Consider the following 52,394-nt stretch of genomic DNA (forward strand, 5'->3'; position numbering starts at 1 on the left):
GGGTGGAGGCGCCCTGGGAGACGCCGCTGGAGCGGGTGTTGGCCACGAAGGCGCGGGCGACGCCCTTCGGGTCGACGCCCCGGTGCTGGTAGAAGCGGTTGTCTTCGGCGGCGACGATGGCCTGCTGGATGTTCGGCGACATGTCCGACAACTTGGTGTACTGCCGGTACTCCTCGTAGAACATCGTCAGGATCGTCTTGCCGTCTGGCGCGTAGAGGTAGGACGTCTCGGCGGGCAGGGCGGTGCGCAGGATGTTCGTCTTGTGCTCCACGGCGTGCGCGGTGGCCTTGGCGCCCAGACCGGTCACGGCGGCCAATGGGTACGCGACGGCGGCGAGCACGATGCCGGCGATCAGCCCGGCACGCAGGAGAGGAACGGAACGACCAGCGGCAGCAAGGGGTCGATTGCTCACCTGGTCAAGTTATGACATTTCCGATACGTACATGAGAAAAACTCATGAATGCTCGGGTGTTCGCCGGCCGGGACGGTGGCCATGGGTGATGCGTCCGGTGTGCCGTGATGTGGACCACCCCGGGATCGGCTGTCCCCTGCGCCGGCTTCCCGGCAGGATCGCGGACATGCATGGGCAACTGACCGGCGTCACGCCGTCGACCGGTCCGGGCGTCGACGACGCCGTGCCGCAGGCGGTGCGCCCGACGACGGCCGGCACCGAACCGGATCTCGCCCATCACGGGGACGCCGAGGCCACCCCCGGCCTGGTCGACCTGGCCGTCAACGTCCGCCGGGACCCGATGCCGGACTGGCTGGCCGATCCGCTCACCGCCGCCCTCGCCGACCTGGCCGGCTACCCCGACCCCCGGCCGGCCCGCGCCGCCGTCGCCGCCCGGCACGGCCGCCCGGAGGCGGAGGTGCTGCTCACCGCAGGTGCCGCCGAGGGCTTCGTGCTGCTCGCCCGCGCCCTGGCCGGGGTACGCCGCCCGGTGGTGGTGCACCCGCAGTTCACCGAACCGGAGGCCGCACTGCGGGCCGCCGGCCACCGGGTCGAACGGCTCCTGCTCGACCCGGGCGACGACTTCCGGCTCGACCCGGCCCGGGTGCCGGCCGACGCCGACCTGGTCATGATCGGCAACCCGACCAACCCGACCTCGGTGCTGCACCCCGCCGCCGACCTGGCCGCCCTGGCCCGGCCCGGCCGGGTGCTCGTCGTCGACGAGGCGTTCGCCGACACCACCGCCGCCCCCGGCGTCGACGGCGAACCCGAGTCCCTCGCCGCCCGCCGGGACCTGCCCGGCCTGGTGGTGGTGCGCAGCCTCACCAAGACCTGGGGACTGGCCGGGCTGCGGATCGGCTACCTGCTCGGCGAGTCCGCCCTGGTGGCCCGGCTGGCCGCCGTCCAGCCGCTGTGGGCCGTGTCCACCCCGGCGCTGGCCGCCGCGACCGCCGTCGCGTCACCGACCGGCGTCGCCGCCGAGCGCGCCATCGCCGCCCGGCTCGCCGCCGACCGCGACCACCTGGTGCGCCGCCTGTCGGCCCTGCCCGGGGTACGCGTCGCAGGCCGCCCGGCCAGCGCCTTCGTCCTGGTCCACCGGCCCGACGCCGACCGGGTACGCCAGGCGCTGCGTGACCGGGGCTGGGCCGTACGACGCGGCGACACCTTCCCCGGGCTGGGGCCGGACTGGCTGCGGATCGCCGTCCGTGACCCGGCCACCACGGATGCGTTCATCGAGGTACTGGCGGAGATCCTGGAGGCATGATGCTGGAGACGACGATCGCGGAGATCGGCCCGCCCGATCCGGTGGCGATGACGGCCGCCCGGGACCTCCAGGCCCGACTGACCAAGCCGGCGGGCTCGCTGGGTGCGCTGGAGGAGCTGTCCGTACGCCTGGCCGGCCTGGCCGGGGTCTGCCCGCCGCCGTTGCCCGAACCGGCGGCGGTGGCGATCTTCGCCGGTGACCACGGCGTGCACGCCCAGCGGGTCAGCCCGTGGCCGCAGGAGGTCACCGCCCAGATGATCGGGAACTTCCTGGCCGGCGGGGCGGTCGTCAACGCGTTCGCCCGTCAGGCCGGCGCCTCGGTCACCGTGGTCGACGTCGGCGTGGCCGCGCCGCTGCCGTTCCCACCCACCCACGCCGTGCCCGACAGCGCCGCCGTGCCAGCCGCCACCGTGCCCGACAGTGCCGTGCCCGACAGCGCCGCGCCTGCCTGTGCCGCGCCCGCCCCGGCCGACGGCACCCTGGCACCGCCGCGCCTGGTCGACGCGAACGTGCGGCGCGGCACCCGGGACATGACTGTCACCGCCGCGCTCACCCGGGACGAGGCGCGGGCGGCGGTCGAGACCGGCATCCGGATCGCCGGTGAGCTGCTCGACGCCGGGGCGGGGGTGCTGCTCACCGGCGACATGGGGATCGCCAACACCACGCCGGCCGCCGCGCTGGTCGCCGCGTTCACCGGGGCCGACCCGGAGGCGGCCACCGGCCGGGGCACCGGGGTGGACGACGAGACGTACCGGCGCAAGGTCGACGTGGTGCGTACGGCGCTTCAGCGGCACCGGCCCGACCCGGCCGATCCGCTGGGGGTGCTGGCCGCCGTCGGTGGCCTGGAGCACGCGGCGCTGACCGGGCTGATCCTCGGCGCGGCAGCCCGCCGGGTGTCGGTGCTGCTCGACGGGGTGATCGCGGTCAGTGCCGCGCTCGCCGCCGCCGCCCTCGCCCCGGACGCGGTCGGCGCGATGGTCGCCGGGCACCGTTCCGCCGAGCCGGGGGCCACCGTGGCGTTGCGGCACCTCGGCCTCGACCCGCTCGTCGACCTCGGCCTGCGCCTCGGCGAGGGCACCGGCGCGCTGCTGGCCCTGCCGGTGGTCACCGGCGCGGTCCGGGTGCTGCACGAGGTCGCCACCTTCGACGCGGCGGGGGTCTCCGAGAAGTGAGCACCAACCCGTACCCCCTCGGCCTGCGGCTCGCCGGACGCCGGGTGGTCGTGGTGGGCGGCGGTGCCGTGGCCAGCCGGCGGGTACCCGCCCTGCTGGATGCCGGCGCGGACGTGCTGCTGGTCGCCCCCGAGGTGACCCCGGCCCTGCAAGCGCACGTCGACGCCGGACGGTTGCACTGGCGGCCGCGCCGGTTCGCCCCCGACGACCTCGACGGGGCGTGGCTGGTCCAGGTCGCGGTGGACGATCCGCTCGCCGCCGCTTCGGTCAGCGCCGTCGCCGCCGAACGGCGGATCTTCTGCGTCCGGGCCGACGACCGGACGGCGGCCACCGCGTGGACCCCGGCGGTGACCCGGCACGGGCCGGTGACCGTGGCCGTGCTGGGCGGGGGAGACCCGAAACGGGCGATGGGTGTCCGGGACGCCGTCCGGGAGCTGCTCGCCGCCCGGACGGGCCCCCTCGTTGACCCGGGGGAAGTCGACCCGGGTGAACCGGTGGCGGACGCGCCCCTCGCGGGCCCGCCGGCACCGACGCCGGCCGGGTCCGGTGACGCCACGATCCGGCCGGGTGGCCCGGTCGGTCGGGTGTCGCTGGTCGGTGCCGGGCCGGGCGACCCGGAGCTGATCACGGTGAAGGGGTGGCGGCTGCTCACCGAGGCGGACGTGGTGGTCGCCGACCGGTTGGTGCCCGGACTGCTCCTGGACGAGTTGCGTCCCGACGTCGAACTGGTCGACGCCGCGAAGATCCCCTACGGTCCGTCGCGCGCCCAGGAGGAGATCAACCGGATCCTGGTCGACCGGGCGCTCGCCGGCAAGGTCGTGGTACGCCTCAAGGGCGGCGACCCGTACGTCTTCGGGCGGGGCGGGGAGGAGTTGCTGGCCTGCGCGGCGGCCGGCGTGCCGGTGACCGTGGTGCCCGGGGTGACCAGCGCGGTGGCCGTGCCGGCGGCGGCCGGTGTCCCGGTGACCCACCGGGCGGTGGCACACGAGTTCACCGTGGTGTCCGGGCATGTCGCCCCGGACTCACCGGTCTCCCTGGTGCGCTGGGAGGCCCTCGCCGGCCTGCGGGGCACCCTGGTGGTGCTGATGGGGCTCAAGAACCTGGCCGCCATCGCCGACACCCTGACCCGGCACGGCCGGGACGCGGCCACCCCGGTCGCGGTGATCCAGGAGGGCACCACGGGCGGCCAGCGCAGTCTGCGGTCGACGCTCGGCGCGGTGGCGGCCGACGTGGGTGCGGCGGGCCTGCGTCCCCCGGCCATCGTGGTGATCGGCGACGTGGTCGACGCCCTGACGCCCTGACCCTGCCGGGCCGTCCGGCTTGATCCACCCCTTGTGGGCCGAGGTAGCGGCATCCGGGACACGGGATGGCGCTACCTCGGCCCAACTGAGTCGATCTTGCGAGGGATGCCGCCACCTCGGCCCGGTTGGGTCGAGGTGGCGGCGGGTGGGGCTGTCGCTACTGCTTGAGCATGTTGTCCAGCAGCAGGGCGCAGCGGATCAGCCCGAGGTGGCTGTACGCCTGCGGATGGTTGCCCAGCCCGCGCTCGGCCAGCGGGTCGTACTGCTCGGGGAGCAGCCCGGTCGGGCCGGCGGTGTCGACCATCTGGGCGAACAGCTCCTCGGCGTCGGTACGCCGACCGGTGCGCAGGTACGCCTCGATCAGCCACGCCGTGCAGATGTGGAAGCCGCCCTCCCGGCCCGGCAGACCGTCGTCCCAGTGGTAGCGGTAGACGACCGGGCCGCTGCGCAGATCCGCCTCGATCTTGAGCACGGTGGAGAGGAAACGCGGGTCGTCCCCCGGGAGCAGGCCGGACAGCCCGATCCACAGCGAGGAGGCGTCCATGTCCTCGTCGCCGTACGCGACGCTGTACGCCTCGACCTCCTCGTGCCAGCCGTTCTCCAGCACGTTGGCGCCGATCCGGTCGCGCAGTTCGACCCACTCCGGCTTGTCCTCGCCGCCGTGCTGACGCACCACGTGCAGGGCCCGGTCGACGGTCATCCAGCACATCACCTTGGAGAAGATGTGGTGCCGGGGTGGCAGGCGGGCCTCCCAGATGCCGTGGTCGGGCTCGTGCCAGCGGCGGCGGACCGCCTCGACCATGTTGTCCAGCACCCGCCACTCGTCGTCGCGCACCGAACCCCGGGCGTCGGCGACGGCCGCGATCAGGTCGGCGATCGGGCCGAAGACGTCGAGTTGGAGCTGGTGGTTGGCGAGGTTGCCGACCCGGACCGGCCGGGAGCCGGCGTACCCGGGCAGGGTGTCGATGACCGCCTCGGCGCCCAGTTCGTAGCCGTCCACCGTGTAGAGCGGGTGCAGCCGCTCGGGGTGCCCGCCGGTGCGCTCGATGCAGCCGTCCACCCAGCGCAGCAGCGCCTCGGCCTCCTCGATCGAGCCGAGGTCGACCAGGGCCCGCGCGGTCATCGCCGCGTCCCGCAGCCAGCAGTACCGGTAATCCCAGTTGCGGACGCCGCCCAGCTCCTCCGGCAGCGAGGTGGTCGCCGCCGCCAGGATCGAGCCGGTCGCCTCGTGGCAGAGGCCGCGCAGGGTGAGCGCGCTACGGGCGACCAGGTCCCGGGCGGTGGCGGGCAGCCGCAGCGAGGCCACCCACTCCTTCCAGGGCTGCTCGGCCTTGGCCTGCCGTTCGTGGATGCCGACCGCGTGGTCCTCCAGGCTGTGCGTGCCGAAGCGCAGCTCCAGCACCACCTGGCCGCCGGTGGCGGAGAGGTCGACCACGGCGTGCGCGGTCTCGTAGCCGCCGTCGGTGCGGACCTGCCAGGTCACCCCGGGGGAGTAGAGCGCGACCGGCTCGTTGGAGCCGAGCACCAGCAGGCCGTCGTCCATCGGCTGGAGCTGGGTGGCCACCTGCCCGAACTCGGGACGCGGGGCGAACTCGATCCGGGCCCGCCCGGAGCCGGTGAGCACCCGGACCAGGGTGGAGTCGCCGGTGATGACGGCCGGGCCGTCCGGCGTGGTCTCCCGGGCGGGCAGGTCCAGCCAGTCGGTGACGGTGAGCCCCGACCAGCGGGTCTCCACGGTCATCGTGCCGCTGCGGTAGCGCTGGCCCAGTGGAATGCCGCCGCGCTCCGGCCCGACCGTGAAGTGCCCGGCCGGGCTGCCGCCGACCAGGTCGGCGAAGATCGCCGCCGAGTCGGGCTTGGGGTGGCAGAGCCAGCTCACCTTGGCCTCGGGCGTGAGCAGCGCGACGGTACGGCCGTTGGCCAGCATCGAGTGCCGTTCGATCGGCACCGCCCGCTCGCCGAACAGCCAGTGCCGGCGGGTCTCCAGCAGCAGGCCGAGCGCGCGGGCCGCCTCGACCGGCTCGGCCACCCGGTAGTGCGCCTGGGTGTCCCCGGGGCCGATCTTGATGCCCAGGTCGGGGCCGCGCAGGGTGCCGAAGGCGTTCTCGTCGGTGACGTCGTCGCCGATGAACAGCACCGCGCTGGCCGAGAGCTGGGTGCGGAGCTGGTCGACCGCGGTGCCCTTGTGGGTGGCGACCACCGACAGCTCGATGACCTCCTTGCCCTGGGTGACGGTGACGTCGTCCCAGGTCGCGGGGCCGTTACGGACGGCCTCGACGGCGGCGGCGGCGACCTGCGGTTCGACCCCGCGGGTGTGCACCGCGACGCTGGCCGGCTTGCGTTCCAGCCGTACCCCCGGGTGGGCCTGGGCGATCTCGCGCAGCGCGTCGCGCAGCCGGGTGCGCACGGCGACCAGCTCGGGGGAGAGCCGCTCGACGAAGCCGATGTCGAACTCGGAGCCGTGGCTGCCGACGAGGTGGATCTCGTTGGGCAGCCGGGACAGCGCGGCCAGGTCGCGCAGCGCCCGCCCGGAGACCACCGCGACGGTGGTCTGCGGCAGCGAGGCCAGCGCCCGGACGGCGGCGACCGACTCGGGCAGCGGCACCGCCTTGCTCGGGTCCTCCACGATCGGCGCGAGCGTGCCGTCGTAGTCGCAGGCGACCAGGAGCTGTGGTACGCGGGCGATGCGTCCGATCGCGGCCAGCAGTTCCGGGTCCATCGTCCCGGCGGCGGGGGTGATGATCTCGGCGGTGGGGGCGTTCACTCGGCCTCCGTCCCCGGTGCGCCCAACTCGGTCAGAAAGGACTTCGCCCAGTGCCCCACATCGTGGGTGCGCAGGTGACGTTGCATGATCCGCATGCGTCGACGGGCCTCCGGCTTCTCTACGTGTACAGCCCGCAGGAGGGCGTCCTTGACGGCGTCGGGGTCGTGCGGATTGCACAGGAACGCCTGGCGCAGCTCGGTGGCCGCGCCGGCGAACTCACTGAGCACGAGCGCACCGCCCTGGTCGGCGCGCGATGCGACGTACTCCTTGGCCACCAGGTTCATTCCGTCTCGCAGCGGGGTCACCATCATCACGTCGGCCGCGACGTACATCGCGGCCAGTTCGCTGCGACTGTACGACTGATGCAGATAATGCACCGCCGGCACGCCGACCCTGCCGAATTCGCCGTTAATCCGACCAACCTCGCGTTCCACCTTGACCCGTAGTGCCTGGTAGTGCTCCACGCGCTCCCGGCTGGGGGTGGCCACCTGCACCATAACCGCGTCCGGAACTGTCAACTTTCCGTCAGCAAGAAGTTCGCGGAAGGCCTTGAGTCGGAGTTCGATGCCCTTCGTGTAGTCGAGCCGGTCGACGCCCAGGATGATCGTCTTCGGGTTGCCCAGCTCCTCGCGGATCTGCTTGGCCCGGGCCTGGATCGCCGGGTCCTCGGCCAGCCGCTCCATCTCCCTGGTCTCGATGGAGATCGGGAACGCGCCGGCCTTCACCTGCCGCCCGTCGACCTGGATCATCTGCCCCTCGTAGCGCAGCCCGAGCAGGTGCCGGGCCAGCCGGACGAAGTTCTGCGCGGCCAGCCGCTGCTGGAAGCCGACCAGGTCGCTGCCGAGCAGACCGCGCAGGATCTCGGTGCGGAACGGCATCTGCATGAACAGCTCGATCGGCGGGAACGGGATGTGCAGGAAGAAGCCGATCTTCAGATCCGGCCGCAGCTCGCGCAGCATCGCCGGGACGAGCTGGAGCTGGTAATCCTGCACCCAGACCGTCGCGCCCTCGGCCGCGACGTCCGCCGCCGCCTCCGCGAACCGGGCGTTGACCAGCCGGTACGCCTCCCGCCAACGGCGCTTGTAGGCGGGTGTCTCGACCGCGTCGTGATAGAGCGGCCAGATTGTCGCATTGGACTGACCCTCGTAGTAACGTTCCAACTCCTCGGCGCTCAACGGCACCGGGTGCAGGCGGATGCCCTCCAGGTCGAACGGCTCCGGGGCGGCGCCGGTGCCACCGGCCCAGCCGACCCAGGTGCCCCGGTGCTCGGCGAGGACGGGGTGCAGCGCGGTGACCAGCCCGCCGGGGCTGCGCCGCCATTGTCGTCCCTCGGGTGTGCTCACCTCGTCGACCGGCAGTCGGTTGGCCACAACGACAAAGGAGCTACGGACGGTCACGATCGGCCACCTCCGGGTGCTGACGGGTCCACCGCGATGAGCGTACTGAGCGTAGCTGCGGCGTCTGGGACCCCGTGCCGCAGTTACCTACCCGTCCCACGCCTGCTGAACCCGTACCGTGATCTTGTCAACATCGCCAGCTCAGCGGTAGCGGTAGTGACGCGGACGATGCCGGGCGGGGTGATGTGGGCGCGGCGGGCCGTACCTGTCAGGATTGACGGTGGCGTGCGCGTGGCCGGCTCCCGGCCGGCGGCGGCGGGCGCAGGTCGCAGCCCGCGCCGAGCCGCAGCCCAAGACGACAGCAATCGACGGAGGTAGCCCGCACCGTGGCCCAGTTCATCTACGTCCTGGAAAAGGCGCGCAAGGCGCACGGCGACAAGGTCGTGCTCGACAACGTGACGCTGAACTTCCTGCCGGGGGCCAAGATCGGTGTGGTCGGCCCGAACGGCGCCGGTAAGTCCAGCCTCCTCAAGATCATGGCAGGGCTGGACAAGCCGAGCAACGGCGAGGCCCGGCTGATGCCCGGCTACACCGTCGGCATGCTCGCCCAGGAGCCCCCGCTCAACGACAGCAAGACCGTGCTCGGCAACGTCGAGGAGGCGGTCGCCGAGACCAAGGCCAAGCTGGACCGGTTCAACGCCATCGCCGAGCAGATGGCCACCGACTACTCCGACGAGCTGATGGAGGAGATGGGCCGGCTCCAGGAGGAGCTGGACCACCTCGACGCCTGGGACATCGACTCCAAGCTCGAACTGGCCATGGACGCGCTGCGCTGCCCGCCGCCGGACGCCGACGTCACCCAGCTCTCCGGTGGTGAGCGCCGCCGGGTCGCGCTGTGCAAGCTGCTGCTGGAGGCCCCCGACCTGCTGCTGCTCGACGAGCCCACCAACCACCTGGACGCGGAGAGCGTGTCCTGGCTGGAGCAGCACCTGGCCAAGTACGCGGGCACCGTCATGGCGATCACCCACGACCGGTACTTCCTCGACAACGTGGCCAACTGGATCCTGGAGCTGGACCGCGGCCGGACCTACCCGTACGAGGGCAACTACTCCACCTACCTGGAGAAGAAGGCCGCCCGGCTGGCCGTCGAGGGCCGCCGCGACGCCAAGATGAAGAAGCGGCTCACCGAGGAACTGGAGTGGGTCCGCTCCAACGCCAAGGCCCGGCAGACCAAGTCGAAGGCCCGGTTGGACCGCTACGACGAGATGGCCGCCGAGGCGGAGAAGACCCGCAAGCTGGACTTCGAGGAGATCCAGATCCCGCCGGGCCCGCGCCTGGGCAGCACGGTCATCGAGGCCAACCACCTCAGCAAGGGCTTCGGCGACCGGCTGCTCATCGACGACCTGTCGTTCTCGCTGCCGCGCAACGGCATCGTCGGCATCATCGGCCCGAACGGCGTCGGCAAGACCACCCTGTTCAAGACCATCGTCGGGTTGGAGCAGCCGACCGGCGGCGAGGTCCGGGTCGGCCCCACCGTCTCGCTGTCGTACGTCGACCAGAACCGGGAGGGCCTCAACGGCGACAAGACGGTCTGGGAGGTCGTCTCCGACGGGCTCGACTACCTGATGGTGGGCAAGGTCGAGATGCCGTCCCGGGCGTACATCGCGGCGTTCGGCTTCAAGGGGCCGGACCAGCAGAAGCCGACCAAGGTGCTCTCCGGCGGCGAGCGCAACCGGCTCAACCTGGCGCTCACCCTCAAGATCGGCGGCAACGTCATCCTGCTCGACGAGCCGACCAACGACCTGGACGTCGAGACGCTGTCCAGCCTGGAGAACGCGCTGCTGGAGTTCCCCGGCTGCGCCGTGGTCATCTCCCACGACCGGATGTTCCTCGACCGGGTCGCCACCCACATCCTGGCCTGGGAGGGCGACGACGAGAACCCGGCGAAGTGGTTCTGGTTCGAGGGCAACTTCGACGCGTACGAGAAGAACAAGATCGACCGGCTCGGGGCGGAGGCGGCCCGGCCGCACCGGGTGACCTACCGCAAGCTGACCCGCGACTGAGCATGGCGGACCGTTTCGTCTACCACTGCACCCTGCGCTGGTCCGACCTGGACGCGTACGGCCACGTCAACAACTCGCGCTTCCTCACCCTGTACGAGGAGGCGCGGGTGGCGTTGATGTTCGCCGGGGGCAAGGCGTGGGGGGTCGGCTCGTTCGCCGACGGGGTCGTCATCCGTCGGCACGAGGTCGACTACCTGCGTCCGGTCGACTACGCGCTCGGTCGGGCCACCGCCCAGGCCGCGCCGACCGTCCGGATCGAACTGTGGGTGGAGCGCATCCGGGCCGCCTCGTTCACCGTCGCCTACGAGCTGTACGACGGTGACGTGCTGGCCAGCACCGCCCGCTCGGTGCTGGTCCCGTTCGACCTGGTGGAGAAGCGGCCCCGGCGGATCAGCGACGACGAACGGGCCTTCCTGGAGTCGTGGGCCCTGACCGACGGGGCGGCGTGAACGGCGGCGCCACCGTCCGGCCGGAGCACGGGTTGGTCGGGGCGGACGACGCGGGGGCCTTCCTGGCCCGGCTGGTCCGCCTCGACCCGGCCACGGTGGTCCGGCTACGCCCGCTGCCCGGCGTCGGCCGTACCGCCCTCTGGGGCCGGCTGCCGTGGGACGTGCTGGTGGTCCGGACGGTGGCCGGGAGCGCCCCGGCCGACGTCACCGTGGACGCGGCCGAGTTGCTGGCCCGGTTGGCCGACGCCGACACCATGTTGCCGCCCGGCCGTGACGAGCGGTGGCGGTGGCCGTTGCCACCGGTGGTGAGCCGCCCGGTCGAGGTGCTGCCCGCCGCCGAGCTACGGCGCATCGCCGAGGCCGCGGCGGGCACCCTGCGCACCGCCGCCACCGAGGGGGTACGCGGGCGCGCGGTGGGGCAGCGGATACTGCGGGAGGCGCTGCTCGACCACGTGGCGGTGACCGTCACTCCCGACGCCGACCCGGCCGACCCGGTGGAGATCACCCAACGGCTGGTGCAGGGGCTGGTCCGGATGGGGTTCCTCGGCCCGGCCGAGATCACCGCGGCGGGGGAGGTCCAGGTCCGGGTGGCCGGCCGGTGGGTGGGACTGGTGGGACCATACGGAGCCGCCTGGTCGCGGAAAGTTTCGGATCTCGCAATTCGTCCGGCACGGGATCAGCCGAAAGTATGACCCCGGATCATTCTTCCGGCTTGGGGCTGCCGTTGGGGGGGTGTCTCAACCCGGCTGTCCGGGTACCGTCCATCCTCGGATCCAACGCACCGTAGGCGATTGGATCCGCTGGGGAGTGAGGTGCGCGAGCGATGCCGTGGTGGTCATGGCGCCCTGGTCCCGCCGCTGGCGGCGACCCGGAAACTCGAAGCGGAGTCTCGGTGGACAGCATCCGGGTGGGGCCACCGCCGCCCCGGCAACCGGCGGAGGACTGCCCCGCAACCGATCGGCCCGTCGTGACCGACCGGCCGGCCTCCGTGGCGCCGGTCACCCTGGCCCGGGTGTGCGACGCGCTCGACCTGCTCGACGTGCGTTACCTGGCCGACGGTGACGGCAACCTGCTGGCCATGTGGGAACGGCACGCGGTGCTGGTGACCCTCGAAGGCCCCGAGGACGAGATCCTGGTGATGCGGGCCCGCCCGCACGCCACCGTCCCGCCGGACTGGGCCGACCGGGCCTACCGGGTGGTCAACGAGTGGAACCACACCCGCCGGTTCTGCAAGGCGTACATCGGCGACCCCACCGAGCGCGGCCAGCTGCCCATCTACGCCGAGTTGCAGGTGCCGCTCGGCGCCGGGGCACACGACGCGCTGCTGGTGGAGATGCTCGACTGCGGCGCGGCCGTGGCGACCACGTTCGTCGACTGGCTGCACGACGAGGGTGCCCTGCTCTGAGCCACCCGAGGCCCCGGCCGCGCCGACGCGGGCGGCCGGGTCAGCCGACGGACGGGTCCTCCATCACGTTGACCATGAAGTAGGCCGACCGCTCCAGGTAGTCCCAGAGGGTGGCGGCGTGCTCCGGCGGCAGGTCCAACTCGTCCACCGCCCGGCGCATGTGGCGCAGCCAGGCGTCCCGCTCGGCGGGGCCGATCCGGAACGGCGCGTGCCGCATCCGCAGCCGGGGATGCCCCCGCTGGGCCGAGTAGGTGTTGGGGCCGCCCCAGTACTGCATCAGGAACAGCGTCATCCGCTCGGTGGCCGGCCCGAGGTCGCCCTCCGGGTACATCGGGCGCAGCAGCGGATCGGCGGCGATGCCGGCGTAGAACCGGTCGACCAGCCGCCGGAAGGTGGGCTCACCACCGACCGCGTCGAAGAAGGTCGTCGACGGAACGGGCCGGAGGTCGCCTGCGGAATCCACCGTTCCATCCTGCCAGGTACGGCGACGCCACGACTGCCGCCCACCGGCCGATCACATCACAGCGTGCCGCCGGGGGGCCCGTTCCCCGGGCCGGCGCGTCGCCGACCCGGGCCGCCCGCCCGCCGGTGACCCGGTGCCGGCGTTAGCCAGGTCGGCGGCCTTCACGGCGGCGTCGACGGTCGCCCGGTCCGGCCAGCGCAGCGCGGTGAACAGCATCAGCAGCACCCCGGCGGCGCTCCACACCCCGACCACCACCGGCACCGAGAACCGGTCGGCGAGCATGCCGGTGACCAGCACCGCACCACCCTGGATCACCTGGATGCCGGTGGCCATCACACCGAAGGCGCGGGCCCGGTAGCCGTTGGGCAGGGCCCGGACGAACAGCCCGTTCGCCGTCGGGATCAGGCCGGCGACTGCGAAGCCGCAGGCCGCCGCGAGCAGGGCGACCACCACCGGGGGCGGGTTCAGCAACGCCGGCACCAGGGCCAGCGGGGCGAGCACCGCCAACGGTCGCATCAGGGTGAGCCGGCCGGCGGGCGAGACCAGCCGGCCGACCAGCAGGCCGCCGACGATGTATCCGACCGGGTTGGCCGCCATGATGACGGCCTGGGCGGCACCCGAGTCCAGGCCGTTGCCGGAGCGTTCGCCGGCCCACGCGGCGGCCAGTCCCTCCGGGACGATCGAGAAGAGCATGGCGCTGAACACGAGCAGGCTGATCGCCCGCAGCACGGGGGTGCCGAAGACGATCCGGAACCCCTCGCCGGTCTCCCGCAGCAGGTGGGTCCGGTGCGCCGCGCTCAGCGTCGGCTCCCGGTCGTGCACGCCGAGCTGGACGAACAGGGCGGACAGCCCGAAGGTGGCCGCGTTGAGCAGCAGCGCCGCCGTCGGGCTGACCGCCGCGACCGCCGCGCCGGCCAGGTAGCCGACCACCTGCGCGGCCTGGCTGGCGCTGGCGTTGAGCGACAGCCCGAGCACCAGCCGGTCGCCGGTGAGGATCGCCGGCAGCAGCGCCGAGCGGGCCGCCTGGCTCGGCGGGTTGGCCAGGGTGGCGGCGAACAGCAACGCGAGGATCGCCCAGACCGGCAGGCCGGGCAGCACGATCAGGACGGTCAGCAGCATCCGGATCACGTCGCAGGTCACCATCACCCGCCGGTGCCGGTACCGCTCGGCGAGCGCGGCGAGCAGTGGACCGCCGACCAGCCACGGCAGGTAGCTGACCGCGAACGCGGCGGCGGACAGGGCGACGGAGCGGCTCTCCTGGTAGACCAGCACGGTGACGGCGGCCTTGGCGACGTAGTCGCCGACCCAGGACAGGACACTGGCGGCGAAGACCGCCCGGAACTCCCCCTGCCCGAACACCTCACGGAAGGTGGCCGGCCGGTCCGGGGCGGGTCGCTCGTCGGACACCGTCGCCTCCATCGTGCCCCGGCACCGGCCACTTGTGATGGCCCGGCGGGGCCCCGTCGTCAGATTCGCGGATCAGCGATGACGTGATCACGCTCCCGGGAACGCGTGCACCGGATTCTGCCCGATCGTCTGACAACTGACTAGGGCGAACGGATTGATCGTCGCATGCCCGACTGAACGAACGGACGATACCCGAGGGGCCGCCCGGCGCGCGAGCCCCGACCATCGGGCCGGTTCACGCGGGCGTGAGCTGCGGTTTCAGCTCCCCCCGGCCCGTCCGACGCCGGTACCGCCGGGGCCCGTCGGGGTGCCCGGAGCCGTCGAATCCGTCGGGGCGGCCGGCCCGGTCGGGCCGGCCGCGGTGACGGTGCCGGCGGTCGTCGGGGCGGTCGGGCCCGCCGGGCCGACGCCGGTGGAGCCGGCGGGGGTGCCGGTGACCGCAGGGCTGGTGCCGGTGGTGGTCGGGCCGGTGCCGGTGCTCATGCCGACCGGCGGCAGCCCCGGATAGAGCCGGGCCGCCGCGATCCGCGCGGTGATGCCCGAGTTCTCCAACGCCTCGGCGAGCCGGCGGCGCAGCTCCCGGCCGACCGCGAACTGGCCGTCCGCCGTGGTCTTGACCACCGTACGGATCACCGCACCGTCGACGGTCACCTGCTCCACCCCGAGCACCTCGGGCGGCTCGACGATCTCGGCGGACAGCTCCGGGTCCACCGCCACCGAGGCGGCGGCCGTCCGCAGCACCGCGTTGGCCTCCTCGGTGCCGGCGAACCCGATCGGCAGGTCGACCACGACCAGCGCCCAGCCCTGGCTCTTGTTGCCCACCCGGATGATCTCGCCGTTGCGGATGTACCAGAGCACCCCGCGACCGTCGCGGACCGTGGTGACCCGCAGCCCCACCGACTCGACCACCCCGGTCGCCTCGCCCAGGTCGACCGTGTCGCCGACGCCGTACTGGTCCTCGATCAGCATGAACAGCCCGGCGATCAGGTCCTTCACCAGACTCTGCGCGCCGAAGCCCAGCGCCACCCCGGCGATGCCGGCGCTGGCCAGCAACGGGGCCAGGTCGAAGCTGAACTCGCGCAGGATCATCAGCAGCGCGATGCCGAAGACGAACGCGGTGACCATGCTGCGCAGCACCGAGCCGATCGCCTCGGCCCGTTGGCGACGCCGTTCGGGGACGAACTCGGTCGGATCCAGCGTGCTGCTGGGCACCCGCTCGCGCAGCGGACGCAGCAGCGTGGGCACCGCCCCGTGCGCGGTGGTGCGGACCAGCCGGTTGATCGTCCGGTGCAGCGCCCACCGGGCCACGAACGCCAGCAGCAGGATCAGCACCACCCGCAGCGGCTTGAGCAGGATCCAGTAGCTGCCCTCGGCGAACCAGGCCGACCCGGTCACCCGGTACAGGTACTCGCAGGAGGTGCTGCCCAGACAGTCGGCACCCGAGCCGCCCCCGGAACCCGGGCTGCCGCTCGGGGCCGGGCTCGGGGCGGCGGACAGGACGACTGACGACAGGCTGACGACGCTCACCCTGTCTTCGTACCGCAGGGGTCCGGACGGCCGGCGGCCGACCCACCACGCCCGTGATCGTACGGTGCCGAACCGGACATCTTCCTACACCGCGCGGAGGGTTCCGCGGGTACCCCGGATTAGTGCGTGCAATCGTGGGTCCGATCAGGGACGATTGGCACAACGGACGACGGTGATCCCGCCGGAGTCGGTCGTGGCCCGCCGCTGCCCGGGGCCCGGCCGGCGCTGCCAGCGGTGGGAGCGGCTGGACCGGGAGGGTGAGCACGATGCCTGACATACGACCCACGGTGGGCTCCGGCGCGCTGGTCCTCAACGCCACCTACGAGCCGCTGTGTGTCGTGTCCGTGCGTCGCGCCGCGATCCTGGTGCTCTCCGCCAAGGCCGTCTGTGTCGCCGACGGCGACGGCATCCTGCACAGCGCCCACGATGCGCTCCCCGTCCCCTCGGTGGTGCGGCTGACCCGGTTCGTCCGGGTGCCCTACCGCACCCACGTCGGGCTCTCCCGCCGGGCGATCTTCGCCCGCGACGGCAACCGCTGCGCCTACTGCCGGGGCCCGGCCGAGACCATCGACCACGTCTTCCCGCGCAGCCGGGGGGGCCGGCACGCCTGGGAGAACGTGGTCGCGGCGTGCGCCCGGTGCAACCACACCAAGGGCGACAAGACCCCCGCCGAGCTGGGGTGGCGGCTGCACAGCCTGCCGGCCGCCCCGAAGGGCAACGCCTGGCGGGTGCTCGGCCACCGCGCGCCCGACCCGCGTTGGGCGGACTGGCTCGACCTGCGGGAGCCGCTGCGCGAAGCCGAGGCCGCCTGACCGCTGCGCGGGGCCGCTGACCGCTGCTCGGGGCCGGGGCCGCCTGACCGGGCATGGCCGACGGGGGCGCTCGGGGCCCGGCGCGGGTCAGCGGGCCCGGACCAGGGTGGCGTACACCACGACGTTGTCGGCGTAGCCGGTCCCGCCGCCGACCCAGCGCCCGCCGCAGGTGATCAGCCGCAGGCCGGGGCGGCTGAAGTCGCCGAAGATCTCGTCGACCGGCAACCGTTCCTTGCCGTACCGCTGCACCTGGTCGACCTCGAAGACGGCCACCCGGCGATCGGCGCGGGTCACCTCGATCCGGTCGCCGTCGCGCAGTTCCCGCAGCCCGTGGAAGACCGCCGGCCCGGTGGTGGTGTCCACGTGCCCGACGATCACCGCCGGACCGTACTGGCCGGGGGTGGGGCCCTGGTCGTACCAGCCGGCCTCCTGGGCGCGGGCGGCGGCCGGGACGTCGATGCTGCCGTCCGGGGCGATGCCGACCTGGTGCACCGGGGCCCGCACGTCGATCCGGGAGATGGCGATCTGGGTCGGCGGGCTGCCCGAGAGCACCGGGAACCGCTTCGGCGGGGGACGCAGCCCGGCGACGAACCGGTCCGGCAGGACGCTGATCCCGGTGACCCGCTCCACCCCGAGCATCGCCACGATCAGCAGCATCACCGTGGCGACGGCGAGCACCGGCAGGCCCGGCCCGGACCCGGCGAGCCGGCCGCCGAACGCGGGGCCGCGCGGCACCGGGCGTACCGGACGCGCCTGGGTGACCGGGTCGGTGGTGGTCACGCTGGCGGAGAAAGCCTGGCCGGCGACCCGGCGGAAACGCCGGGCGGCGCGGCGGGTGCGGGCGGCGATCAGGTGGGCGGCACGCCGGCTGCCGGCGGCGACCCGGACGGTACGCCGGGCCGCCGCCCGCAACCGGTGGCCGGCCGGCCGGGAACGGGTGCGGGCCATGACGACAGGTGGTCAGGCGCCGGGCCGGGTCCGCCGGCGGTTGCCGCCGAAGACGCCCAGCCCGGCCGCCACGGCCACCACCGCCAGGCCACCGACCAGCAGCAGCGAACCGCTGCCCCGGTCACCCGCCGTCCCGCCGCCGCCGGTCGCCGGGCCCTTGCTCGGCTGGGCCATGTTCAGCACGGTCAGCATGGTCGAGGCGGTGTTGCCGTTGGCGCACCGCAGGTCCACCGGATAGTCACCGGGCTGCTTGTTGCCCGGGACGGTGACCGCGCCGGTGAGGAAACCGTTGTCGGGTCGCAGCACCACCCGCCCGAAGGCGTCCGAGTGCACGGTGGCCTGCTGGTTGTTGGCGTTGTCGCAACTCGCCCGGATGCTGACCCGGGTGCCGGCCTGCGCGGTGTTCGGCGTGACCTCGACGAAGGTGTTCTCCCCGGCGCGCGCCGGGGCGGCCGCCGTCAGGACGAACACCCCGACCAGGGTGAGCACCGCCAGTACGGCGTGGACGGCACGACGGTGCAGAGTGAGCCCCCGCATGATTCCCCCCTCCCGGCGACGGTTCGCCGGAATCCTGCGACGGGTGTGCGGGGCTGCATTCCCGCTGGCCCGGGGGCAAACCCGGAGTCAGGCCCGCCCGGGGTCGGTGGCGGGCGGCAACGGGGTGACCGGATGCCACCGCAGCGGACTGGAGAGCACCATCGTGCTGGACGGCTGTCCGTACGGGGCGAGCCTGTCGATCACCGCCTCGAACTGCCCGATCGAACCGGCGGCGACCTTGAGCACACTGCACGCGTCGCCGGTGATCCGGTGGATCTCCTGGATCTCCGGCCAGTCGGCGACGTTCGGGTCGTGCAGGATGCACCGGGGGCCGTAACAGGACATCCGGATCAGCGCCACCACGGGACGGCCGGCGCGGGCGAGGTCGACGTGCGCGTGGTACCCGGTGACCACGCCTGACTCCTCCAGCCGGCGGACCCGTTCGGCGACCGCCGGTGGGGACAGGTGCACCCGCCGGGACAACTCGCTGTACGACAGCCGCGCGTCGGCCTGCAACTCGCGCAGCAGGGCCCAGTCCATCTCGTCCACGCGCCGACCTTATCTTCGGCAGGTCAACCCGGCGAAGCGCCTTCCGTTCGTGAAGTGACAGCCGCTCAGCTCCATCGAAGCGGCATTCCACCACGGGTACGTGACGGGAGATCATGTTCGGACAGCCGAACCGGAGGGGCGAGACGGTGGAACAGACGGACCTGCGGGCGCACACCCCGGACCCGGTGGTACGCCCGGCCACCCCGCAGCAGCGCCGGGCCCGCGCCGCCCGCAACGGCGGCGAGCCCACCCTGGAGTTCGCCGACCGGACGCCCTACGACGCGTACGTGCACGCCAGCACCCTGCACACCCTCCAACAGCCGCTGAGCAACGACCCGGGCGAGATGTCCTTCCTGATGGTCAGCCAGATCATGGAGCTGTACTTCGGGCTGACCTGCCACGAGCTGCGCCAGGCCCAGCGTGACCTGCGGGCCGACCGGGTGTGGGCGGCGCTCGCCCCGCTGCGCCGGGCCGCCCTGCACCTGGAGGGGCTCAACGCCGCCTGGCGTGGGCTGCGCTGGATGACCCCCGCCGACTTCAACCGGTTCCGCAACCTGCTCGGCGAGGGCTCCGGCTTCCAGTCCGCGATGTACCGCCAACTGGAGTTCCTGCTCGGGCTGCGCGACCCGGCGCTGATCCGTCCCTTCCGCCGCCAGACCCAGATCTACGACGACCTGCGCGCGGCGCTGGCCGCGCCGAGCCTCTGGGACGACGTGATCGCCCTGCTTGACCGGCACGGACACGAACTGCCCGCCGAGCTGCGCGACCGGGACGTCGCCGTCGAGCACCTGCCGCACCCCCGCATCGAGGCGGCCTGGGTGGCGGTCTACGACGACGACGGGCCGGACAACCACCTGCGGCAGCTCGGCGACGCGCTGGCCGACGTGGCCGAGCAGTTCGGCGACTGGCGGTGGAACCACGTCAAGGCCGTGCAGCGCACCATGGGCGCCAAGGTGGGCAGCGGCGGGTCGGCGGGGCTGGCCTGGTTGCAGCGCAGCATGTCCCGGGTGGTCTTCCCCGAACTGTGGTCGGCCCGTACCGCGATGTGACCCGCCGATGACCGACAGTTCTTATATATGGCCCGCTCGGGGGTATATCATCTGCCGATGAAAACTGTCATCGATCTCGACGATGAACTGCTCGAACGGGCCCGCCTCGAACTGGGCACCAAGAGCAAGAAGGACACCATCCATGCTGCGCTCCGGCTGGTGGCGGAGCGCAGCGAGCGGCTGGAGGCCGTTCGCGAACTCCTCGCGATCGACCGCGACTGGACGGGTCTGCTCGAAGACGACAAGACACCCCGGGGCACCCGGGACGCGGCGTGACCACACCGGTCGGTCTGTACCTGATCGACACGTCCGCCTGGGGACGCCTGCGCCAGCCGCCCGTCGGCAAGCGCATCGCGGCGCTCCTGGTGGAACGGCTGGCGGCCACCTGTCTGCCGCTCGACCTCGAAGACGGACGGAGCGCCCGCGATGTCCGGGACGCGATGGCGATGCGGGCCCGCCGGACGGAACTGATGATCGATCTGCCGATCACTCCGGCCGTCGCCACCCGGGCACGTGATCTGCAACTGGCGTTGACCGCCCGTGGGCACCACCGGGCGGCCAGCCCGGTGGACGTCGTGGTGGCGGCTGCCGCCGCCGAGTACTCCGCCACCGTGCTCCACTACGACCGTGACTTCGACCTGCTCGCCGAGGTCGGCGGTCCGCGCTCGGAGTGGGTGGCGCCCCCGGGCACGCTGTCCTGATCCGCCGTACCCACGGGTGGCCGGCCCCGCCGCCGGGCGGGGCGACGGGACCGGCCGGTGCGGGGTCAGGAGTGCGGGCAGGTGTCCCGGTACTCCTCGATCGCGCTGCCCCGGGGTGCCGGGCAGAGGAACTGCTCGTAGCGGGTGTCGTCGTCGACGAACCGCTTCAGCCAGGAGATGCTGTACTTCGCCACGGTGACGTTCGGTGAGGTCGGCGCGGAGTGGCCGGCCGCGTTCAACTCCAGGTAGGCCTTGTCCAGGCTCGCCGGCATGCTGGTGTAGAACGGCTCCGAGTGCGACGCCACCGGAGCGGTCGAGTCGTTCTCCGCGCCGATCACCAGCGTCGGCACCCGTAGCGACGACCAGTTCTTGACGGTGTGCCAGCCGGTGAGCGGGATGGCGGCCTGCAACGCGGGCCTGGTGTTCGCCGCCGACAGGCTGCCGCCGCCGCCCATCGAGTGCCCCATCACCGCGAGCCGGTTGCGGTCGATTCGGGTCCGCACGGCGCTGCTGCCGGCCAGGTAGTCCAACGCGGCCAGCAGTTGGGTGCCCCGGGAGGCCGGCTGGTCGTACACGGAGAGGGTGTCGATGGTGATGACCACGAAACCCTGGGAGGCCAGCCGGGGGCCGAGCCAGGCGACGCTGGACTGGCTGGCGGTGTAGCCGGGGGAGATCGCGACCGCGCCGAAGGTGCCCTCGGCGGTGCTGGTCGGGTAGTAGATCGTGCCACCCCGGAACCCGCTCACGGCGGACGCCGCGACGGTGCTCTGGGCGATGGCGAACGGGCCCCGGGTGGCCTCGATGCTGGCCGTCGTCGGGGCGGGACCCCGCTCGTACGGGTTGGCGGCGGACGCCGCGACCGGCCGGGCGTCGACGGGCGCGGCGGGCGCGGCGACCGCACTGCCGCCGACCAGGGCGAGCGCGAGCAGCGGGCGGGTGACCAGTCGGGGCCAGGGCCGGCGGGACCGGGGCCGGGGCCGGGTGGGGTGGGGGTGGAGGGCGGGCACGGGTTGCACGGGGGCTCCCTGCGGGTGGGTGGACCGGAATCGATCGAGAACCTCCGATCGGTACGGGCCATCCTCCGGGTCCCGGCACCGAGACCGGCAATCCCGGCCGGGTCATGTCAGCGGAATATGGGGCGGACGCCACACCCGTGCCTGTCGTGTCGCCCCGGCGCGATCGGGTGCCGAACCGGCAGGATGGGACCGGGTGACCCGACTCGTCCCCGCCGCGGGGCCGCTGGAACACTGGAGTGACAGGTGGGATCGGCACCCCGCAGGCTCGCGGGGCGTCGGCTCCGCTAACGTGAATGGCAGCGGAGTCGGGAGCACGGTGTCACGATCGTCCACCCGACCCGGAAGCTCTGGTCTCTCTTACCGCCTGGGGGCGTTGGGATTGTCTGTCACTGACACGTTGCTGATCTTCGTCGGCATCCCGGCGGCGGTGGTGCTGGTGATCGTCGGGCTGGTCTACGCCGCCAACCACGGCAGCGGCGGCGGCGCCAAGCGCTACCGGCCGGGCCGACGCTTCGACTTCACGCCGGTCTGGTTCCTGGGCCGCCCGGAGCAGCTGGCCGACTCGGCCGGCACCGCCCTGGCCGCCGGTGCCCAGGCACCGGCGCTGACCAGCCACAAGCAGCAGCAGGCCGGCATCGAGGCACCGGCCGGTGGAACCGGAGGCGCAAGTGACCGTTGGTGAGAAGGTGGCCGAGACCGGTACGGGCACCCCGCCCGAGGTGCTGGACGGGCCGTTCTCGACCCGGCAACTGCTGCGCATCGACGAGGCGCTGCGCCTGGCCGACCAGGGCAGCGGCCTGGTCTTCTCGGTCTACGTCGGCGGCCTCGACGAGCCGGTCCGGGAGCACGCCGAGCGGCTGCACCGCCAGCTCGCCGAGCCGGACCGGTCGGTGCTGATCGCCGTGTCGCCCAACCAGCGCCAGCTGGAGGTCGTCACCGGCCGGTACGCCCGCAAGCGCATCCCCGACACGTACGTCAAGCTGGCCGCGCTGTCCATGGTGGCGTCCTTCGGCGGCGGTGACCTGGCCGGCGGCATCATCCAGGGCCTCGACCAGCTCGCCAGCCACGCCGGCCGGGCCTGAGCCGCACCCGCACGTCCCGAACGATCCGGAGCCCGGCCCGCAGCACGCGGACCGGGCTCCGTCGCGTCCACGGGTTCCCGTCCCGGGTGGCACCTGTACCGCCCGCGCCGGGCCGGCACCGCGGAACGACCGGGGCCGGCGTGGGCTCGCACCCGCGCCGGCCCCGGGCCGGTCCACCTCGACGTCAGCTGCTGCGGGCGTCCCGCGCGCGGGCCTTCAGCGCCCGGACCACCCCGTCGCGCCCCTCGGCCACCAGACGGCGCAGCGAGGCCGGGTGCCCGTCGCCGGCCAGCCACGCGTCGGTCGCCGCCACCGTCTCCTCCTCGACCAGGTACGCCGGGTACGCCAGCTGCACGAACTCCTGCGCCGGCTCGCTGTCGCGCTGCGCCCACACCTGCGCCACCGTGGCGAAGTACCGCTCCCGGTACGGCGCGGTCAGGGCGACCTGCGTCGGGTGGGTCAGGCCCTGCAACAGCGCCCGGTTACGCCAGTTCGGCAGCGCGTCCGGGCCGGTCAGCAGGGACCACACCGACGCCTTGTTCGCCTCGGTCGGCACCAGCGCGTGCGCGTACGCGGCCTCCCGCTCACCGGAGGCCGTCCGGTCGCCGGCCAGCTCCGCCTCGATCTCGGCGGTGCCGGCCGCCCCCTTGGCCACCAGCGACTGCAGCACCGTCCAGCGCAGCTGGGTGTCGATGGTCAGGCCCGCCGGCACGTCGGTGTCGGCCAGCCAGCCGCGCAGCGTCGCCAGGTCCTCGTCGGCGCGGGCCGCCGAGGCGTACGCCCGGGCCCAGGCGAGCTGGAAGCCGCTGCCCGGCTCGGCCGCCGCCAGCGCGTCCTTCGCGGCCCGGGACAGCCCGGCCCAGCCGGTCGGGGCCCAGGCCGGGTCGGCGTAGAAGATCAGCGCGGTGCTGGCCTGCCGCAGGGTGGCGGTGACCAGGTTGATGTCGGTCTCGGCGGGCAGCCCGGCCAGCACCAGCGCCACGTAGTCGCGGGTGGACAGCTCGGCGTCGCGGACCATGTCCCAGGCCGCCGTCCAGCACAGTGCCCGGGCCAGCGACGAGTCGAAGCCGGCGATGTGCTGCACCACGGTCGCCATCGACCGTTCGTCGAGCCGCAGCTTGGCGTAGGTCAGGTCGTCGTCGTTGAGCAGCAGCACGTCGGCGGCCGGCCGGCCGTGCAGCACCGTCAGTTCGGTCACCTCACCGGTGACGTCCACCTCGACCCGCTCCCGGCGGACCAGCCGGCCGTCGGTCAGGTCGTACAGGCCGACGCCGATGCGGTGGGTGCGCAGCGTCGGGTGGCCGGCCGGGGCCTCCTGCCGGACCAACACCCGCTCGTAGCCGCCGTCGGCACCGATGGTCACCTCGGGACGCAGCGTGTTGACCTGGGCGGTCTCCAGCCACTGGGCGGCGAACTTGCGCAGCTCCCGGCCGGAGGCCGTCTCCAGCTCCGACAGCAGGTCGTCGAAGGTGGCGTTGCCCCACGCGTGCTTGCCGAAGTACGCCCGCAGCCCGGCCAGGAACGGTTCCTCACCGACGTACGCCACGAGCTGCTTGAGCACGCTGGCGCCCTTGGCGTACGTGATGCCGTCGAAGTTGACCTCGACCGCCTCCAGGTCCGGCATCTCGCAGTAGACCGGGTGGGTGGAGGAGAGCTGGTCCTGCCGGTAACCCCAGTTCTTGCGGATCGACAGGAAGGTCGTCCACGCCTCGGAGAACCGGGTGGCGTGGGTGTTGCACCAGTGGCTGGCCCACTCGGCGAACGACTCGTTGAGCCACAGGTCGTTCCACCAGCGCATGGTGACCAGGTCGCCGAACCACATGTGGGCCAGCTCGTGCAGGATCGTGTTGGCCCGCTGCTCGTACTCGAAGTCGGTGACCTGCGAGCGGAACAGGTAGTGCGACTCGGCGTGGGTGACGCAGCCGAAGTTCTCCATCGCGCCGGCGTTGAAGTCGGGCACCCACAGCTGGTCGTACTTGGGCAGCGGGTACCGCACCCCGAACTGCTCGTGGAAGAAGTCGAAGCCCTGCTTGGTGATCAGGAACAGGTTGTCGGCGTCCAGGTGGGGGGCCATCGAGGCCCGGCAGAAGACGCCCAGGTCGATGCCGTCGTGACTGTCCCGCACCTCGTGGTACGGCCCGGCGCACAGCGCGGTGATGTAGGTGCTCATCCGCGCCGAGGTGGTGAAGTGGACGGTCTTGAGCCCCGCGCCGGCCGGTTCCTCCCGGTCGACGGGCATGTTGGACACCACCCGCCAGTGCGCCGGGACGGTGGCGTGCCAGGTGTAGACGCTCTTCAGGTCGGGCTGGTCGAAGCAGGCGAAGACCTTCTGCGCGTCGGCCGTCTCGAACTGGCTGTAGAGGTACGTCTCCCCGTCGACCGGGTCGACGGTGCGGTGCAGGCCCTGCCCGCTGTTGGAGTAGCCGAAGTCGGCGTCCACCACGAGCACGTTCTCGGCGGCCAGCCCGGTCAGCGTCAGCCCCTTGTCGGCCGACCAGCCGGCGAGGTCCACCGGCTCGCCGTTGAGCGTCGCCGCGCGCACCGACTCGGCGGCCGTCTCGATGAAGGTGCCGGCGCCGGGTTCGGCACAGCGGAACCTGACCTCGGTCACCGACCGGAACGTGCGGCCCTCGGCCTGCACCGCGGTTGACAGGTCGAGGTTGATGTCGTACCCGGTGACCTCCAGCAGGCGGGCCCGCTCGGTGGCCTCGACCTGGGTCAGGTTGCGCACTCCTGGCACTTTCGTCTCCATCCCACTCTCGCCGCCCTCCGGCTGCGCCAGCCCCTGCCGGCCGCTCGTGGCGGCGACCCGAGCCGAGTCTTCCATGCACCGACCCTGCGGTGGTCGACGTCACGCTCTCATTCCGCTACCGATCGATGCCGTTCGGGGTGAGGATCGACGGGTAACCGCGCCGGGTCCGCCGGCGTGCCTGACGTCACGAAGGGACTCCACCGTGACCGAACGTGTCGCCGTCGACATGTGGTTCGACCCGCTGTGCCCGTGGGCCTGGATCACCTCCCGTTGGCTGCTGGAGGTCGAGCAGGTCCGGGATGTGGACATCAGTTACCACGTGATGAGTCTCTCGGTCCTCAACGAGGGCCGGGAGCTGCCCGAGCAGTACCAGGAGATGATGAAGCTGGGCTGGGGGCCGGTCCGGGTCTGCATCGCCGTGGAGCAGGCGCACGGCGGCGCGACGCTGGCGAAGCTCTACACCGCCATGGGCACCCGCATCCACCTCGGCAAGGAGCAGCTGGGCCGGGAGATGATCACCGCGGCGCTGGCCGACGTCGGGCTGGACCCGTCGTTCGCCGACGCCGCCGACTCCACCGAGTACGACGAGGCGCTGCGGGCCAGCCACGAGGCCGGGATGCGCCCGGTCGGCACCGACGTCGGCACCCCCGTGGTACACGCCCCCGGCCCGGACGGCGAGAAGGTCGCCTTCTTCGGCCCGGTCATCACCCCGTCGCCCAAGGGTGAGGCCGCCGGCCGGCTCTGGGACGGCGTCCTGCTGGTCGCCGGCACCCCCGGCTTCTACGAGCTGAAGCGGTCCCGCGAGCTGGGCCCGATCTTCGACTGACCGTCACCCCGGTGGGGCCCGCGCCGACCGGTCGGGCCCCACCGGCGCGACGGTTCATCTGGTGGACCCGGCGCGGGGTCGGCGTCGCGGGGGCCGTCGTCGCCGGTAGCGTCAACCCCCATGACGGTCGTGCATCCGATCACCCGGGCCTGGATCACCACTGGCGGCACCGGCGCGCAGAACTACGACGAGTTCGCCGACGACGCGGAGATCACCGCGATCATCGGGGCGAACCCGCACAGTGCCCTCGGCATCGAGATGCCCCACCGGGCGCCGGAGAGCCTGGGGAAGTCCTTCTCCGACGCGCTCGGCGACGCGGTGGCCCGGCTCACCGAGGCCAAGGACGACGGCAGCTACACCCCCGCCGAGCAGGTCGTGGTCCTCTACCGGATCAGCGCGGCGGGGGAGGAGCCGGCGTACGGGCTGTTCGCCATGGTCGACACCGACCAGATCTCCACCAGCGCCGACGAGCCCGGCCTGGTGATCCGCAACGAGGACGTGTTCATCGCCAAGGTGCGGGAGCGGGTCGCCCTGGCCGAGGCGCTGGGTCACCTGCTCTCGCCCGTACTCCTGCTGCAGACCGGGCGCGGCGACGAGCTGCACGCCGCGCTCGCGGCGGCGACCGACGCGGCGGGCGCGCCGGCGGCCACCGACACCGACCAGGCCGGCCGCACGCACGCCATCTGGCTGCTCGGCCCCGGCCCCGAACAGGACGCGCTGACCGCGCTGGCCGGCGGCGGCGAACTGGTGGTCGCCGACGGCAACCACCGCAGCCTGGCCGCGCAGACCGGTGGCTTCCCGCGCTTCCTCGCGGTGGTCACCACTCCGGCGTCGGTCGCCATCCAGCCCTACAACCGGCTGGTCAGCGAGCTGCCCTGCACCCCCGACGAGCTGCTCGACCGGCTGCGCACCGCCGGCGCGCGGATCAGCCCCCTCGACGGCCCGGTCGAGGTCCCGGCGGCCGGCGGCACCGTGCACCTCCGCCTCGCCGGCCAGGGGTACGCGGTGACCCTGCCGCACGACGCGACCGCCGCCCGGCTGGAGAACCTCGACCACGCCCTGGTGGAACGGCTGCTGCTGCGCGACGCCCTCGGCCTCGACCCGGGCGACAAGCGGATCACCTACGTCGGCGGCGACTACCCGGCGAGCTGGCTCACCGGCGAGGTCGACGCCGGCCGGGCGGAGCTCGCCGTCCTGATCGCCCCGGTGACCGTGGACGACTTCGTCGCGGTGAACCTGGCCCGGGAGAAGATGCCCCGCAAGAGCACCTGGTTCACCCCGAAGGCACGCGGCGGCCTGGTCGTCGCCGAGCTGCCCCGCTGAATCCTGTGACGAATCCGCCCCGGCACGCCGCCCCCACGGCGGGCCGGGGCGCGGCCCTGACAGACTGCCCGGTATGCGCGTCTACCTGGGATCCGATCACGCCGGTTTCGAGTTGAAGGTGCACCTGGCCAATCACCTGGCCAAGCAGGGCTACGAGCTGGTCGACGTGGGCCCGCACGCCTTCGACCCCGACGACGACTACCCGACCTTCTGCCTGCACACCGGTGACCGGGTGGTGGCCGACCCGGGCAGCCTGGGCGTGGTCATCGGCGGCTCCGGCAACGGCGAGCAGATCGCCGCCAACAAGGTCGCCGGCGTCCGGGCGGCGCTGGCCTGGAGCATCGAGACCGCCCAGCTCGGCCGGCAGCACAACGACGCCAACGTGGTGGCCGTCGGCGCCCGCCAGCACACCCTCGACGAGGCCGCCGCCATCGTCGAGGCGTTCCTCACCACCCCGTTCTCCGGCAACGAGCGGCACGCCCGCCGGATCGCCCAGGTGGCCGAGTACGAGCGCACCCGCGAGCTGCCCCCGCTGCCCGCCCCCGCCGACCTGTCCTGACCGCCGCCCGCCCCGATCCGTCGACCGGGCCGGTCACCGGCCGGCCCGGTCACCGGCCCGAACGGGGCAGGTCCTCCCGGGGCACCCAGTTCCGTCGGATGATCACCAGGCGTTCCTCGGCCTCGGCCAGGTCCTGCTCGGTGGGGCGGGCCGCGTCCCGGGCCCGTAGCGCGGCGCGCACGCTGACCTGCGACGAGCCGGAACCGACAAGTCCGCGCAGGCCCCGCTCGCCGTCCTCGCCGCCCGGGGCCCGCCGGGCCCGTGGCGGTGGGGGCCCGTCGTGCACCTCGGCCGTGGCCACCGTCGGCGGCTCACCACCCCCGTCCGCCGGCTCCGGCTGGTGCCGTAGCCGACGTCGCCGCCGCTCCGCATCCACCATCTCCCGACCGTACCGCCCGACTGCTCCTGTCGGGCCGGGCCGGGCGCGGCAGTTTGTCCGCTCGCTACCCTCGAAGACGGTGGACCGGTCGACGGCCGGCACCGGTCATGGGGAGGAAACGAGATGGCAGACCAGACACAGCCGTGGGCCGAGCGGACCGTCGAGGTGCCGCCCCAGCCCGGTGTCGGGGTGCCGCCGCAGCGGGAACCGTTCCGCCGGGGTGTCGCCTCGGTGGGGCAGCCCCGGGCTCCGCGCACCGAGCCGTTCCCGGTGGTCGACCACGACCAGTCCGGCTGGGCCGAGCCCGCCGCACCGCGCCGGCCGATGAGCTGGCACGTGGAGCAGTTGCGCCGGGGTGGCGAGTGGAGCGCCGCCGGTGCCCTCTTCGCCTTCGTCTGCTGGGGCATCTGGGCCATCTCCGGCCGGGGCGACCTGGGCACCCCGCTGCTGACCTTCCTGCTCAGCCTGCTGGTGGCGGTCGGCCTGTTCGCGCTGTCCCGGCTGCTCGGCCGGGTGATCCTGGAACGTCAGCTCGGCCGGGTACGCCGCAGCGCCCGGGGCGCGCACCTGGTGACCGGGGTGTTCCTGGCCGGGGTGGGCATCGCCTACCTCCAGCAGACCCAGTGGGTGATGGACGCCTGGAACTTCCTCACCGGCAACTGAGCGGCCATCGGTACGGCGGGCGGGCCGGGTGGTGACCCGGCCCGCCCGCGTCCGGTCGCGGATTGCCCGCGACACCGGTCGACACTCCTCCAGGCCGGGCGCTGGCATACCCCGCCGCTCCGGCTTCATCCCCGCCCGGCCGGGTGATCCCGCGTGCCGGGTCGGGCCGCGGCCGCGATCGTATGACCCCAACAGGATGTTGATGCACGTCAATCGATCGATCTAGGCTCCCGCCATCGAACCGGCGCCCCCAAGCAGGCGCGCCGCCGAGGGTTGGAGGCCCTGTGAACCGTTGGCGCAGTCTCATCGGCCGGATGGCCGCCACGATGGTGGCGATCACCGCCGGGTCGCTCGTCCTGACCGCCCCGGCCACCGCGGCGCCCACCCCCGACGCGGCCCCGTCGGTCGTCGGCGGCACCCGGGCCGCACAGGGCGAGTTCCCGTTCATGGTCCGGCTCTCCATGGGCTGCGGCGGGGCGCTCTACAGCCCCCGGCTGGTGCTCACCGCCGCCCACTGCGTGAACCGCACCGGCTCGAACACCACCATCACCGCGACCCTCGGCGCGGTCGACCTCCAGTCGAGCAGCCGCATCCAGGTCAAGTCCAACTACGTCTACCGGGCCCCCGGCTACAACGGCAGCGGCAAGGACTGGGCGCTCATCCGGCTCGCCACCCCGGTCACCTCGCAGGCCACCCTGCCCATCGCCACCACCACCGCGTACGACAGCGGCACCTTCACCGTCGCCGGCTGGGGTGCCGCCCGGGAGGGTGGTGCCCAGCAGCGGTACCTGCTCAAGGCCACCGTGCCGTTCGTCAGCGACGCCAGCTGCTCGTCCTCCTACCCGGGCGAGCTGATCCCGGCCGAGGAGATCTGCGCCGGCTACGCCAGCGGTGGCACCGACACCTGCCAGGGTGACTCCGGCGGCCCGATGTTCCGCCGCGACGCCGCCAACGCGTGGATCCAGGTGGGCATCGTGAGCTGGGGCGACGGCTGCGCCAGGCCCAACGCCCCCGGCGTCTACACCCAGGTCAGCACGTTCGCCGCGTCGATCGCCTCGGCCGCGGCCAGCCTCGGCGGCTGACCCACCGACCGCCCCCCGGGCCGCTGCGCCACCGACCGCCCCCGTGGCAGCCGGTGGCGCAGTGGTGTCCGGTGGCCCGTCAGCCGTCCCCGGCGAACCGGTACAGCACGAAGTCCCGCTCCGCCCCGCAGACGATCACCGACGTGTTCCACCCGCACGACTCGCTGCGGACGCCCTGGAGCTGCCCCGTCTCGGTCAGCGCACCGGACTTCGACACCCCGGCCAGGCTCCGGTCGTCCTCGACGCTGCTCGGCGTCTCGGCGAAGACCAGCACGTTACCCGCGTCGACCCGGACCGCCGTGCCCTTGCGGTCGGTCAACACCGCCTTCCCGGCCGGGTCGAACAGGGTCACCGTGGTCTTCGGCGACTCCCGCCGGACGAGCAGGTGTTCACCCACCGGCACCAGGCCCTGGCCGCCGGGCGCCGGCCAGCGGCGACTGCCCTTGCCCTCGGTGGCCGCGACCACCTCGGTCCGCTCGGTGTCGGCCTCCGGCACCTCCAGCAGGCAGGCCCGGTGCTCGCCGCAGGCCACCAGCGCGGTGACCCGCCGCTGTTCACCCGCGCTGTAGAGCACCGTCGGCTCGGCGAAGCTGCCCAGGTCGTAACCGAGCAGTTTGTATCCCCGGTCCTCGGCCACCAGGTACAACCGGTCGCCGTACGCGACCATCCGGTCGCTGACGTCGGCGACCCCGTCGCGGCGACTCACCACCTTGCCGCTGTCCATGTCGAGCACCCGGACCGAACGGTCCGCTCCCACCTGCACCAGCCGGTCGGCGTCGCCGAGCCAGGGGGCGTCGGACGAGCCGTCGAACCCGGCGGGACCGGCCACGCTCTGCGCGGTGCCCACCCGCAGCACCGTGGTGCGGGTGTCGCCGTACTCGCTGCGGGGGTTGTCCAGGGTCCAGTCCTGCCGGCCGTCGCGCAGCCGCAGCCCGACCAGGCGGGCGCCGGCGCGGTCCACCCAGACCAGCTTCTCCCCGGTGACGTGCACCGCGTCGTCGCCGTGCACCGGCAACCGCCACCGTTCCGCGCCGTCACCGGCGTCGAGCACCACCACGTCGCGGGGGGTGCTGTCGCCGGCCGCCTCCGCGACGGCCAGCACCGCCCCCGGCACCGCCCGGACCCCGGCCCACCGTCCGCTGCCGGCCGCGACGGTGGTCCGCCACGCCGCCTTCCCGGTGCCGGCGTCGACCGCCACCACGGTCAGCCGGTCGTCGGGAAGCTGGTGGGCCAGGTAGGCGCGGTCACCGAACACGGCGGTGAACATCGCCGTCGGCCGGTCGTCGGCGGCGGCGGGCCGGGCCACCTCGGTGAGGGTGTGGAACTCCAACGCCGGGTAGCGGTCCCGGGTGAACCAGAGGGCCGCCGCGCCGAGCACGCCGAGCAGCGCCAGGCCCGCACCGAGCCCGATCCACAGCCGGCGACGCCCGCGCCGCACCGGCGTCGCGGGGCCGGCACCGGTCCCCGGCGGCACCGCCCCCGGTGGTACGCCGGGCCAGCCCGCCGGATACCCCTGGGCCGGTACGCCACCCGGCACGGTCCCGCCCGGCGGCATCCCGCCCGGGATCGGCACCGGTGTCCTACCCGCCCCGGCCACCGGCGTCCCACCGAGCGGAGTGCCCGCCCCGGCCACCAGCGTCGCGCCGGGTCCGGCCGGCCGGGCGGCACCCGGTCCCGGCAGGAGGGTGTGGCCCGTGCCGGCGGGCGCTGCGCCCACCGGCAGGGTGGCGGCCGTGCCTGCACCGGACCCGACCGGGGTGGACGCGGCGTCGGGTGCCCCCGGCGTAACGCCGTGCACCGCAGCGGCCGACGCCTGTGCCGGGGCGGGCGGGGCCTGTGCCGCAGGGTCCGGCGGCTGCGCCGGGGCGGCCCCGGCCGCGCCGGCCGGCCCGGGACGCCGGTCCGGCCGGGGCAGCGGCAGGTCGGTGAGCGCCCCCTCGGCCACCGGCAGTTCGGGCTGCTCCAGCACGGTCGGCGCGACCCCCAGCTCGGCGTGCAGCAGCCGGGCCACCAGCGGCACCCGGGACGAACCGCCGACGAGGAACAATCCGGCCAGCCGGTCCGGGGTGAGGCCCGCCTCGGCGACCACCTCCCGGGTGCGGGCGACCGCCCGGGTCAGCAGGGGAGTGGCGAGTTGCTCCAGTTCGGCCCGGCTGAGCGGGACGGCGGTCTCCAGGCCGGGCACCGCGACCGGTGCCACGGCGACCCGGGACAGCATCTCCTTCGCCCCGCGCACGTTGTCCCAGAGTTGCTGCCGGTCCCGCCACTGCCCGGTCGTCTCCGGTCGGGTCAGCCGGGCCCAGAGTTCCGCCTGCCCGTCGCCGACCAGCTCACCGACCCGGGCGAGCAGGGCCGCGTCGAGGTCCAGCCCGCCGAGGTCGGCCATCCCGCCGGTGGCGATCACCGTGAAACCCGAGTCGCCCCACGGGTCGGCGCCCTCGTTACGGACGACCGCCACGTCCAGGGTGCCGCCGCCGAAGTCGAACACCGCGACCGACTCACCCACCGGCACCGGCCGCCGCAGCACCTCCGTGTAGTAACGGGCCGCCGCCACCGGTTCCCGCAGCAGCCGGGTGCCCACCGGCACCGGACCGGACATGGTGTGTTCGGCGGCCGACGGCCAACCGGCCAGCGCCAACGCGTCGTGCAGCACCTGCCGCCGGGGAGCCTCCCAGGCGGCGGGGTAGGTGAGCACCGCCGGGGGCAGGAACCCCACGGTCGCCACCGCCTGTTCGGCGACCGCCCACAGGGTCGCGGCGAGCAGTTCCGCCGGGGCGTACGACCGGTCACCGAGCAGGACGGTCGGCTCGTCCACCCGACGTTTCGGGTTGGGCTCGTACCGGGTCGGGTCCGCCTGGGCCAGCCGCTGGGCGTCCCGGCCGACGTGCAACCGGCCCTCGGTGTCGGCGTAGACCCCGGAGGGGAGGATCGGCTGCCCGTCGACGAGCAACGGTCGGGTCCGGCCGTCCGGCCAGCGCAGCACGGCCACCGTGTTGGACGTGCCCAGGTCGACGCCGAGGGCGTATCCGTCCTGCTGGCCTGCCATCCGTCGCTACCTCCACCGGACGAGGGGATGCCCGGTCCCGCATGGTACGCAGCCCCCGCCGCCCCCGGCCGGTCCGGCCGACCCGGCCCGGCGGCGGTCAGCCCGCGCGGCCCGGCTCGGGCGGAGGAATCCGGTCGGCGTACGCGCCTGACGGTCCCGAGTACCGCCTGCCCGCCCGGTACGGCGAGGCGTTGGCGGTGCACCCGTGCAGGCCCAGCGTCTGCTGCTGCATCACCGGAGCCGGCCGGCCCCGCCCCGGGCACCGCTCGTGGCCGTGGCCGAGCCGGTGCCCGACCTCGTGGTTGACCACGTACCGTCGGTAGGTGGCCAGGTCCGCGCCGTACCCGGGCACCCCCTTCACCCAGCGCGCCACGTTGATCACCACCCGGTCGCCGTTGCGGCACGAGGTGTAGCCGTCCGCCGTGCCCCCGCACAACTCGTCGCGGGTGCCCGGGGTGGCCAGGTGGACGGTGAAGTCGGCCGGGCCGCCGGGGCCGACCCGCCACAGCCGCAGCGTCCCGCCCGTGGTCCACCCCTGCGGGGCGGTCAACGTCGCGCTGACCTCGGCGGCGAACTGCGCCACCGGCAGCCCCCGGATGTCGCGCTCCACCGCCACCCGGTACCGCAGCAACCGGCCGGGGCCCCGGGGCGTCGCCGGCTCACCGGCCGCGACCTGCCAGCGGTTGGCCCCGTCCGCCGGGAAACTGACCGGGGCGGGCCCGGCCCCGCCAGCCGACCCGACCGGTCGGCCCGGCGGATCGGCTACCGCCGCCGTCCCGGCCACGGAGGGCGGCCCCGCCGACCGGGCCGGGGCGGGCGTCGCCGCCGGTCGGCCCGCCGCCGGCAGCCCGCAGCCGGTCAGCCAGACCACCGTCAGCAGCGCCGTCACCGGCCGTCCCCGTGGGCCGCCGCCGCGGCGGGGGCTACCCTTCGTCGCCATGGTGCCTCCTCCGCCCACCGCCGGGCGGCGGCGGGCAGCGGGAAGGACGGGCGGTCCGCCGGAACAGTTGATCCCGTCGGGACTCAACCTTTCGGTGCCTTCGCCCGTCCTGTCCGGCGTGGCAAACGGGAGGGGCCGGCATGGCCCGGGGTGACGCCGAGTTCGTCGAGTTCGCCAGGTCCGCCTCCGGGCGGCTCAGGCACGCCGCGTTCCTGATGACCGGCAACCACCACCAGGCCGAGGACGCCGCGCAGACCGCCCTGGTCCGCACGTACGCGTCCTGGTCCCGGATCCGCGACGAGGACGCCTACGGGTACGCCCGTACGGTGCTGGTCAACCACCTGGTCGACGGGTGGCGGCGGCCGATCCGGGAGTACCCCACCGACGACCTGCCCGAGCAACGGCGCGGCGACGTCGCCGACGACGTGGCCACCCGCCGTTGGCTGCTCGACATCCTCGGCGCGCTCAGCCCCCGCGAGCGGGCCATCGTGGTGCTCCGCTACTACTTCGACCTACCGGAGGCACAGGTGGCGCGCGAACTGGGGGTCTCGCTGGGCACGGTGAAGAGCACCGGTTCCCGGGCGTTGCAGAAGCTGCGCGCCACCGGGACCCCGGCGACCCAGGGGACCTGCCGATGACCGAGCTGGAGCAGTTCCGCCTGGCGATGCGGGCGACCGAACAGCCGTACCCGGAGGACCTCGACCTGACCGCGATCATGCGCGACGGCCGGCGGCTGCGCCGACGCCGCCGCCTCGTCGGAGCGGGCGCGACGGCGCTGGTCACCGTGCTGGTGGCCGGCGGTGTGGGGCTCGGCGTGCGGTGGACCCGGCCGCCGGCACCGGACCGCCCACCCGCCCCCGCCGCCACCGTGCCCGGCGCGACGCCCCCGGCGACGTCGCCGCCGACCCCCGGACCCACCCGGTGGAGGCCCCCCCAGCAGCCGATCGGCGAGGTGATCGACACCGGCATCCGGTACGGCGTCGACCAGCGGGTGTTCTACCTGGTGGCGGTCGACGTGCCGGAGGGGCCCAGGGTGCGGGTCGGGTTGATGGCCGGCCGCCGCAGCCCCGCCGGCGAGTTGACCAACGACATGCTCGTCAACGACGTGCAGGGCAGCGACCGGCGACCGGGCTTCCACGAGATCGGGTACGCCGAGGCGACCCCCCCGGACGACACCCGCCCGCCGGTGCCGACGTTCGGGTACTTCGTCGGGCCGGCGACCCGGATCGTCGGCACCGCCGGCGGCCGGCAGGTCGACGCCCGGCTGGCCCGTTGGAGCACCGACCCGGAACTGGTGGTCTTCTGGTTCGACCCGGTCGACCTCACCCCCGGCGTACGACTCGACGGCATCGTCGCCCGCGACCGCTCCGGCCGCCTGCTCTGATCCGGTCGAGGGGGCGGCCCGGTCACCGCGCCGCCCCCTCGACCACCGCTCAGCCCGGCCCCGCTGCGCGCCCGGTCGACGGCGGGTGGGGGCTCAGCCGCACGAGATCCGGACGACCACCGTGCGGTTCTGCGCCGCCGGACCGGGCAGGAGTTCGCCGTCCGGTCCGCGGTCCGGCCGCCGGTCCGGCCAGTTGGCGCCGACCCCCCGGCTGGACATCCGCTCCGGCGGCACGCCGAGCGACCGTAGTACGGTCTCGACCGCCCTGGCCCGGTCCCGGGACAGCGTGAGGCGACCGGATTCCGTCCCGGCGGACGAGGTGGTGCCGATCAGCTCGACGGTGGATCTGCCCCGTTCGAGCAGCGTGGCGAGCTTGGCCAGGGCGGCACGGGCCCTGGCCGGGTCCCGGAACGTCGCCGAGTCGGGGACGAAGCCGACCTCGCCGTCGTCGGGCAGCACGGTCACCCCGCACGGGGTGAAGGTGGGGGAGTCGGTGACCGGCACCACGCTGACCGTCGGCGAGTCGACGTCGCTGTGCTTGCCGTTGGCCGCCTCCCGCAGTTCCACGCAGCTCGCGCCGCCGGCCCGGGCGATGGCGGTCCAGATCTCGACCACGTGCCGCTTCTGGGCCACGCCCAGTTCCGCCTGCGGTGGCGCGGTGTTGCCCAATCCCACCAGCAGGACGCGCCGGTCCGCGAGGTCGGGTAGGGCGTCGGCCCGGCGGAGGAACTCGACCACGTCGGTGGGGTCGGCGTCCAGCATGCCCCTGGTGCGGAAGTCCAGCGGCGCGGTGGTCTGCAGGCCGGAGTCGACCAGGACGACGGTGTCACCGGGGCCGACCTGCGCGCCGGCGACGTCCAACGCTTTCAGCACGTCGGCCTCGGGTTCGTCGGCCCGCATCGTGGCGACCCACTGGCGCAGGCCGTCGAGCCACCGGTCCAGGTCCTTCCCGTACTTGTTCGGGTTCTGCGCCTTGCTGTTGAAGACCTGCGGTTCCAGGTCCACGTCGACGCGTCCGTCGATCTGGACCACGGACACTCCCTTGTGCTTCCGGGCGGCGCTGCGGGCGAGGTCCTCGACCAGGGCGGGAAGGGCGGGCGTCGGGCTGTTCGCCCGGGCCCCGATGGCCAGGGACATGGCCACGCCCGACGACAGGCAGCCGGCCTCGACGGGTTCCTCGTGCTGCGGGCCGTCGTCGCATCCGGTGAGGACCGCGGCGGCGAGCAGCAGAACGGCCAGGAGGGCCGCCCGCTGCCGCCGGCCGGCCCGGGGTCGGGTTCGCGGCGGTTGGACAACAGCCATGTGTCAGCTCCAGTTGTGGTGTGGGTTTGTGGGTGTCGGGTTCTGGGCGTGCCGGCCGGTGCGCTACCCGTCCGGCCGGTGCTCGCGGTACGGCGACGGCGTCGGCGTGCCGTACCGGTCCGGGGTGAACAGGCCGTCGGTGGTGGCCGGGTCCTGACCGGCCGCTGCCATCCGCTGCCGGGCCAACTGCTTGAGTTCCTCGGCGAGCGCCAGCCGCTTGGCGCGGGCCGCCGCGTGGGCCGCCTCGGCACGCGCCCACTCGTTGTAGCGCTGCCGGTGCCGGGAGAGGACCTTCTCGTGCGCCCCCACCCGCCGCTTGGCCCACCAGCGGGCCCAGGCCAGTCGGCGGTTGCTCCGGTGGTAGGCGTGCGCCAGCGAGTTGTGGTTCCAGTAGGCGACCACCGCGGCCGCCATCCCGGTGCCGATGTACAGCGCGAGGAAGAGGATCGCCAGCACCCGGGCCTTCTGCGCCTCTTCCTGTCCGGAGCCACCGGCGGTGGAACCGCCGGCACCGGAGGTACCGAATCCGGGACCGACGTCCACGTCGGCCAGCAGCAGCCGGGAGAGGAAGGCGGCGATACCCAGCAGGGCCCAACCGGTCAGGCAGGCGTACAGCATCAGCCGGCGGGCACCGGGTGCCCGCTGGTCGAGGTCGCGGTAGATCCGCCCGAACCCGTGGGCGAGCAGGAGCGCGACGGCGGTGAACCCGGCGACCAGCATGTACAGCAGGTAGGTATTGTCGCCGATCCCGCTGGACAGGGCGTTGTAGAAGGCCGCGATGTCGGCGCCGGCGGCCAGCACCAGGACCACCGTCTCGACCAGCGCGCCGAGCAGGGTCCCCGGGCGGCCGGTGAGCAACGCCGTGTCGACGTACCGGCCGCCGGGCATGCTGCTGCCGGGCGGTGGGGTGTGCGTACCGGTGACGGTCATGTCAGTCCTCCTTGGCCGGTCGGTCGGTGGGGGCGGCCCCGCCGGCGAGCAGGGCCCGGGCCAGCTCGTGGTTCTCCCGGGCCTGTCGAAGCCGGTCGAGCGCGCCCTCGGAGGCCATCCGGAGCCGCTCCTGCCTCGGCATGACCTCGCCGACCAGGGCGTCCACCACGGTGTGGGCGTTGAGACGCTCGGTTTCGATGTCGGCGAGCCAGCCGTCGGCCCAGTAATTGATCATGTTGTCGAGGGCCGCCGCGGTGCCCTCGTCGGTGCCGCGTGGAGTCAACTCCGCGACCAGCCGCACCACCCGCTCCCGGGCCGCCGAGGCGTCGCGTTCGTGCTGCGCGTCCGGGTCCAGGGGTTTCGGGGCGTCGATGCGCAGCGGCCCCGTGGTCGGGTCGGCGGGCCTGCTCCCGGAGGTGGGGCGGCGGCGCGACAGCATCCCGCGGATCGTGCGGCCGGTACGGTTCCACAACGCCTTCATGTCTCTGTCGCTCCTCACGTCGTTTCCGGTCGGCCGTCGGCGGTGTCGCCGGTGGCCCCGCGTCCGTCGGTGGGGTGGACCCAGCCCGGCAGCTCGGGGCCTCCCGGCTGTAGCGTGCGGTTGAGCTCCTCGCCGTCCGGGTGTTTGCGGACGAGCCGCTGCCAGTAGCTGCCGATGCGCCGCCAGGAGTGCTCGTGGATGCGCTCGGCGCGGGCGGCGGCGACGGTCCGGCTCCGGGCGAGCCGCTCGCGGGTTTCCGCCCGCGTCTGCCGGAGGCGGACCAGCTCGCTCTCGGCCTCCTGGCGGCGGGCCTCCAACCCGGCCCGCCGTTCGAGGTACGGGGCCAGCCGCCGCTTGCGGACGACCGACGCGTCGGTGTCGGTCTCGCCGGCCCGGCGTGCCGTCAGCTCGTCCTCGGTCGGCGCGGTCAGGTTCTGCAGTGCCTCCCGCGCCCGGACCAGGGCCTGCTCGGCCTCGACGAGTTGGGCCTCGGTCCGGGCGAGTTGCAACGCCGGGTTGGCGACCTCCTGCTGGAGGTGCACCAGTTCGTGGTGCATGGCGTCGTTCGCCATCCGCCGCAGCTTCTCCAGGTGGGGGGTGAAGGCGACGGACCGGTTGTGGGGCGTCCCCCTCGGCGCGGGGTCGGACCCCACGGCGGGTAGCCCGGCGCGGGCGTCCTGGCGGCCGTTCCACCAGTCGGCGATGCGTGCGGTGAGGCGGTAGCGGATGGGGCCCGCCGGCGGGCGGTCCCAGTGCGGGTGGGACAGGGCTGCTGTCTGACGTGGCATGGGGGCGTCTCCTTCAGGTACGTGGTGGGCTCGTCGGACGTCCCCTCAGGGCCGACTGTTCTCGATCTGGCGGTGGCGCAGTTCGACGCCCAGGAGTTCGGCGAAGACCTCGCCGAAGATGACGCCCAGGCGGCGGGCGTTGGTGAACCGGCGCACCACCACCCCGTCCAGCACGTCGCCGGTGAACACGTCCGGCCGACCACCGGTCAGGCCGGGCACCACCAGGTACATCCGCGTGTACGCGCCGTCGACGAGCGCGTCACGCAGCTCGGCGACGTCGTCGTGCACCTCGCCGTCGGTGACGGCGACGAGGGCGCGGGCGGCGCAGGTGCGGTCGGCCTGACGGTCCGCCGCGGTCAGGGCGCGGATCGCGGGCGCCATGAGCGTGCCGTCGCCGGGCGCGGGCGCGGGCCGGCGGGCCGGCAGCGCGTGCAGCGAGGTCGGCGGCATGGTCACCCCGGCGGTGCCGCTGAACACGGCCTCGGCCAGTTGGTCGGTGGCCTCCAACTCCCGCTGGGCGAACTCGAAGAGCTGGCCGACCGCCTGTTCACGCAGGGCCGTGTACTGCGTCATCGAACCGGAGACGTCCTGGATCTCATCGATACAGACCGGGCCGGCGACCTTGCGGGCCCCCTCCAGGACCGCCTGGTCGAGGCTGTCCGGGGGGCCGAGCCAGTCGTGGATCCGCACCGCGCAGACGGCCAGCAACGCCAGGATCAGCAGGCCGGTGAGCAGCGGGCGGAGCAACCGACGCCACCACGGCGGCCGGACCGGCGTCGGAACGTCGTCGAGCACGGCGCGGCCGGGGGCCGCCCGGCCGTCGGCGACAGCACGTGTACTCGTGAAACGCATTGGCAATGCCTCTCGGAAAGTCAGTCGGAATTGCGACAGAGCTCCGCGGTGGGGTGAATGGAAAGGGTTCGGACGACCTTAGGGGCACAACCGCCCCGACTGTCTACACCGGATCGCCGCTTTCGGATCACCAGTCCCGAATACTGGTCGAAGGTGACCCGTAAATCGATGTTCGGTGGAATTGGCCCGGCCGGTTGGAGAGCGTTGCTGGCGGAAGAGCGCGGATCCGGGGGAACTGATTCGGCGGCATCGGCGGTCCGGACGGACGACTACCGCGGCGAACTGACGGAAATCTGTCTGTGGACCGGCGCGCAGGTGCGGACCGGTGGCGCTGCGCAGGGCAGGGGGCATGGCTGGTCCATGAATTCATGGTCGTGCCGGGCCGCGCCGGCCGGTGCGTCAACTGACACATTCCGACGGTGTAGTTCGACGCGGACGCACGCGATAGCGGGAGGCACGCTGGGTGACATGGGAGACACGGATGGACGGGGCGGCGGTCGGTCGGACGACGAGCGGACCCTGCACTACGCACGCCAATTGCTCACCGACAACCGGCACGAACTGCGCCGGGCCGACACGAAGGCGACCCAGACGCTCGGCGTCGCCGGAACCATCGCCGCGGCGGCCCTGGCGGCCGGGCCCGGCAGTGGGCTGGCCGTCGTGACCCGGGGCGGCTGGTGGTGGGTCGCCTGCCTGCTGTGGGCCGGGGCGGTGCTGATGTCGGCGCTCGCGCTGCTGCCCCGGCTCGGCGGCACCTCACCTGACAGCCACGTCTCCTACTTCGGCGACGTGCTGCGCCACGACGACCTCGTCGGGGCGCTCCGCGAGACCGCGACCCAGCCGTTGGGCGCGGCCCTCGCCGAACTCCGGTGGACCAGCGCCCGGGTCACCACCAAGTACCGGCTGGTCCGCAGCGCGATCGTCAGCCTCGCCGCGAGTGGTGTCTGTCTGATCGGGACACTGGTGTGAACGGGCCCGTAGGTGCCGGCGTCGTCGCTCAGCCGCGACGGGTGTCCGGAGTAGACCGGTGCAGGGCACGCAGCACCTCGGGCGCGACGATGACGATCTCCCGTCGACCGGTGCGGACGATGTCGCGTTCCCGCAGCGCGCGCATCGCCCGGGCGACCGCCTCCCGCGACGTCGCGGCGGCGGTGGCCAGTTCCCGCTGGGACAGCGGCAGGTCGATGACGATCCCCTCCGGGGTGCGTCGGCCGTGCTCGTCGGCGAGGTCCGACAGCAGGCCGGCCAGCCGACCGAAGCTGCTCGCGGAGACGTACTCCAGCCGCTTGATGTCCGACTGCCGCAGTCCGCGGGCGAGGTGCCGCAGCAGACCGAGGGCGAGCCCCGGCTGGTTGACCACCAGGTCCACGAACTGTGGACCGTCGATGACGTACGCCTGCAGGGCGGTCAGGGTGGTCACCGTGCCGGAGCGGACGCCGCCGTCGATCGCGGCCAGGTCGCCGATGATGTCGCCGGGGCCACGCAGGGCGAGCAACGCCTCCTGGCCGTCCCGGGACACCGAGGTGACCTTGATCCAACCGCTGAGCAGAACCAGCACGTACCGCGACGGGTCGCCCTGGTGGAACAGGTCGACCCGGGCGGCGTGCGGCCGGACCGTCGCGATGGCGGCGAGCCGTTCCCGGTCGGCCGGTGAGAGTTGGGCGAGAAACGTACCCGGCACTGGCGACGGATGGTCCGTGGTATTCCGTCCGCCCGGTGGGGTGGGCGTCGTCCGGCCGGTCGAGGATGCCTCTCGATGCGTCAAGTCGGTCTCCTCATGTAGTTGTTCACGTCATTTTCCGGCACAGTTACCGGATGCGCCGACGTCCGGAATTCTGGCCCAGTGTGGAGCGGGTGCGTAACTGACGATGGATACCTTTCAGGTCAACCGAACGTACGACAATGTGTTTCTGATCTTCGTTGACGCGGCCGGTCATTCGAACGTGGTGGCGCACAATCCGCGTGACCAGGCCGGTCAGGCATTCGACCTGTTGCATCGTAAGGTGACCGAACGGCTCGCCACGATAGCCGAACAGCGACGGGTCGGCTACGCACGGCCATGGCGGTGGGCCGGCGACGGCGGATTCCTCATCGTCCACGACGACGAGGAGAGCGTGGCCCGCGACGTCACCCTCGAATTCGTCCACCGCCTGCTGACCCTGGACCTGCCGCATCTGCGCGACGAGTTCGCCCGGCTCGGCATCGACGGTTCCCTGCGGCTGCGGGTCGCCGTGCACAAGGGTTCGATCCGCTACCGGGGCGAGGGCAACGAGGGCACCATCTACTCGCCCGACATCAACTTCGTGGCGCACCTGGAGAAGGCCGCCCCGCCGGACACCGTGGCGGTCTCCTCCGACGTCGTACGGGTCGCCGGCCCGTACGCCGACCTGTTCACCCCGGTCGGCGAGTTCGAGGGTCGGCAGATCCACCTGTACGCCGCCGACACCCACGCCGGTGGGGCGGCGGCGAGCTGGCTGGCCGCCCGGGGGCTCGCCGGTGGCGTCCCGGTGCACGGGTACGTCGAGCGACCCAGCCAGTTCGAGAAGACCCGGATGGTCCGGGCGGCGGCCACCGAGGTCGTCGACCTGGGCACCTCGCTGCGTACCGCGTCGCGCTACCTGGTGACCACCGAACGGCCGGCGCACTTCCGGGACGCGGTCCTGGACTTCCTCGGCCGCGGCGGCACCTACCGCTGCGTGCTGATGGACCCGGTTTCCGAGGCGACCCGGCTGCTGTCCGCGCAACGCGGCGAGCAGTTGGCCGACAAGACCCGTGAGGCGCTGAGCCACCTGCGCCAGTTCAGGCAGCGCCACGGTGCGCTGGCCGACCGGCTGGAGGTGTACCAGACCCCCGGCTATCCCGGCATGGCCTGCCTCGCCACCGACCTCGACGACCCGTGCGCCCTCATCCTGACCTCGCCGTACCTGATGACCCCGCCCGGGCCGGGGGAGCAGGTGGAGCGGGGCGACCTGCCGCACTACCTGGTCTCCCGCAGCGCCGGGCCGCTGTTCGACCGGCTGCGTTCGCTGGTACGGGACTTCGCCACCTCGGCCGTGGAGCGGGTGCTGTGACCGCCGCCGAGGTCGTCGACTCCCGCCACCTGCCGTTCGCGGTGGCCCGGGCGGCGGCCCGTGCGGTACGCCGCGCCGAACACGGGCGGCAGGCGTACCGAACGGTGCGACCCGAGGGCACCATGGGCTGGTTCCGGGGGCGTGGCCCACTGGGCGTGATGCTCGTCGTCGCCGCCCACGAGGGGCGGCTCGTCTGGCGCGGCCCGGACTCGTTCGCCCTGCTGAAGCCACCGATGACGATGGATGAGCCGTACCCCGCGGGTGGGTTGCGGCTGCTGCTGCTGCGGATCGTGGACCGGCGCTGGGAGACGCTCTGCTTCGCCGGCCCGCCGGCACTGGCGGTGGTGGCGGCACTCGGCTGCGTGCCACTGCACCTCTGGCGTACGGCGATCGTGCTCGCCCTGCTCGGCATGCTGTACGTGACGTTCTGCGTGTCCGGTGTCGTCGCCGCCGGGTTCCGCGGCCTGCTCCGGTCGTTGCGCCGCCGCCGTGAGGGCGAGCTCGCCGCCGAGTCGCTACCGGCCCGGCAGTGGTCGATGCCGCTGTGCCACGAGACGGACGCGGGCCGGGCGGGTGACCTGATGCGTGAGGTCTCCGACCGGCTCAGTCGACTCGTGGTCAGGCGGGTGCGCGCCGCCAGCGAACCGCAGGGCGGCCAACCGGACGGCGTGTTCGTCACCGAGGTGCTGCTCTGCCTGGTCAACGGCATCACCACCACCGCCATGCGGGACGCGGTGCCCCGCCAGCAGCGGGTGGGCCTGCCGTTCGGCGTCGGCACCGACGTGGTCGTGCTCGAACCGCGCGACCAGGTGCCGGGCGGCGCGAAGCGGACCTTCAACACCGCCAGCTTCTTCCTCTGGTACGTCTTCGGCAGTGCCGGCGTACTGCTGATGCTCGCCCACCTGGTGGCCGACCAGGAACGGCGGTCCTGCGGCGACCGGTGCGCCGGCCGCCCGACGGGGTACGGCGAGGCACTGCGCTGGCTCGGGCAGCGGCTGCTCCTGTCCGACCCGCCGGACCTCCGTCCCCAGAGCCCCGGCATGGCGCTGCTCGGCTGGCTGGTGAGCATCATGGCGCTGATGACCGTTCCGGTGGCGGTGGTGGCGTTGCAACAGGTGTGGCGGGCGGCCGACCGGATGAACAAGCGATTCGACGAGGAGACCGAAGCCGTGCTGGCCCGCCCGAAGATCCTGCTGCTGGTCGCCACCCCGGGTGAGCAGCGGGCCACCCTCGACGTGTTCCGCCGGCGTGGGGCGAAGCCGTACCTGGAACGGCGTTCCCCGCACACCGTCCACCGGCTCGGTACGGTGGCCGGCGCGGAACTGATGCTCGCCAGTGCGGTAGGCGATCCGAGTTCCTCGGCCGGGGTGGCCCAGGTGGCCACGAGCATCATCAGTCAGTGGCGTCCGCGCTACCTGGTGCTCGTCGGCACCTGTTTCGGGCTGAACCCCGGCGAGCAGGCGCTCGGTGACATCGCGGTCTCGCGTCAGACCCGCGACGTGGCCCACCAGGCCGTCACCGACGTCGACGGCAGGGCGCACCGGCTGGACCGGGGACCCCGACCCAGCCCGTCCGCGGAACTGCTCGGCGTCCTCACCGCAGCGGCCGACAGCTGGTCCGGGCCGGCCGTGCACATCGGCCCGATCCTCGGCGCCACCACCCTGTACCGCTCGGACGAGGCGATCGTGGAACTGCGCCGTCGGCACCCGGACGCGGTCGCCGGGGACATGGAGTCACACCTGCTCAACGGCGTCGCGGCCACGCGGAAGGTGGAGTGGATCGCGGTCCGGGGCATCGCCGACTGGGGCAACGCCAAGAAGTCGGACACCCACCGGCACCAGGCGGCGGTGAACGCGGCGGAGTTCGTCCTGCACGCGATCGACCTGGGCCTGCTCAGCCATCCCTCCGACGCGTCCCGCTGAGCTTGTATCGTGCCGGGCGTGACACGCCCGGACTGGTCAGACATCCGTGGACGGCTCGCGCGGCTGGCCGCGACGCCCGCCGCCGGCACCGTGTTCGGTGCCGGCGACCACGGGTGGGAGCTGGAAGCACCGCTGACCGCCGACGAACTGACCGAGGTGCAGGGGCAGCTGCGGGTGGAACTGCCCGCTGAGTACCTGTCGTTCCTGCGGGAGGCGGGTCGGGGTGGCGCGGGGCCGGCCTACGGGCTGTTCCCGCTGCGCCGGCACGACGGACGGTGGCGGTGGGAGGGCGACGGCGCGGACCTCACCACGCTGGCGGCGCTCGGGCGTCCCTTCCCCCACGTCGAAGCGTTCAACCCGGCCGACGGCCTGCCGGCCGAACCCGACGAGGATGACTACGACTCGCCGGAGGCGTTCGCCACCGCGCAGGACGCCCACTGGGAGCGCTACGAGCAGGTCGTCTACACGCCGGAGAACTCCGTCGGCCTGCTGTACCTGTGCCATCTCGGCTGCGCGCTGCGGGAGGCGCTGGTGGTCAGCGGTCCCGCCCGGGGCCGGATGTGGGCGGACGACATCGCCGAGGGCGGTGGTTTCCGGCCGCTGTACGACGACGACGGGACGCCGCTCGGCTTCGCCCGCTGGTACCGGCGCTGGCTGGCGGCGGCCGAGCGCGAGGTCGCACCCGGCTAGCTCTCCCGGTCCACGGTGAACGGGCGGTATCCCGGCGGCAGTTCGCTGACCTGGAGGTCGGAGAAGACCAGGGTGAGCACGTGGGCGTTGGTTTCGATCAGCACCTCGTGGAAGTCGAGCCCGGTCGCCTCGGCCCAGCTCCGCGCGGTGGCCGAGTCCGCCACGACCCGGGCGCCCGGGTAGAGCGCGTGCCACTTCACACCCCAGAGGTAACCGTCCAGGTCGACGCCGGTGCGGTGGTCGATCAGGCGGTCGTCCAGGGAGGCCCGCCAGGTGACCGGCGGGACCGACGTCCGGCAGCGGGCCTCGACGCAGTACCGGAACAGGTAACGCAGCGTCGTCGGGGCGATCCCGGTGCGGGGGTCGGCGGTCAGGTGGACGATGACCTCGTAGTCCCGCAGGTAGTCGGTGAACGCGTGGTACAGCAGCGCGTGGTCGAACACGTCGTCGAGGGCACGGCCGAGCATCACAGGGTCCACCGCCCAGTTCTACACCGGGACCGCCACATCCAAGATCAAAATTTCCGGGTACGGGACCCGCACCGCGCGCCGCCGGCCGGAAGCCGAGGGTCGACGGCCACGGTCCACCCGGCTGGTTCAGGGGGTCCGGCCCGGGCGCTCCTCAGGCAGGGGCGGCCGGACGTGCCGCAGGTCCGAGGGTCAGACAGCCGGCCCGTGCGCCGGCCCCGGTGCGTCGTCACGTCTTACGGCGTAGCCCTCCACGCCCTGGCACGGGTGCCGGGCCACCGGGCGCGGGGAAGCCACCGGCTGGCAGCGGTGACGAGCACGCGACCCGGTACGGCCGAAGCCAGGGGATGCAATGGGGATCGGAACCGACCGGAGATCTGGGCCGGAGGAGTGTGGAGCGGGCGACGGGAATCGAACCCGCACCGTCAGTTTGGAAGACTGAAGCTCTGCCATTGAGCTACGCCCGCGTACGCCCCGGCACACCGGGATGCGCCCACACCTTACCCGCTCCCCCCATCCCCCGACGCACCGGCACTCCCTCCCTCCTCCCGCGTCCCCTCCCCTCCCTTCTCCCGGTGATCAAGAGGTTTGCGTCATCCACGGCGATCAACTTGACGCAAACTCCTTGATCACCGGGGCAGGCCGGGCACCGGGGGCGGGCCGGGCACCGGGGGCGGGCTGGGCACCGGGGTAGGCCGGCACCGGGGGCAGGCCGGCGCCGGGGTGGGTGGGGTGGGGATGCCCCGGCATTCCGGGTGGGGCGCGACGGCATACACTTCTTGGGCCACGGGGTGTGGCGCAGCTTGGTAGCGCACTCGCTTTGGGAGCGAGGGGCCGTGGGTTCAAATCCCGCCACCCCGACTGCGTGCGCATCCCGGGATCACCCCCGGGGGGCGACGCCGATTCTGTGCGGTATGCCGGGCGCTGCCGGAGCAGCGTCCCGGCTCGCCTACACTCGATGCGCGCAATCACGCCCAGACCCAGACCCACCACTGAGATCCGTCAAGGAGTACGCCTGTGAAGAGCACCGTCGAGACTCTGAGCCCGACGCGCGTGCGGCTCGCCATCGAGGTGCCGTTCGTCGAGCTCGAGCCGAGCCTCAAGAAGGCGTACCGGGAGATCGGCCAGCAGGTCCAGGTTCCCGGCTTCCGTCGGGGCAAGATCCCGGCCGCCGTGATCGACCAGCGGGTGGGCCGGGGCACCGTGCTCAACGAGGCGGTGCAGGAGGCCATCCCGCAGAACATCCTCGCCGCGGTGCGTGAGCACGACCTCAAGACGCTCGGCCGCCCGGAGGTCGAGATCACCGAGTTCAACGACGGTGACTCGCTCAACTTCACCGCCGAGGTCGACGTCCGACCCGAGCTGACCCTGCCGGACCCGGCCACCGTCGAGGTGACCGTCGACGAGCTGCAGATCGACGAGAGCGAGATCGACGAGCAGGTCAAGAACCTGCGCGAGCGGTTCGCCACGCTCAAGACCGTCGAGCGGGCCGCCGCCGAGGGTGACTACGTGCAGATCGACCTGAACGCGACCGTCGACGGCGAGGACGTGCCGGGCGGCTCGGCGAGCAACATCTCGCACGAGGTCGGCAGCAAGCAGCTCCTGCCGGGGCTGGACGAGGCCCTGGTCGGGCTCGCCGCCGGCGACGACACCACCTTCACCACCCAGCTCGTGGGCGGCGACTTCGCCGGCCGGGACGCCGAGGTGGCGGTGACCGTCCGCACGGTCAAGGAGAAGGAGCTGCCGGAGCTGGACGACGACTTCGCCCAGATGGCCAGCGAGTTCGACACCATCGAGGAGCTCCGCGCCGACCTGCGGGAGAAGGTCAGCCGGGGCAAGCGGGTCGAGCAGATCTACGCCGCCCGGGACAAGGCCCTGGAGCAGCTGGTCGCCGCCGCCGAGGTGCCCGCCCCGGAGGGCATCGTCCGCGAGGAGGTCGAGAGCCGTAAGCAGGCGATGGTCGACCAGCTGGAGCGGATCGGCGCCTCGATGGAGGAGTACCTCGCCGCCGAGGAGAAGACCGAGGAGCAGATCGACGCCGAGCTGACCGAGGCGGCGACCGAGGGCGTCAAGATCCAGCTCCTGCTGGACACCCTGGCCGACGCCGAGGACACCCAGGTCTCCGACGACGAGTTCGGTCACGAGATCGTCCACCGGGCGCAGCGTGCCGGGATGGCCCCGCAGCAGTACTACGACCAGTTGGTCCGCTCCGGTGCCGCCGGCGCCGTCTTCGGTGACGTGCGGCGCGGCAAGGCGCTCGCCTCCGTGATGGAGAAGATCAAGATCAAGGACTCGGCCGGCAACGAGGTCACCCTCGACGCGCTGCGGGCCGAGAGCGAGCAGGCGCACGACCACGAGCACGACCACGAGCACTGATCCGACCCGGTAGGCCGCCGTCCGCCCGTTGCGGCAGACGGCGGCCGAACCCCTTTCCGGGTACGTCCCGAGCCTGCTGCGCTGAGAGCGAACAGTGCCGCGAGCGGGAGTCGATCACCCGGTGGAGCGGTTAATGTCGGGTACGACGGTACGGAGAGCGAAGGGCTGCCATGACCGACATGCACATCCCAGCGAAGCCGCTCCGGGCGATCGAAGCCCGAGGTGGCGACACCATTGGCAACCTCGACGACTCGGTCTACAACCGGTTGCTCAAGGAGCGCATCATCTTCCTCGGCAGCGAGGTGAACGACCAGGTCGCCAACCGCATCTGCGCCCAGCTGCTGCTGCTCGCGGCGGAGGACCCGGACCGCGACATCTTCCTCTGGATCAACTCGCCGGGTGGCTCGGTCTACTCCGGCATGGCGATCTACGACACCATGCAGTACATCGACAACGACGTGTCGACCGTGGCGATGGGCATGGCCGCCTCGATGGGCCAGCTGCTGCTCTGCGCGGGCACCAAGGGCAAGCGGTACGCCCTGCCGCACGCGCGGATCATGATGCACCAGCCGTCCGGTGGTCTCGGCGGCACCGCGTCGGACATCGCGATCCAGGCCGAGCAGATGCTCTACACCAAGCGGATGTTCCAGGAGCGGGTGGCCCACCACACCGGGCAGAGCCAGGCGCAGATCGAGGCCGACTCGGACCGCGACCGCTGGTTCACCGCCCAGGAGGCCATGGACTACGGCTTCATCGACAAGGTGATCATCGGGGCCACGCAGGTTCCGGATGGCGCCGGGACCCTGAGCTGAGGAGCTGACGATGACCGATCTGAGCCTGCCGCCCCAGTTCGCGGCCGTGCACAACCGTTACGTCCTGCCGTCGTTCGTCGAGCGCACCTCGTACGGGGTCAAGGAGTCCAACCCGTACAACAAGCTCTTCGAGGACCGGATCATCTTCCTCGGCGTGCAGGTCGACGACGCGTCGGCCAACGACGTGATGGCGCAGCTGCTGACGCTCGAGGGCACCGACCCGGACCGCGACATCATCATGTACATCAACTCGCCAGGTGGTTCGTTCACCGCCATGACGGCGATCTACGACACCATGCAGTACGTCCGGCCGGACATCTCCACCGTCTGCCTGGGCCAGGCGGCCAGCGCGGCGGCGGTGCTGCTGGCGGCGGGCACCCCGGGCAAGCGGATGGCGCTGCCGAACTCGCGGATCATCATCCACCAGCCGGCCACCGAGGGCGGCTACGGGCAGGGCTCGGACATCGAGATCCAGGCCCGGGAGATCCTGCGGATGCGCACGCAGCTGGAGGACATGCTCTCCCGGCACTGCAACCGGCCGATCGAGCAGGTCCGCAAGGACATCGACCGTGACAAGATCATGACGGCCGAGGAGTCCAAGGAGTACGGGCTGGTCGACACGATCCTGACCAGTCGCAAGAAGGGCCTGCTGGCCGCCAACGCGGCCCGCTGAGCACCGCCGGTCGGAGGTCGGTCGGGTGAGCAGTTCCCGGCCGGCCTCTGACACACCCGTTTTGGGGGTCGGAGAAACCCTCGCCAGCGGGTAACGTCGGGTCCGTACGGCGTGGCCGGGTCGGACCGGCGGAACGGATTTCACCACGGACGGGCGCTGCGGCGTCCGCGGTTCAGGGCCGGTCTCCGGTCGACGAGTGCAGGGAGAACGTAGGTGGCACGGATCGGTGACGGCGGCGACCTACTGAAGTGCTCGTTCTGCGGCAAGTCGCAGAAGCAGGTCAAGAAGCTCATCGCGGGCCCAGGGGTCTACATCTGCGACGAGTGCATCGACCTCTGCAACGAGATCATCGAAGAGGAGCTGGCCGAGTCCGGCGAGGTGAAGTGGGAAGAGCTTCCCAAGCCGATGGAGATCTGCCAGTTCCTCGACAACTACGTCGTCGGCCAGGACCAGGCCAAGAAGGCGCTCGCGGTGGCGGTCTACAACCACTACAAGCGCATCCAGGCCGAGGCGGCCAACGCCCCCGGCTCCGGCAGCGACGCGGTCGAGCTGGCCAAGTCCAACATCCTGCTGCTCGGGCCGACCGGGTGCGGCAAGACGCACCTCGCGCAGACCCTGGCCCGGATGCTCAACGTGCCCTTCGCGATCGCGGACGCCACCGCGCTGACCGAGGCGGGCTACGTCGGCGAGGACGTGGAGAACATCCTCCTCAAGCTGATCCAGGCCGCCGACTACGACATCAAGCGCGCCGAGACGGGCATCATCTACATCGACGAGGTCGACAAGATCGCCCGTAAGTCGGAGAACCCGTCGATCACCCGGGACGTCTCCGGCGAGGGGGTGCAGCAGGCCCTGCTCAAGATGCTGGAGGGCACGGTGTCGAACGTGCCGCCGCAGGGCGGGCGCAAACACCCCCACCAGGAGTTCATCCAGATCGACACCACCAACGTGCTGTTCATCTGCGGTGGCGCCTTCGCCGGTCTCGACCAGATCATCGAGGCCCGCACCGGCTCCGGCGGCACCGGCTTCGGTGCCCGGCTCCGGTCGGTCTCCGAGCGTTCCACCGACGACATCTTCAGCCAGGTGATGCCGGAGGACATGCTCAAGTTCGGGCTGATCCCCGAGTTCATCGGCCGACTGCCGGTGATCACCAACGTGCGCAGCCTGGACCGTTCCGCCCTGGTGCGCATCCTCACCGAGCCCCGCAACGCCCTGGTCCGGCAGTACCAGCGGCTCTTCGAGCTGGACGGCGTCGAGCTGGAGTTCGAGCCGCCGGCACTGGAGGCCATCGCCGACCAGGCGATGCTCCGGGGCACCGGTGCCCGTGGTCTGCGCGCCATCATGGAAGAGGTCCTCCTCTCCGTCATGTACGAGGTGCCGAGCAACCCGGACGCCGCCCGGGTGCTGATCACCCGCGAGGCGGTCCTGGAGAACGTCAACCCGACCATCGTGCCGCGCGAGTTCACCGGTCGCCGGGCCCGCCGCGACCGCGAGGAGAAGTCGGCCTGACCGACGCCCCGACCACCGTCAGAAGCACGGCTCCCGCCCGGGGCCGTGCTTCTGCGCGTACGGGCGCAGCGCCGTTTGCCGTCGCCTGATCGGTCGTCGCGCGGGGATCATCTCGCCCCACACCCCCGGCTCGCGGTCGCCCTCGTGGCGCTCCGGGGCGTCCACGGGGTGTCCTGGTGGCCGACCGTGGGTGTCCGAGCGCCCGTTCCCCGGTAGCGGGCGACCGTGTTCCGGCCCCGCCGCGCCGAGGGCTGTCCCCGGGCGGCCGGTCGCCCGTACCCTGGCGGCATGCGCGTCGCCGTCTGCCAGCTCAACGCCCGCGACGACCGGTCGGCCAACCTGGCCGCCGCCGAGGCCCTGCTCGTGCGGGCCGCGGCGGCCGGTGCCGACCTGGCGGTCCTCCCGGAGTACGTCGACTATCTCGGCCCGGCGGCGGGGATGCCGCCGGCCGAGGGAGTGGACGGGACGGTGGGGACCTTCTTCGCCGAGGTGGCCCGCCGGCTGGGAATCTGGTTGGTCGCCGGCTCCTTCCACGAGGCCGGGCCGGATCCGGAGCACACCTGGAACACGTCGCTGGTCTTCGACCGTTCCGGAACCCTCGCCGCCAGCTACCGGAAGATCCACCTGTACGACGTGGAGATCCCCGGCCGGGTGTCCTATCGCGAGTCCGCCACGGTGGCCCCCGGGGTGCAACCCGTGGTGGTCGACGTGGAGGGGCTGCGGGTGGGCCTGACCATCTGCTACGACCTGCGCTTCCCGGAGCTGTATCGCCGGCTCGCCACCGACGGGGGTGCCCACCTGCTCGTCGTGCCGGCGGCGTTCATGATGCACACCGGCCGGGACCACTGGGAGGTCCTGCTGCGGGCCCGGGCGATCGAGAACCAGTGCTTCGTGGCCGCCGCCGGGCAGACCGGTGACCACGACCCGGGCCGGACGTGCTTCGGCCGCAGCATGGTGGTCGACCCGTGGGGCACGGTGCTCGGTCAGGTGCCGGACGGGCCTGGTGTCACCGTGGTCGACCTCGACCTGGACCGGCTGCACACGATCCGGGCCGAGCTGCCCAGCCTGGCAAACCGCCGCCTCTGAACGGCCCCGGGGGCGGCCTGCCCTGGGGCCGGGCCTCGGTCAGCTCAGCAGCACCCCCACGACCGCCAGCGCGATGATCGCCGTCGCCGTCACCAGCAGGGCCGTTCCCATCCTGGACGGTCCGCGCCGGGCCAGCCGGACGACCGACAGTACGACGACGACGAGCACGACCGCCGCGATCACC

Annotated in this window: 50 protein-coding genes, 2 tRNA genes and 1 pseudogene (2 of these 53 cut by a window edge); 30 read left to right on the top strand and 23 right to left on the bottom strand. The window is 72.9% G+C overall.

The window, feature by feature from the left end; all coding sequences use genetic code 11:
* Positions 1-412, bottom strand: the 5' portion of a protein-coding gene (locus tag ACN267_RS31615; protein WP_204958099.1) for a transglycosylase domain-containing protein. Its footprint begins 1,721 nt before the window's first position; 412 of the gene's 2,133 nt are visible here — the first part of the coding sequence; its start codon is at positions 410-412; its stop codon lies beyond the left edge, outside the window.
* Between the two features lie 166 nt (positions 413-578).
* On the opposite strand from ACN267_RS31615, the gene cobC reads away from it, so the two are divergent.
* Genes cobC through cobA form a run of 3 tightly spaced genes read left to right on the top strand, consistent with a single transcriptional unit; the run spans position 579 to position 4,188 of the window.
* Entirely contained in the window at positions 579-1,715 is a 1,137-nt protein-coding gene (gene cobC / locus ACN267_RS31620) for an Rv2231c family pyridoxal phosphate-dependent protein CobC (RefSeq protein WP_204958100.1), read from the top strand.
* On the top strand, positions 1,715-2,887 hold the full coding sequence (locus ACN267_RS31625; protein WP_421490323.1) for a nicotinate-nucleotide--dimethylbenzimidazole phosphoribosyltransferase: 1,173 nt from the start codon (positions 1,715-1,717) through the stop codon (positions 2,885-2,887). Before cobC ends, ACN267_RS31625 begins: the two co-directional genes overlap by 1 nt.
* Positions 2,884-4,188, top strand: a complete 1,305-nt coding sequence (gene cobA / locus ACN267_RS31630; RefSeq protein WP_204958101.1) for a uroporphyrinogen-III C-methyltransferase — start codon at positions 2,884-2,886, stop codon at positions 4,186-4,188. Before ACN267_RS31625 ends, cobA begins: the two co-directional genes overlap by 4 nt.
* Before the next feature lie 157 nt (positions 4,189-4,345).
* Here cobA and otsB read toward each other — a convergent pair whose 3' ends face one another.
* Together otsB and ACN267_RS31640 are read right to left on the bottom strand one after the other, a co-directional pair.
* Positions 4,346-6,907 (bottom strand): trehalose-phosphatase, encoded by a 2,562-nt coding sequence (gene otsB, locus ACN267_RS31635; RefSeq protein ID WP_204958232.1) that lies wholly within the window; start codon positions 6,905-6,907, stop codon positions 4,346-4,348.
* 41 nt (positions 6,908-6,948) lie between these two features.
* A complete protein-coding gene (locus tag ACN267_RS31640; protein ID WP_204958102.1) occupies positions 6,949-8,349 on the bottom strand; it encodes an alpha,alpha-trehalose-phosphate synthase (UDP-forming) in 1,401 nt (466 codons plus the stop codon).
* Between the two features lie 326 nt (positions 8,350-8,675).
* On the opposite strand from ACN267_RS31640, the gene ettA reads away from it, so the two are divergent.
* The 4 genes from ettA to ACN267_RS31660 all read left to right on the top strand — a co-directional run bounded on the left by ettA (position 8,676) and on the right by ACN267_RS31660 (position 12,206).
* Positions 8,676-10,352, top strand: a complete 1,677-nt coding sequence (ettA, locus tag ACN267_RS31645; RefSeq protein WP_377681746.1) for an energy-dependent translational throttle protein EttA — start codon at positions 8,676-8,678, stop codon at positions 10,350-10,352.
* A 2-nt stretch (positions 10,353-10,354) separates the two neighbouring features.
* Positions 10,355-10,801: an acyl-CoA thioesterase gene (locus ACN267_RS31650; protein WP_088646587.1), complete on the top strand. Its 447-nt coding sequence runs from the start codon at positions 10,355-10,357 to the stop codon at positions 10,799-10,801.
* Positions 10,774-11,493: a hypothetical protein gene (locus ACN267_RS31655; RefSeq protein ID WP_421490324.1), complete on the top strand. Its 720-nt coding sequence runs from the start codon at positions 10,774-10,776 to the stop codon at positions 11,491-11,493. The genes ACN267_RS31650 and ACN267_RS31655 overlap by 28 nt, the downstream gene beginning before the upstream one ends.
* Before the next feature lie 131 nt (positions 11,494-11,624).
* The gene (locus ACN267_RS31660) at positions 11,625-12,206 is read left to right on the top strand and encodes a YbjN domain-containing protein (RefSeq protein WP_204958105.1); all 582 of its coding nucleotides are present in this window, start codon (positions 11,625-11,627) and stop codon (positions 12,204-12,206) included.
* Positions 12,207-12,246: 40 nt separating this feature from the next.
* Here the strand turns inward: ACN267_RS31660 and ACN267_RS31665 are convergent, their stop codons facing one another.
* The 3 genes and pseudogenes from ACN267_RS31665 to ACN267_RS31675 form a co-directional block, all read right to left on the bottom strand.
* Positions 12,247-12,669 carry a globin gene (locus ACN267_RS31665; protein WP_281894887.1) on the bottom strand — a complete coding sequence of 141 codons (423 nt, stop codon included), beginning with the start codon at positions 12,667-12,669 and terminating at the stop codon, positions 12,247-12,249.
* A gap of 51 nt (positions 12,670-12,720) precedes the next feature.
* Entirely contained in the window at positions 12,721-14,088 is a 1,368-nt protein-coding gene (locus ACN267_RS31670) for an MFS transporter (RefSeq protein WP_204958107.1), read from the bottom strand.
* A 444-nt stretch (positions 14,089-14,532) separates the two neighbouring features.
* A pseudogene (locus tag ACN267_RS31675) lies at positions 14,533-15,621 on the bottom strand (mechanosensitive ion channel family protein); the annotation flags it as partial.
* 248 nt (positions 15,622-15,869) lie between these two features.
* Here ACN267_RS31675 and ACN267_RS31680 point away from each other — a divergent pair.
* Positions 15,870-16,415 (top strand): HNH endonuclease, encoded by a 546-nt coding sequence (locus tag ACN267_RS31680; protein ID WP_204958108.1) that lies wholly within the window; start codon positions 15,870-15,872, stop codon positions 16,413-16,415.
* Positions 16,416-16,502: 87 nt separating this feature from the next.
* Here ACN267_RS31680 and ACN267_RS31685 read toward each other — a convergent pair whose 3' ends face one another.
* The 3 genes from ACN267_RS31685 to ACN267_RS31695 all read right to left on the bottom strand — a co-directional run bounded on the left by ACN267_RS31685 (position 16,503) and on the right by ACN267_RS31695 (position 18,449).
* Positions 16,503-17,327 (bottom strand): class F sortase, encoded by an 825-nt coding sequence (locus ACN267_RS31685; RefSeq protein ID WP_239485245.1) that lies wholly within the window; start codon positions 17,325-17,327, stop codon positions 16,503-16,505.
* A 48-nt stretch (positions 17,328-17,375) separates the two neighbouring features.
* On the bottom strand, positions 17,376-17,900 hold the full coding sequence (locus ACN267_RS31690; RefSeq protein WP_421490325.1) for a hypothetical protein: 525 nt from the start codon (positions 17,898-17,900) through the stop codon (positions 17,376-17,378).
* Positions 17,901-17,987: 87 nt separating this feature from the next.
* Entirely contained in the window at positions 17,988-18,449 is a 462-nt protein-coding gene (locus ACN267_RS31695) for an Lrp/AsnC family transcriptional regulator (RefSeq protein WP_204958111.1), read from the bottom strand.
* Between the two features lie 146 nt (positions 18,450-18,595).
* Here ACN267_RS31695 and ACN267_RS31700 point away from each other — a divergent pair, with 146 nt between their 5' ends.
* From ACN267_RS31700 to ACN267_RS31710, 3 genes are read left to right on the top strand one after another with little or no spacing between them, the layout of a single operon-like run.
* Positions 18,596-19,498 carry a tryptophan 2,3-dioxygenase gene (locus ACN267_RS31700; protein WP_421490326.1) on the top strand — a complete coding sequence of 301 codons (903 nt, stop codon included), beginning with the start codon at positions 18,596-18,598 and terminating at the stop codon, positions 19,496-19,498.
* Between the two features lie 57 nt (positions 19,499-19,555).
* Positions 19,556-19,774 carry a type II toxin-antitoxin system VapB family antitoxin gene (locus tag ACN267_RS31705; protein WP_088646603.1) on the top strand — a complete coding sequence of 73 codons (219 nt, stop codon included), beginning with the start codon at positions 19,556-19,558 and terminating at the stop codon, positions 19,772-19,774.
* Positions 19,771-20,199, top strand: a complete 429-nt coding sequence (locus ACN267_RS31710; RefSeq protein ID WP_421490327.1) for a PIN domain-containing protein — start codon at positions 19,771-19,773, stop codon at positions 20,197-20,199. The genes ACN267_RS31705 and ACN267_RS31710 overlap by 4 nt, the downstream gene beginning before the upstream one ends.
* Before the next feature lie 65 nt (positions 20,200-20,264).
* On the opposite strand, the gene ACN267_RS31715 is transcribed toward ACN267_RS31710, so the two are convergent.
* Entirely contained in the window at positions 20,265-21,143 is an 879-nt protein-coding gene (locus ACN267_RS31715; protein WP_204958233.1) for an alpha/beta hydrolase, read from the bottom strand.
* Positions 21,144-21,612: 469 nt separating this feature from the next.
* On the opposite strand from ACN267_RS31715, the gene ACN267_RS31720 reads away from it, so the two are divergent.
* Together ACN267_RS31720 and ACN267_RS31725 are read left to right on the top strand one after the other, a co-directional pair.
* On the top strand, positions 21,613-21,897 hold the full coding sequence (locus ACN267_RS31720) for a hypothetical protein (RefSeq protein WP_067310700.1): 285 nt from the start codon (positions 21,613-21,615) through the stop codon (positions 21,895-21,897).
* Entirely contained in the window at positions 21,884-22,297 is a 414-nt protein-coding gene (locus tag ACN267_RS31725; protein ID WP_421490328.1) for a DUF5130 family protein, read from the top strand. The genes ACN267_RS31720 and ACN267_RS31725 overlap by 14 nt, the downstream gene beginning before the upstream one ends.
* A 184-nt stretch (positions 22,298-22,481) precedes the next feature.
* On the opposite strand, the gene pepN is transcribed toward ACN267_RS31725, so the two are convergent.
* Positions 22,482-25,028, bottom strand: coding sequence for an aminopeptidase N (pepN, locus tag ACN267_RS31730; RefSeq protein WP_421490528.1), 2,547 nt, complete (start codon positions 25,026-25,028; stop codon positions 22,482-22,484).
* Positions 25,029-25,251: 223 nt separating this feature from the next.
* On the opposite strand from pepN, the gene ACN267_RS31735 reads away from it, so the two are divergent.
* The 3 genes from ACN267_RS31735 (at position 25,252) to ACN267_RS31745 (ending at position 27,757) form a co-directional block, all read left to right on the top strand.
* Positions 25,252-25,875, top strand: coding sequence for a DsbA family protein (locus ACN267_RS31735; RefSeq protein WP_204958114.1), 624 nt, complete (start codon positions 25,252-25,254; stop codon positions 25,873-25,875).
* A gap of 120 nt (positions 25,876-25,995) precedes the next feature.
* Entirely contained in the window at positions 25,996-27,198 is a 1,203-nt protein-coding gene (locus tag ACN267_RS31740) for a DUF1015 family protein (protein WP_421490329.1), read from the top strand.
* A gap of 73 nt (positions 27,199-27,271) precedes the next feature.
* A complete protein-coding gene (locus tag ACN267_RS31745; RefSeq protein WP_281894895.1) occupies positions 27,272-27,757 on the top strand; it encodes a ribose-5-phosphate isomerase in 486 nt (161 codons plus the stop codon).
* A 49-nt stretch (positions 27,758-27,806) separates the two neighbouring features.
* Here ACN267_RS31745 and ACN267_RS31750 read toward each other — a convergent pair whose 3' ends face one another.
* Complete coding sequence (locus tag ACN267_RS31750; RefSeq protein ID WP_204958117.1) at positions 27,807-28,136, bottom strand: hypothetical protein; 330 nt, start codon at positions 28,134-28,136, stop codon at positions 27,807-27,809.
* A gap of 123 nt (positions 28,137-28,259) precedes the next feature.
* On the opposite strand from ACN267_RS31750, the gene ACN267_RS31755 reads away from it, so the two are divergent.
* Both ACN267_RS31755 and ACN267_RS31760 read left to right on the top strand, forming a co-directional pair.
* Positions 28,260-28,799, top strand: coding sequence for a hypothetical protein (locus ACN267_RS31755; protein WP_204958118.1), 540 nt, complete (start codon positions 28,260-28,262; stop codon positions 28,797-28,799).
* Between the two features lie 284 nt (positions 28,800-29,083).
* On the top strand, positions 29,084-29,881 hold the full coding sequence (locus ACN267_RS31760) for a S1 family peptidase (RefSeq protein ID WP_204958119.1): 798 nt from the start codon (positions 29,084-29,086) through the stop codon (positions 29,879-29,881).
* Between the two features lie 79 nt (positions 29,882-29,960).
* Here ACN267_RS31760 and ACN267_RS31765 read toward each other — a convergent pair whose 3' ends face one another.
* Together ACN267_RS31765 and ACN267_RS31770 are read right to left on the bottom strand one after the other, a co-directional pair.
* Complete coding sequence (locus tag ACN267_RS31765) at positions 29,961-32,927, bottom strand: Hsp70 family protein (protein WP_421490330.1); 2,967 nt, start codon at positions 32,925-32,927, stop codon at positions 29,961-29,963.
* A 97-nt stretch (positions 32,928-33,024) separates the two neighbouring features.
* Positions 33,025-33,867, bottom strand: a complete 843-nt coding sequence (locus ACN267_RS31770) for a DUF3152 domain-containing protein (protein ID WP_421490331.1) — start codon at positions 33,865-33,867, stop codon at positions 33,025-33,027.
* A gap of 140 nt (positions 33,868-34,007) precedes the next feature.
* On the opposite strand from ACN267_RS31770, the gene ACN267_RS31775 reads away from it, so the two are divergent.
* The gene (locus ACN267_RS31775) at positions 34,008-34,505 is read left to right on the top strand and encodes a SigE family RNA polymerase sigma factor (protein ID WP_204958122.1); all 498 of its coding nucleotides are present in this window, start codon (positions 34,008-34,010) and stop codon (positions 34,503-34,505) included.
* Positions 34,502-35,251: a hypothetical protein gene (locus ACN267_RS31780; protein ID WP_204958123.1), complete on the top strand. Its 750-nt coding sequence runs from the start codon at positions 34,502-34,504 to the stop codon at positions 35,249-35,251. Before ACN267_RS31775 ends, ACN267_RS31780 begins: the two co-directional genes overlap by 4 nt.
* Before the next feature lie 93 nt (positions 35,252-35,344).
* Here the strand turns inward: ACN267_RS31780 and ACN267_RS31785 are convergent, their stop codons facing one another.
* From ACN267_RS31785 to ACN267_RS31805, 5 genes are all read right to left on the bottom strand, one after another.
* Positions 35,345-36,553, bottom strand: a complete 1,209-nt coding sequence (locus tag ACN267_RS31785; RefSeq protein WP_421490332.1) for an OmpA family protein — start codon at positions 36,551-36,553, stop codon at positions 35,345-35,347.
* A gap of 63 nt (positions 36,554-36,616) precedes the next feature.
* Positions 36,617-37,483: a hypothetical protein gene (locus ACN267_RS31790; RefSeq protein ID WP_204958125.1), complete on the bottom strand. Its 867-nt coding sequence runs from the start codon at positions 37,481-37,483 to the stop codon at positions 36,617-36,619.
* A gap of 1 nt (position 37,484) precedes the next feature.
* Positions 37,485-37,982 (bottom strand): hypothetical protein, encoded by a 498-nt coding sequence (locus ACN267_RS31795; RefSeq protein WP_204958126.1) that lies wholly within the window; start codon positions 37,980-37,982, stop codon positions 37,485-37,487.
* The gene (locus ACN267_RS31800; protein ID WP_281894904.1) at positions 37,979-38,752 is read right to left on the bottom strand and encodes a hypothetical protein; all 774 of its coding nucleotides are present in this window, start codon (positions 38,750-38,752) and stop codon (positions 37,979-37,981) included. Before ACN267_RS31800 ends, ACN267_RS31795 begins: the two co-directional genes overlap by 4 nt.
* 45 nt (positions 38,753-38,797) lie before the next feature.
* Complete coding sequence (locus ACN267_RS31805; RefSeq protein WP_204958128.1) at positions 38,798-39,604, bottom strand: vWA domain-containing protein; 807 nt, start codon at positions 39,602-39,604, stop codon at positions 38,798-38,800.
* 468 nt (positions 39,605-40,072) lie between these two features.
* On the opposite strand from ACN267_RS31805, the gene ACN267_RS31810 reads away from it, so the two are divergent.
* The gene (locus ACN267_RS31810; RefSeq protein ID WP_421490333.1) at positions 40,073-40,573 is read left to right on the top strand and encodes a Pycsar system effector family protein; all 501 of its coding nucleotides are present in this window, start codon (positions 40,073-40,075) and stop codon (positions 40,571-40,573) included.
* A gap of 28 nt (positions 40,574-40,601) precedes the next feature.
* Here ACN267_RS31810 and ACN267_RS31815 read toward each other — a convergent pair whose 3' ends face one another.
* Complete coding sequence (locus ACN267_RS31815; protein ID WP_281894908.1) at positions 40,602-41,285, bottom strand: Crp/Fnr family transcriptional regulator; 684 nt, start codon at positions 41,283-41,285, stop codon at positions 40,602-40,604.
* A 322-nt stretch (positions 41,286-41,607) separates the two neighbouring features.
* On the opposite strand from ACN267_RS31815, the gene ACN267_RS31820 reads away from it, so the two are divergent.
* Genes ACN267_RS31820 through ACN267_RS31830 form a run of 3 tightly spaced genes read left to right on the top strand, consistent with a single transcriptional unit; the run spans position 41,608 to position 45,287 of the window.
* Positions 41,608-42,675: a hypothetical protein gene (locus ACN267_RS31820; RefSeq protein WP_421490334.1), complete on the top strand. Its 1,068-nt coding sequence runs from the start codon at positions 41,608-41,610 to the stop codon at positions 42,673-42,675.
* Positions 42,672-44,597 carry a hypothetical protein gene (locus ACN267_RS31825; RefSeq protein WP_421490335.1) on the top strand — a complete coding sequence of 642 codons (1,926 nt, stop codon included), beginning with the start codon at positions 42,672-42,674 and terminating at the stop codon, positions 44,595-44,597. Before ACN267_RS31820 ends, ACN267_RS31825 begins: the two co-directional genes overlap by 4 nt.
* An 18-nt stretch (positions 44,598-44,615) precedes the next feature.
* Positions 44,616-45,287 carry an SMI1/KNR4 family protein gene (locus ACN267_RS31830; protein WP_421490336.1) on the top strand — a complete coding sequence of 224 codons (672 nt, stop codon included), beginning with the start codon at positions 44,616-44,618 and terminating at the stop codon, positions 45,285-45,287.
* Here the strand turns inward: ACN267_RS31830 and ACN267_RS31835 are convergent.
* Together ACN267_RS31835 and ACN267_RS31840 are read right to left on the bottom strand one after the other, a co-directional pair.
* Positions 45,284-45,766, bottom strand: a complete 483-nt coding sequence (locus tag ACN267_RS31835; protein WP_307821137.1) for a hypothetical protein — start codon at positions 45,764-45,766, stop codon at positions 45,284-45,286. The genes ACN267_RS31830 and ACN267_RS31835 overlap by 4 nt on opposite strands.
* Before the next feature lie 381 nt (positions 45,767-46,147).
* Positions 46,148-46,221, bottom strand: a tRNA-Gly gene (locus ACN267_RS31840).
* A gap of 320 nt (positions 46,222-46,541) precedes the next feature.
* On the opposite strand from ACN267_RS31840, the gene ACN267_RS31845 reads away from it, so the two are divergent.
* The 6 genes from ACN267_RS31845 to ACN267_RS31870 all read left to right on the top strand — a co-directional run bounded on the left by ACN267_RS31845 (position 46,542) and on the right by ACN267_RS31870 (position 52,210).
* Positions 46,542-46,615: transfer RNA gene (locus ACN267_RS31845), tRNA-Pro, on the top strand.
* A 156-nt stretch (positions 46,616-46,771) separates the two neighbouring features.
* Complete coding sequence (gene tig, locus ACN267_RS31850) at positions 46,772-48,130, top strand: trigger factor (protein WP_204958133.1); 1,359 nt, start codon at positions 46,772-46,774, stop codon at positions 48,128-48,130.
* A 170-nt stretch (positions 48,131-48,300) separates the two neighbouring features.
* Entirely contained in the window at positions 48,301-48,942 is a 642-nt protein-coding gene (locus tag ACN267_RS31855; RefSeq protein ID WP_067310650.1) for an ATP-dependent Clp protease proteolytic subunit, read from the top strand.
* 10 nt (positions 48,943-48,952) lie between these two features.
* The gene (locus ACN267_RS31860) at positions 48,953-49,615 is read left to right on the top strand and encodes an ATP-dependent Clp protease proteolytic subunit (RefSeq protein ID WP_204958134.1); all 663 of its coding nucleotides are present in this window, start codon (positions 48,953-48,955) and stop codon (positions 49,613-49,615) included.
* Positions 49,616-49,828: 213 nt separating this feature from the next.
* Complete coding sequence (gene clpX / locus ACN267_RS31865; RefSeq protein ID WP_145921323.1) at positions 49,829-51,124, top strand: ATP-dependent Clp protease ATP-binding subunit ClpX; 1,296 nt, start codon at positions 49,829-49,831, stop codon at positions 51,122-51,124.
* Between the two features lie 288 nt (positions 51,125-51,412).
* On the top strand, positions 51,413-52,210 hold the full coding sequence (locus tag ACN267_RS31870) for a carbon-nitrogen hydrolase family protein (RefSeq protein WP_204958135.1): 798 nt from the start codon (positions 51,413-51,415) through the stop codon (positions 52,208-52,210).
* Positions 52,211-52,249: 39 nt separating this feature from the next.
* Here the strand turns inward: ACN267_RS31870 and ACN267_RS31875 are convergent, their stop codons facing one another.
* On the bottom strand, positions 52,250-52,394 hold the 3' portion of the coding sequence (locus tag ACN267_RS31875; protein WP_204958136.1) for a hypothetical protein. 80 nt of this gene lie beyond the right edge of the window; the window shows 145 of its 225 coding nt (coding positions 81-225); its start codon lies off the right edge, out of view — the gene reads right to left on this strand; the stop codon is at positions 52,250-52,252.

Origin of the sequence: Micromonospora sp. WMMD734 (assembly GCF_049178975.1) — a bacterium.
GTDB lineage: Bacteria > Actinomycetota > Actinomycetes > Mycobacteriales > Micromonosporaceae > Micromonospora > Micromonospora wenchangensis.

Bases quoted from the DNA above. Each gene is read 5' to 3' on its own strand.
- ACN267_RS31810 (WP_421490333.1), top strand. From the start codon at position 40,073: ATGGGAGACACGGATGGACGGGGCGGCGGTCGGTCGGACGACGAGCGG.
- ACN267_RS31625 (WP_421490323.1), top strand. From the start codon at position 1,715: ATGCTGGAGACGACGATCGCGGAGATCGGCCCGCCCGATCCGGTGGCG.
- ACN267_RS31775 (WP_204958122.1), top strand. From the start codon at position 34,008: ATGGCCCGGGGTGACGCCGAGTTCGTCGAGTTCGCCAGGTCCGCCTCC.
- ACN267_RS31780 (WP_204958123.1), top strand. From the start codon at position 34,502: ATGACCGAGCTGGAGCAGTTCCGCCTGGCGATGCGGGCGACCGAACAG.
- ACN267_RS31800 (WP_281894904.1), bottom strand. From the start codon at position 38,752: ATGCCACGTCAGACAGCAGCCCTGTCCCACCCGCACTGGGACCGCCCG.
- ACN267_RS31770 (WP_421490331.1), bottom strand. From the start codon at position 33,867: ATGGCGACGAAGGGTAGCCCCCGCCGCGGCGGCGGCCCACGGGGACGG.
- otsB (WP_204958232.1), bottom strand. From the start codon at position 6,907: ATGGACCCGGAACTGCTGGCCGCGATCGGACGCATCGCCCGCGTACCA.
- ACN267_RS31860 (WP_204958134.1), top strand. From the start codon at position 48,953: ATGACCGATCTGAGCCTGCCGCCCCAGTTCGCGGCCGTGCACAACCGT.
- ACN267_RS31740 (WP_421490329.1), top strand. From the start codon at position 25,996: ATGACGGTCGTGCATCCGATCACCCGGGCCTGGATCACCACTGGCGGC.
- ACN267_RS31745 (WP_281894895.1), top strand. From the start codon at position 27,272: ATGCGCGTCTACCTGGGATCCGATCACGCCGGTTTCGAGTTGAAGGTG.
- ACN267_RS31805 (WP_204958128.1), bottom strand. From the start codon at position 39,604: ATGCGTTTCACGAGTACACGTGCTGTCGCCGACGGCCGGGCGGCCCCC.
- ACN267_RS31855 (WP_067310650.1), top strand. From the start codon at position 48,301: ATGACCGACATGCACATCCCAGCGAAGCCGCTCCGGGCGATCGAAGCC.
- ACN267_RS31690 (WP_421490325.1), bottom strand. From the start codon at position 17,900: ATGCGGGGGCTCACTCTGCACCGTCGTGCCGTCCACGCCGTACTGGCG.
- ACN267_RS31870 (WP_204958135.1), top strand. From the start codon at position 51,413: ATGCGCGTCGCCGTCTGCCAGCTCAACGCCCGCGACGACCGGTCGGCC.
- cobC (WP_204958100.1), top strand. From the start codon at position 579: ATGCATGGGCAACTGACCGGCGTCACGCCGTCGACCGGTCCGGGCGTC.
- ACN267_RS31785 (WP_421490332.1), bottom strand. From the start codon at position 36,553: ATGGCTGTTGTCCAACCGCCGCGAACCCGACCCCGGGCCGGCCGGCGG.
- ACN267_RS31755 (WP_204958118.1), top strand. From the start codon at position 28,260: ATGGCAGACCAGACACAGCCGTGGGCCGAGCGGACCGTCGAGGTGCCG.
- ACN267_RS31650 (WP_088646587.1), top strand. From the start codon at position 10,355: ATGGCGGACCGTTTCGTCTACCACTGCACCCTGCGCTGGTCCGACCTG.
- ACN267_RS31750 (WP_204958117.1), bottom strand. From the start codon at position 28,136: ATGGTGGATGCGGAGCGGCGGCGACGTCGGCTACGGCACCAGCCGGAG.
- ACN267_RS31670 (WP_204958107.1), bottom strand. From the start codon at position 14,088: ATGGAGGCGACGGTGTCCGACGAGCGACCCGCCCCGGACCGGCCGGCC.
- ACN267_RS31660 (WP_204958105.1), top strand. From the start codon at position 11,625: ATGCCGTGGTGGTCATGGCGCCCTGGTCCCGCCGCTGGCGGCGACCCG.
- ACN267_RS31705 (WP_088646603.1), top strand. From the start codon at position 19,556: ATGAAAACTGTCATCGATCTCGACGATGAACTGCTCGAACGGGCCCGC.
- ACN267_RS31765 (WP_421490330.1), bottom strand. From the start codon at position 32,927: ATGGCAGGCCAGCAGGACGGATACGCCCTCGGCGTCGACCTGGGCACG.
- ACN267_RS31790 (WP_204958125.1), bottom strand. From the start codon at position 37,483: ATGACCGTCACCGGTACGCACACCCCACCGCCCGGCAGCAGCATGCCC.
- ACN267_RS31680 (WP_204958108.1), top strand. From the start codon at position 15,870: ATGCCTGACATACGACCCACGGTGGGCTCCGGCGCGCTGGTCCTCAAC.